Annotated in this window: 53 protein-coding genes, 1 tRNA gene, 1 pseudogene and 1 riboswitch (2 of these 56 cut by a window edge); of the genes and pseudogenes, 24 read left to right on the forward strand and 31 right to left on the reverse strand. The window is 71.9% G+C overall.

Annotated features, from left to right (window positions below; all coding sequences use genetic code 11):
* Positions 1 to 387: the 3' end of an enoyl-CoA hydratase-related protein gene (locus ACI79Q_RS03465; protein WP_456614165.1), read on the forward strand. Its footprint begins 513 nt before the window's first position; only the last 387 of its 900 coding nucleotides appear in the window; the start codon falls outside the window, past its left edge; it ends in the stop codon at positions 385 to 387.
* A 21-nt stretch (positions 388 to 408) separates the two neighbouring features.
* Here the strand turns inward: ACI79Q_RS03465 and ACI79Q_RS03470 are convergent, their stop codons facing one another.
* Complete coding sequence (locus ACI79Q_RS03470; RefSeq protein ID WP_456614166.1) at positions 409 to 858, reverse strand: hypothetical protein; 450 nt, start codon at positions 856 to 858, stop codon at positions 409 to 411.
* A 53-nt stretch (positions 859 to 911) separates the two neighbouring features.
* Positions 912 to 1,412: a MarR family winged helix-turn-helix transcriptional regulator gene (locus ACI79Q_RS03475; RefSeq protein WP_456587398.1), complete on the reverse strand. Its 501-nt coding sequence runs from the start codon at positions 1,410 to 1,412 to the stop codon at positions 912 to 914.
* 88 nt (positions 1,413 to 1,500) lie between these two features.
* Here ACI79Q_RS03475 and ACI79Q_RS03480 point away from each other — a divergent pair, with 88 nt between their 5' ends.
* Positions 1,501 to 2,064 (forward strand): YceI family protein, encoded by a 564-nt coding sequence (locus ACI79Q_RS03480; protein ID WP_456587399.1) that lies wholly within the window; start codon positions 1,501 to 1,503, stop codon positions 2,062 to 2,064.
* A gap of 93 nt (positions 2,065 to 2,157) precedes the next feature.
* Here ACI79Q_RS03480 and ACI79Q_RS03485 read toward each other — a convergent pair whose 3' ends face one another.
* On the reverse strand, positions 2,158 to 2,685 hold the full coding sequence (locus tag ACI79Q_RS03485) for a GNAT family N-acetyltransferase (RefSeq protein WP_456587400.1): 528 nt from the start codon (positions 2,683 to 2,685) through the stop codon (positions 2,158 to 2,160).
* Between the two features lie 66 nt (positions 2,686 to 2,751).
* On the opposite strand from ACI79Q_RS03485, the gene ACI79Q_RS03490 reads away from it, so the two are divergent.
* Positions 2,752 to 3,093: a hypothetical protein gene (locus tag ACI79Q_RS03490; protein WP_456587401.1), complete on the forward strand. Its 342-nt coding sequence runs from the start codon at positions 2,752 to 2,754 to the stop codon at positions 3,091 to 3,093.
* Between the two features lie 101 nt (positions 3,094 to 3,194).
* On the forward strand, positions 3,195 to 5,087 hold the full coding sequence (gene typA / locus ACI79Q_RS03495; protein WP_456587402.1) for a translational GTPase TypA: 1,893 nt from the start codon (positions 3,195 to 3,197) through the stop codon (positions 5,085 to 5,087).
* A 66-nt stretch (positions 5,088 to 5,153) separates the two neighbouring features.
* On the opposite strand, the gene ACI79Q_RS03500 is transcribed toward typA, so the two are convergent.
* Positions 5,154 to 6,023 carry a LysM peptidoglycan-binding domain-containing protein gene (locus ACI79Q_RS03500; RefSeq protein WP_456587403.1) on the reverse strand — a complete coding sequence of 290 codons (870 nt, stop codon included), beginning with the start codon at positions 6,021 to 6,023 and terminating at the stop codon, positions 5,154 to 5,156.
* Between the two features lie 20 nt (positions 6,024 to 6,043).
* A riboswitch (cyclic di-AMP (ydaO/yuaA leader) is annotated at positions 6,044 to 6,137 on the reverse strand.
* Between the two features lie 379 nt (positions 6,138 to 6,516).
* Here ACI79Q_RS03500 and ACI79Q_RS03505 point away from each other — a divergent pair.
* The gene (locus ACI79Q_RS03505; protein WP_456587404.1) at positions 6,517 to 7,017 is read left to right on the forward strand and encodes a DUF5994 family protein; all 501 of its coding nucleotides are present in this window, start codon (positions 6,517 to 6,519) and stop codon (positions 7,015 to 7,017) included.
* A 78-nt stretch (positions 7,018 to 7,095) separates the two neighbouring features.
* Positions 7,096 to 8,088 (forward strand): NAD-dependent epimerase/dehydratase family protein, encoded by a 993-nt coding sequence (locus ACI79Q_RS03510; protein ID WP_456587405.1) that lies wholly within the window; start codon positions 7,096 to 7,098, stop codon positions 8,086 to 8,088.
* A gap of 31 nt (positions 8,089 to 8,119) precedes the next feature.
* Here the strand turns inward: ACI79Q_RS03510 and ACI79Q_RS03515 are convergent, their stop codons facing one another.
* The gene (locus ACI79Q_RS03515; protein ID WP_456587406.1) at positions 8,120 to 9,100 is read right to left on the reverse strand and encodes a sulfite exporter TauE/SafE family protein; all 981 of its coding nucleotides are present in this window, start codon (positions 9,098 to 9,100) and stop codon (positions 8,120 to 8,122) included.
* Between the two features lie 306 nt (positions 9,101 to 9,406).
* Entirely contained in the window at positions 9,407 to 9,970 is a 564-nt protein-coding gene (locus tag ACI79Q_RS03520; protein WP_456587407.1) for a sigma-70 family RNA polymerase sigma factor, read from the reverse strand.
* A 72-nt stretch (positions 9,971 to 10,042) separates the two neighbouring features.
* Between ACI79Q_RS03520 and ACI79Q_RS03525 the strand changes: the two genes are divergently transcribed.
* Genes ACI79Q_RS03525 through ACI79Q_RS03545 form a run of 5 tightly spaced genes read left to right on the forward strand, consistent with a single transcriptional unit; the run spans position 10,043 to position 14,993 of the window.
* A complete protein-coding gene (locus ACI79Q_RS03525) occupies positions 10,043 to 10,687 on the forward strand; it encodes a zf-HC2 domain-containing protein (RefSeq protein WP_456614167.1) in 645 nt (214 codons plus the stop codon).
* On the forward strand, positions 10,684 to 12,471 hold the full coding sequence (locus ACI79Q_RS03530) for a copper resistance CopC/CopD family protein (RefSeq protein WP_456614168.1): 1,788 nt from the start codon (positions 10,684 to 10,686) through the stop codon (positions 12,469 to 12,471). The genes ACI79Q_RS03525 and ACI79Q_RS03530 overlap by 4 nt, the downstream gene beginning before the upstream one ends.
* A 58-nt stretch (positions 12,472 to 12,529) precedes the next feature.
* Complete coding sequence (locus ACI79Q_RS03535) at positions 12,530 to 13,258, forward strand: YcnI family copper-binding membrane protein (protein ID WP_456614169.1); 729 nt, start codon at positions 12,530 to 12,532, stop codon at positions 13,256 to 13,258.
* Positions 13,255 to 13,920 (forward strand): SCO family protein, encoded by a 666-nt coding sequence (locus ACI79Q_RS03540; RefSeq protein ID WP_456598915.1) that lies wholly within the window; start codon positions 13,255 to 13,257, stop codon positions 13,918 to 13,920. Before ACI79Q_RS03535 ends, ACI79Q_RS03540 begins: the two co-directional genes overlap by 4 nt.
* On the forward strand, positions 13,917 to 14,993 hold the full coding sequence (locus ACI79Q_RS03545; RefSeq protein WP_456614170.1) for a hypothetical protein: 1,077 nt from the start codon (positions 13,917 to 13,919) through the stop codon (positions 14,991 to 14,993). The genes ACI79Q_RS03540 and ACI79Q_RS03545 overlap by 4 nt, the downstream gene beginning before the upstream one ends.
* 18 nt (positions 14,994 to 15,011) lie before the next feature.
* Here the strand turns inward: ACI79Q_RS03545 and ACI79Q_RS03550 are convergent, their stop codons facing one another.
* The 4 genes from ACI79Q_RS03550 to ACI79Q_RS03565 are packed head-to-tail and all read right to left on the reverse strand — an operon-like array spanning position 15,012 to position 19,372.
* The gene (locus ACI79Q_RS03550) at positions 15,012 to 15,827 is read right to left on the reverse strand and encodes a phosphocholine cytidylyltransferase family protein (RefSeq protein ID WP_456596796.1); all 816 of its coding nucleotides are present in this window, start codon (positions 15,825 to 15,827) and stop codon (positions 15,012 to 15,014) included.
* Positions 15,814 to 16,947: a CDP-glycerol glycerophosphotransferase family protein gene (locus ACI79Q_RS03555; RefSeq protein ID WP_456614171.1), complete on the reverse strand. Its 1,134-nt coding sequence runs from the start codon at positions 16,945 to 16,947 to the stop codon at positions 15,814 to 15,816. Before ACI79Q_RS03555 ends, ACI79Q_RS03550 begins: the two co-directional genes overlap by 14 nt.
* On the reverse strand, positions 16,944 to 17,726 hold the full coding sequence (locus tag ACI79Q_RS03560) for an HAD family hydrolase (RefSeq protein WP_456614172.1): 783 nt from the start codon (positions 17,724 to 17,726) through the stop codon (positions 16,944 to 16,946). The genes ACI79Q_RS03555 and ACI79Q_RS03560 overlap by 4 nt, the downstream gene beginning before the upstream one ends.
* Before the next feature lie 44 nt (positions 17,727 to 17,770).
* Positions 17,771 to 19,372, reverse strand: coding sequence for a mannitol dehydrogenase family protein (locus ACI79Q_RS03565; protein ID WP_456598919.1), 1,602 nt, complete (start codon positions 19,370 to 19,372; stop codon positions 17,771 to 17,773).
* 442 nt (positions 19,373 to 19,814) lie between these two features.
* Between ACI79Q_RS03565 and ACI79Q_RS03570 the strand changes: the two genes are divergently transcribed.
* From ACI79Q_RS03570 to ACI79Q_RS03585, 4 genes are all read left to right on the forward strand, one after another.
* Complete coding sequence (locus ACI79Q_RS03570; RefSeq protein WP_456614173.1) at positions 19,815 to 20,606, forward strand: M23 family metallopeptidase; 792 nt, start codon at positions 19,815 to 19,817, stop codon at positions 20,604 to 20,606.
* A 29-nt stretch (positions 20,607 to 20,635) separates the two neighbouring features.
* Positions 20,636 to 21,070: a helix-turn-helix domain-containing protein gene (locus ACI79Q_RS03575; RefSeq protein ID WP_456596792.1), complete on the forward strand. Its 435-nt coding sequence runs from the start codon at positions 20,636 to 20,638 to the stop codon at positions 21,068 to 21,070.
* A gap of 10 nt (positions 21,071 to 21,080) precedes the next feature.
* Positions 21,081 to 21,494, forward strand: a complete 414-nt coding sequence (locus ACI79Q_RS03580) for a VOC family protein (protein WP_456587419.1) — start codon at positions 21,081 to 21,083, stop codon at positions 21,492 to 21,494.
* A 104-nt stretch (positions 21,495 to 21,598) separates the two neighbouring features.
* A tRNA-Ala gene (locus ACI79Q_RS03585) sits at positions 21,599 to 21,671 on the forward strand.
* Between the two features lie 200 nt (positions 21,672 to 21,871).
* On the opposite strand, the pseudogene ACI79Q_RS03590 reads toward ACI79Q_RS03585, so the two are convergent.
* The 3 genes and pseudogenes from ACI79Q_RS03590 to ACI79Q_RS03600 all read right to left on the reverse strand — a co-directional run.
* A pseudogene (locus tag ACI79Q_RS03590) lies at positions 21,872 to 22,897 on the reverse strand (tyrosine-type recombinase/integrase); the annotation flags it as partial.
* A 74-nt stretch (positions 22,898 to 22,971) separates the two neighbouring features.
* A complete protein-coding gene (locus ACI79Q_RS03595) occupies positions 22,972 to 23,214 on the reverse strand; it encodes a helix-turn-helix domain-containing protein (RefSeq protein ID WP_456614174.1) in 243 nt (80 codons plus the stop codon).
* A gap of 175 nt (positions 23,215 to 23,389) precedes the next feature.
* Positions 23,390 to 23,557 (reverse strand): hypothetical protein, encoded by a 168-nt coding sequence (locus tag ACI79Q_RS03600; RefSeq protein WP_456614175.1) that lies wholly within the window; start codon positions 23,555 to 23,557, stop codon positions 23,390 to 23,392.
* A gap of 871 nt (positions 23,558 to 24,428) precedes the next feature.
* Between ACI79Q_RS03600 and ACI79Q_RS03605 the strand changes: the two genes are divergently transcribed.
* On the forward strand, positions 24,429 to 27,179 hold the full coding sequence (locus ACI79Q_RS03605) for a TrlF family AAA-like ATPase (protein WP_456614176.1): 2,751 nt from the start codon (positions 24,429 to 24,431) through the stop codon (positions 27,177 to 27,179).
* A gap of 1,447 nt (positions 27,180 to 28,626) precedes the next feature.
* On the opposite strand, the gene ACI79Q_RS03610 is transcribed toward ACI79Q_RS03605, so the two are convergent.
* On the reverse strand, positions 28,627 to 31,431 hold the full coding sequence (locus tag ACI79Q_RS03610) for a DUF4365 domain-containing protein (protein WP_456614177.1): 2,805 nt from the start codon (positions 31,429 to 31,431) through the stop codon (positions 28,627 to 28,629).
* 462 nt (positions 31,432 to 31,893) lie between these two features.
* On the opposite strand from ACI79Q_RS03610, the gene ACI79Q_RS03615 reads away from it, so the two are divergent.
* Together ACI79Q_RS03615 and ACI79Q_RS03620 are read left to right on the forward strand one after the other, a co-directional pair.
* Positions 31,894 to 35,643: a P-loop NTPase gene (locus tag ACI79Q_RS03615; protein ID WP_456614178.1), complete on the forward strand. Its 3,750-nt coding sequence runs from the start codon at positions 31,894 to 31,896 to the stop codon at positions 35,641 to 35,643.
* A 263-nt stretch (positions 35,644 to 35,906) separates the two neighbouring features.
* Complete coding sequence (locus ACI79Q_RS03620) at positions 35,907 to 36,599, forward strand: hypothetical protein (protein ID WP_456614179.1); 693 nt, start codon at positions 35,907 to 35,909, stop codon at positions 36,597 to 36,599.
* A gap of 7 nt (positions 36,600 to 36,606) precedes the next feature.
* Here ACI79Q_RS03620 and ACI79Q_RS03625 read toward each other — a convergent pair whose 3' ends face one another.
* On the reverse strand, positions 36,607 to 36,921 hold the full coding sequence (locus ACI79Q_RS03625; RefSeq protein WP_456614180.1) for a hypothetical protein: 315 nt from the start codon (positions 36,919 to 36,921) through the stop codon (positions 36,607 to 36,609).
* A gap of 437 nt (positions 36,922 to 37,358) precedes the next feature.
* On the opposite strand from ACI79Q_RS03625, the gene ACI79Q_RS03630 reads away from it, so the two are divergent.
* Complete coding sequence (locus tag ACI79Q_RS03630) at positions 37,359 to 38,222, forward strand: SGNH/GDSL hydrolase family protein (protein WP_456614181.1); 864 nt, start codon at positions 37,359 to 37,361, stop codon at positions 38,220 to 38,222.
* Positions 38,223 to 38,272: 50 nt separating this feature from the next.
* Here ACI79Q_RS03630 and ACI79Q_RS03635 read toward each other — a convergent pair whose 3' ends face one another.
* Positions 38,273 to 38,566 carry a flagellar FlbD family protein gene (locus ACI79Q_RS03635; protein ID WP_456614182.1) on the reverse strand — a complete coding sequence of 98 codons (294 nt, stop codon included), beginning with the start codon at positions 38,564 to 38,566 and terminating at the stop codon, positions 38,273 to 38,275.
* A gap of 247 nt (positions 38,567 to 38,813) precedes the next feature.
* Positions 38,814 to 39,752 carry a siderophore-interacting protein gene (locus tag ACI79Q_RS03640; RefSeq protein WP_456614183.1) on the reverse strand — a complete coding sequence of 313 codons (939 nt, stop codon included), beginning with the start codon at positions 39,750 to 39,752 and terminating at the stop codon, positions 38,814 to 38,816.
* A 139-nt stretch (positions 39,753 to 39,891) separates the two neighbouring features.
* Between ACI79Q_RS03640 and ACI79Q_RS03645 the strand changes: the two genes are divergently transcribed.
* Positions 39,892 to 40,851, forward strand: a complete 960-nt coding sequence (locus tag ACI79Q_RS03645) for an ABC transporter substrate-binding protein (protein ID WP_456614184.1) — start codon at positions 39,892 to 39,894, stop codon at positions 40,849 to 40,851.
* Between the two features lie 108 nt (positions 40,852 to 40,959).
* On the opposite strand, the gene bfr is transcribed toward ACI79Q_RS03645, so the two are convergent.
* Together bfr and ACI79Q_RS03655 are read right to left on the reverse strand one after the other, a co-directional pair.
* Positions 40,960 to 41,442 carry a bacterioferritin gene (gene bfr, locus ACI79Q_RS03650; protein ID WP_456614185.1) on the reverse strand — a complete coding sequence of 161 codons (483 nt, stop codon included), beginning with the start codon at positions 41,440 to 41,442 and terminating at the stop codon, positions 40,960 to 40,962.
* A complete protein-coding gene (locus ACI79Q_RS03655) occupies positions 41,429 to 41,659 on the reverse strand; it encodes a (2Fe-2S)-binding protein (RefSeq protein ID WP_442864507.1) in 231 nt (76 codons plus the stop codon). Before ACI79Q_RS03655 ends, bfr begins: the two co-directional genes overlap by 14 nt.
* Before the next feature lie 139 nt (positions 41,660 to 41,798).
* Here ACI79Q_RS03655 and ACI79Q_RS03660 point away from each other — a divergent pair, with 139 nt between their 5' ends.
* From ACI79Q_RS03660 to ACI79Q_RS03670, 3 genes are read left to right on the forward strand one after another with little or no spacing between them, the layout of a single operon-like run.
* Positions 41,799 to 42,581 carry an isocitrate lyase/PEP mutase family protein gene (locus tag ACI79Q_RS03660; protein ID WP_456614186.1) on the forward strand — a complete coding sequence of 261 codons (783 nt, stop codon included), beginning with the start codon at positions 41,799 to 41,801 and terminating at the stop codon, positions 42,579 to 42,581.
* A 6-nt stretch (positions 42,582 to 42,587) separates the two neighbouring features.
* Positions 42,588 to 43,112 carry an SAM-dependent methyltransferase gene (locus ACI79Q_RS03665; RefSeq protein WP_456587432.1) on the forward strand — a complete coding sequence of 175 codons (525 nt, stop codon included), beginning with the start codon at positions 42,588 to 42,590 and terminating at the stop codon, positions 43,110 to 43,112.
* Between the two features lie 33 nt (positions 43,113 to 43,145).
* The gene (locus ACI79Q_RS03670; RefSeq protein ID WP_456614187.1) at positions 43,146 to 44,324 is read left to right on the forward strand and encodes an acyl-CoA dehydrogenase family protein; all 1,179 of its coding nucleotides are present in this window, start codon (positions 43,146 to 43,148) and stop codon (positions 44,322 to 44,324) included.
* 62 nt (positions 44,325 to 44,386) lie between these two features.
* Here the strand turns inward: ACI79Q_RS03670 and ACI79Q_RS03675 are convergent, their stop codons facing one another.
* The 5 genes from ACI79Q_RS03675 to ACI79Q_RS03695 are packed head-to-tail and all read right to left on the reverse strand — an operon-like array spanning position 44,387 to position 48,917.
* A complete protein-coding gene (locus tag ACI79Q_RS03675; protein ID WP_456614188.1) occupies positions 44,387 to 44,632 on the reverse strand; it encodes a hypothetical protein in 246 nt (81 codons plus the stop codon).
* Positions 44,629 to 46,110, reverse strand: coding sequence for a glycosyltransferase (locus tag ACI79Q_RS03680; protein WP_456614189.1), 1,482 nt, complete (start codon positions 46,108 to 46,110; stop codon positions 44,629 to 44,631). Before ACI79Q_RS03680 ends, ACI79Q_RS03675 begins: the two co-directional genes overlap by 4 nt.
* A complete protein-coding gene (locus tag ACI79Q_RS03685; RefSeq protein ID WP_456587436.1) occupies positions 46,107 to 46,856 on the reverse strand; it encodes a histidinol-phosphatase in 750 nt (249 codons plus the stop codon). The genes ACI79Q_RS03680 and ACI79Q_RS03685 overlap by 4 nt, the downstream gene beginning before the upstream one ends.
* Positions 46,853 to 47,842, reverse strand: coding sequence for an ATP-grasp domain-containing protein (locus tag ACI79Q_RS03690; RefSeq protein WP_456614190.1), 990 nt, complete (start codon positions 47,840 to 47,842; stop codon positions 46,853 to 46,855). The genes ACI79Q_RS03685 and ACI79Q_RS03690 overlap by 4 nt, the downstream gene beginning before the upstream one ends.
* On the reverse strand, positions 47,835 to 48,917 hold the full coding sequence (locus ACI79Q_RS03695) for a response regulator (protein ID WP_456587438.1): 1,083 nt from the start codon (positions 48,915 to 48,917) through the stop codon (positions 47,835 to 47,837). Before ACI79Q_RS03695 ends, ACI79Q_RS03690 begins: the two co-directional genes overlap by 8 nt.
* A gap of 246 nt (positions 48,918 to 49,163) precedes the next feature.
* Here ACI79Q_RS03695 and ACI79Q_RS03700 point away from each other — a divergent pair, with 246 nt between their 5' ends.
* Positions 49,164 to 49,874, forward strand: a complete 711-nt coding sequence (locus tag ACI79Q_RS03700) for a response regulator (protein WP_456587439.1) — start codon at positions 49,164 to 49,166, stop codon at positions 49,872 to 49,874.
* An 85-nt stretch (positions 49,875 to 49,959) separates the two neighbouring features.
* Here ACI79Q_RS03700 and ACI79Q_RS03705 read toward each other — a convergent pair whose 3' ends face one another.
* From ACI79Q_RS03705 to ACI79Q_RS03735, 7 genes are all read right to left on the reverse strand, one after another.
* Complete coding sequence (locus ACI79Q_RS03705) at positions 49,960 to 50,619, reverse strand: response regulator (RefSeq protein ID WP_456614191.1); 660 nt, start codon at positions 50,617 to 50,619, stop codon at positions 49,960 to 49,962.
* Complete coding sequence (locus ACI79Q_RS03710) at positions 50,613 to 51,089, reverse strand: hypothetical protein (RefSeq protein ID WP_456614192.1); 477 nt, start codon at positions 51,087 to 51,089, stop codon at positions 50,613 to 50,615. The genes ACI79Q_RS03705 and ACI79Q_RS03710 overlap by 7 nt, the downstream gene beginning before the upstream one ends.
* Positions 51,086 to 51,715, reverse strand: a complete 630-nt coding sequence (locus tag ACI79Q_RS03715) for a signal peptidase I (RefSeq protein WP_456596770.1) — start codon at positions 51,713 to 51,715, stop codon at positions 51,086 to 51,088. The genes ACI79Q_RS03710 and ACI79Q_RS03715 overlap by 4 nt, the downstream gene beginning before the upstream one ends.
* A gap of 32 nt (positions 51,716 to 51,747) precedes the next feature.
* Positions 51,748 to 52,365 (reverse strand): TasA family protein, encoded by a 618-nt coding sequence (locus ACI79Q_RS03720; RefSeq protein WP_456596769.1) that lies wholly within the window; start codon positions 52,363 to 52,365, stop codon positions 51,748 to 51,750.
* A gap of 217 nt (positions 52,366 to 52,582) precedes the next feature.
* Entirely contained in the window at positions 52,583 to 54,367 is a 1,785-nt protein-coding gene (locus ACI79Q_RS03725) for a sensor histidine kinase (protein WP_456587444.1), read from the reverse strand.
* Positions 54,364 to 54,801, reverse strand: a complete 438-nt coding sequence (locus tag ACI79Q_RS03730) for a response regulator transcription factor (protein WP_456587445.1) — start codon at positions 54,799 to 54,801, stop codon at positions 54,364 to 54,366. Before ACI79Q_RS03730 ends, ACI79Q_RS03725 begins: the two co-directional genes overlap by 4 nt.
* 208 nt (positions 54,802 to 55,009) lie before the next feature.
* Positions 55,010 to 55,636, reverse strand: the 3' portion of a protein-coding gene (locus tag ACI79Q_RS03735; protein ID WP_456587446.1) for a DUF3618 domain-containing protein. It continues 138 nt past the right edge of the window; the window shows 627 of its 765 coding nt (coding positions 139–765); the start codon falls outside the window, past its right edge; the stop codon is at positions 55,010 to 55,012.

A 55,636-nucleotide genomic window follows, 5' to 3' on the forward strand; every position in this document is an offset into this window, starting at 1 on the left:
CAGGCCATGGAGTGGGTCGCGACCGGGCGGGTGTTCGACGCCGCGGAGGCGCTGCGCGGCCGGCTGGTGTCCCGCGTGGTGCCCGACGACGAGCTGCTGCCGACCGCCTACGGGCTGGCCCAGGAGATCGTGGCGAACACCAGCGGGGTCGCCGTCGGCGCGGCCCGGCAGCTGCTCTGGTCGATGCTCGGTGCGTCCTCGCCCTGGGACGCCCACCGCGCGGAGTCCCGGGCGCTGGTCGAGTTGGGGGAGGGGCCGGACCCGGCCGAGGGGGTGGCCGCCTTCCTGGAGAAGCGGCCGCCGCGCTTCCCCGGCCGCCTGCCCGACAGCGCCGTCGCGGGCGTGCCGCGCTGGCCGCTGCCCCCGGACGACGTCGGGCGCGCCTAGCAGGCCCGCCCACCTCGGTGGCTACTCGGTGGGCAGGGCCAGGTTCGGCCCGGCGATCTCCCAACTGGGTCGGAGCTCGCCGTCGAAGTCGTCCGGCAACAGCGTCGCGGCGCCGCGCTCGACGTCCGCGCCGCCCACCTCGACCCAGACTCCTCGCTCGGCGAAGGTGTCGTCGTCCGTGCAGGACGAGCCGGTCACCCAGTTCTCGCCTTCGACGGAGCCCACGAGCACCACGACGCACCAGGGGTGGTCGGCCGCGCCCCGGCCGGCGTAGACCTGAGCGCCGTCCGCCTCGGCGACGTGACGCAGGTCGTCGACCCCCTCCGGCACCTCGACGCCGTCCGGGACGGCGTCCTCGGCCGTCGCCGACCGGTCGAGCACGGCGAGCTCGGGTGCTGCCGGGCCGCCGCATCCGGTGAGCAGCAGCACGGTGCCGGCGACGAGGGCGGTCCTCCTGCTGCGCGGTTCCATGAGGAGACCCTAGGGGCGTCGTGGGGTCGGCCGGTGCGACGAGGCCGGGCGCCTCAGGGCATCCGCATCGGGTCCAGGTGGCGCAGCAGCGTCTCGCCGAGGTCGCGCATGGCGACCACCTGCGCGGGGGAGAGCTGGTCGAACAGCTCGCGCCGGACGCCCTCGACGTGCACCGGCGCCGCACCCTCCAGGGCGGCGAACCCTTCGTCGGTGAGGACGGCGAGCTGGCCGCGCCCGTCCTCGGCGCACACCTGCCGGCGCACCCAGCCGCGTTCCTCCAGCCGCGAGACGGCGTGCGACAGCCGGCTCCGGGAGGAGAGGCACCGGTCGGCCAGCTCGCTCATCCGCATCATGCGCTCGGGCGCCTCGGAGAGGGCGACGAGGATCTCGTAGTAGGCGTGCGAGATGCCGGTGCGGTGGCTGAGCTCGCGGTCGAGCCGGTCCAGCAGGAGCTGGGCGCTGTAGAGCCAGGCGCGCCACGCCTTCTGCTCCTCGGGATCGAGCCAGCGCGGCTCACCCGTGGGGAGGGACTCCGACGACACCGACATGGTCATGGGCACAGGATACTGGCGGAATAGTCAAGCGCTCAACTACGCTGACGCCAGACATCGCACCGCCACGCAGGACCACCAGGGAGGCACCATGACCAGCAGCACCAGCGTCCAGATCCCCGGCTACATCGCCGGCACCTGGGACATCGACGCCAGCCACTCCACCGTCGGCTTCTCCGTCCGCCACATGATGGTGAGCAAGGTCCGCGGCTACTTCCGCGAGTTCTCCGGCGAGATCGTCACCGCCGAGGACCCGACGCAGTCCAGCGTCACCGCCACGGTGGACATGGACTCGATCGACACCCGGCAGGAGCAGCGGGACGCGCACATCAAGTCCGCCGACTTCTTCGACGTCGGCAACCACACCGTGATGACCTTCCGCTCCACCGCCGTGAAGACCGACGGTGCCGACTGGACCGTCGAGGGCGACCTCACCATCAAGGGCATCACCAAGCCGGTCGTCCTGGCGCTCGAGCTGAACGGCTTCGGCCCGGACGCCTACGGCGGCACCCGCGCCGGCTTCAGCGCCAAGACCGAGATCTCCCGCAAGGAGTACGGCGTCGACATCGACATGCCGATGGACGGCGGCGGTGTCGTCGTCGGCGACAAGATCAACGTCGAGCTCGAGATCGAGGCCGTGCTCCGCACCGCGTAAGGACCCCTCTGCCCCCGCGCAGGGGGCCGCTCCAGCACGTCGCGAGGGCCCCGGACGGTTCGCCGTCCGGGGCCCTCTGCGTCGGTCGGGGGGCTACGCCATCGCAGGGTTCAGCACCTGGAACAGGACGTGGTCCTGCCAGCGCCCGGCGATCCGGAGGTAGTGCGGTGCCACCCCGTACCGCTCGAACCCGTTGCGCCGGAGCACCCGCTGGGACGCCGCGTTGTGCAGCAGCGTGCCGGCCTCCACGCGGTGCAGGGCGAGGTCGGTGAACGCCCGGCGCAGCATCTCGGCGACGGCGCGGGTGGCCAGCCCGCGGCCGTTGGCGGCCGAGGCGACCCAGTAGCCGAGGCTGCCGGACTGGAAGGCCCCGCGCACGACGTTGTTCAGCGTGATCCGCCCGACCACCGCGCCGGAGTCGTCCAGGATGACGCAGGGGAGCGCGAGCCCGGCGTCGTGCCGCTCGAGGGCCGCCCGGACGTCGGTCCGCTGACCCGCCTCGGTGTACCACCGCTCGTCGCGGGCCGGTTCCCAGGGCGCCTGGAACTCCCGGTCCGCGCGGACGAGGTGGGTGAGGACCGGGGCGTCGTCGAGGGCCAGGAGGCGGGTCCGTGCGTACACCCCCGCGACCATGCCAGGCGGCCGGGCGGCGCCGCGGTCGACTCCTCGACAGGGACACTGGGGGACATGTCGACCTCCGCCCTCGCCCGGATCCCCGCCTCGCTCCTGGTCGCCGTCGGCCTCGCCGCCGGCTTCGGCATCGCCCAGGGCACCGGCGTCCGGGCGCTCGGCGGCGCGGTGTTCGCCGCCTGTGGGATCGGTGCCGCCTGGATCGCCGCCCGACGGCGGGGCCCCGCCGTCACCGCGGGGCTCGCCGCCCTCTACGTCGGCGCCTTCGTGCTCGCGCACGTGCTCGCCCTGGGCGCCGGTCTCCCCGCCTGGTTCGCGGTGAGTCTGGTCACTGTCGCCGCGGCCGGGGCCACCTACGGGGTGGTCGACAAGCAGCGAGAGGCGGTGTCCGCGCGCTGAGCACCTAGAGTGTAGGGAAGGTCGGGGCCCCGAAGGCTGTTGACCTGATGCCCGCGCGCGTCCGCGCGGCGCGCCCCCGAGCTCCCGAGGTGCCCTTCCGCATGCCCACCCGCAACGACCTGCGCAACGTGGCGATCGTCGCCCACGTCGACCACGGCAAGACGACCCTGGTCGACGCCCTCCTCCGCCAGGCCGGCGCGCTCGGCCGCGCCAAGGGCGAGGGGACGGACAACGACTCCACGCAGGACCGCGTGATGGACTCGATGGACCTCGAGCGCGAGCGCGGCATCACCATCCTCGCGAAGAACACCGCGATCCGCCTGGCGGACGAGGACGGCAACCCCGTCGTCGTCAACATCGTCGACACCCCCGGCCACGCCGACTTCGGTGGCGAGGTCGAGCGCGGCCTCTCCATGGTCGACGGAGTCGTGCTGCTGGTCGACGCCTCCGAGGGCCCGCTCCCGCAGACCCGCTTCGTGCTGCGCAAGGCGCTCGGCAAGGGGATGCCGGTCATCCTCGCGGTCAACAAGACCGACCGCTCCGACGCCCGCATCGAAGAGGTCGTCGACGAGTGCTACGAGCTGTTCATGGAGCTCATGGAGGACGCCGGCATGGACGCCGACGCCCTCGAGTTCCCGATCGTCTACTGCAACGGCCGCACCGGGCAGGCGTCGCTGACCAAGCCCGAGAACGGCACCGTGCCCGACAGTCCGGACCTCGGCCCGCTGGTGAAGACGCTGCTGGACACGATCCCGGCGCCGGAGTACGACGCCGAGGAGCCGCTGCGCGCGCAGGTCACCAACCTCGACGCCTCGCCGTTCCTGGGTCGCCTGGCGCTGCTGCGCATCCACTCCGGTGAGATGAAGCGCGGCCAGCAGGTCGCCTGGTGCAAGGTCGACGGCACGATCAAGAACGTCAAGATCACCGAGCTGCTGGTCACCGAGGGTCTGACCCGGACGCCGGCCGAGAGCGCCGGCCCCGGCGACCTGGTCGCCATCGCCGGCATCGAGGACATCATGATCGGCGACACCCTCGCCGACCCGAACGACCCGCGGCCGCTGCCCCCGCTGACCGTCGACGAGCCCTCGATCTCGATCACCATCGGGATCAACACCTCGCCGCTGTCGGGCAAGTCGGGCAAGAAGCTCACCGCCCGCCTGATCAAGAACCGCCTCGACCAGGAGCTGGTCGGCAACGTCAGCGTGCGGATGCTGCCCACCGACCGCCCCGACACCTGGGAGATGCAGGGCCGTGGCGAGCTGGCGCTGGCCATCCTCGTCGAGCAGCTGCGCCGCGAGGAGTTCGAGCTCACCGTCGGCCGGCCCACCGTCGTCACCAAGGAGATCGACGGCAAGCTGCACGAGCCCGTCGAGCGGGTCACCATCGACACCCCCGGCGAGTACGTCGGCACCCTGACCCAGGCTCTCGCGGTGCGCCGCGGCCGGCTGGAGAACCTGGTGCACCACGACACCGGCTGGGCGCGGATGGAGTACGTCGTCCCCTCCCGCGGCCTCATCGGGTTCCGCACCGAGTTCCTGACCGAGACCCGCGGCACCGGCGTGCTGAACAGCAACCTCGAGGGCTACGAGCCGTGGCTGGGCGACATGCGCGCCCGGCCGACCGGCTCGCTGGTCGCCGACCGCCAGGGCGTGGCGACGACCTACTCGATGTTCTCGCTGCAGGAGCGTGGCCAGCTCATGGTCCAGCCGGGCACCGAGGTCTACGAGGGCATGATCGTGGGTGAGAACTCCCGTCCGGACGACATGGACGTGAACATCACCAAGGAGAAGAAGCTCACCAACATGCGCAAGTCCACCTCCGAGGAGCTGGAGCGGCTGATCCCGCCGAGGATCCTCAACCTGGAGCAGGCGCTGGAGTTCTGTGCCGAGGACGAGTGCGTGGAGGTCACGCCGGCCGGCGTCCGCATCCGCAAGGTGGTGCTCGACCAGACCGAGCGCGGCAAGGCCAAGAACCGCAAGCCCAAGCCCAGCTGATCCGCCCATGACGCAGCGAGCCCCTGCCCGGTGATCCGGGCAGGGGCTCGCTGCGTCATGGGGCCGTTACGGCGCCGGCACGAAGGCCACGTGCGGGTGGTCCATGTGGTTGGCGGTGGGGGAGCCGCGGTCCTCCATGGGCTGCCAGGCCCAGCCCGTCCACGTCCCGGCGATCTGCTGCTGCCAGATCACGTACTCGACGCCGAGGCGCGCCGCGTTGTCGATGACGTACTGGCTGAGCGCGTCGCCCGTGGCCCGGTCGTCGTAGACCATGAAGTCGGCGGCGCGGCCCTCCGACGGGCTGTGGCCGGGGCGGGTGAGCACCGTCGGGATGCCGAACTCCGCGGCGACCTCCGCGACGGCGGGGCGCACGTGCGGTTCCCACGCGCCGTAGGCGGCGGTGTCGAGGGCCGGCCGGTCCGCGGCGCGGCTGGCACGCTCCGGGGCCGCCGACGGGCCGCCGACGAGGGTGAGTCGCTGCCCGACGCGCAGCACGTTCGGGTCCGCGCCGATGACCTCGAGGTTGAGGGCGTGCACGTCCTGCCAGGTGGTGCCGTGGCGGGCGGCGATGCCGCCCAGCGTGTCGCCCGGCTGCACCACGTACTCGCCGCCGGCGGGGGCGGGGGCGGCAGGGGCGGCGCCCGATCCGCCGATGACGAGGACCTGCCCGACGCGCAGGACGTTCGGGTCGGCGCCGATGGTGGCGAGGTTGTCGGCGTGGATGGTCTGCCACGAGGTGCCGTGGGCGGCCGCGAGCCCGCCCAGCGTGTCACCGGGGACGACCGTGTGCTCCCCGGGGTGGGCCTGTGCCGGACCGGCGATCGCGAGGGAGGCGGCCGCGGCGGCCGCGAGGACCACGGCCGGACGTGCCATGGCCGCCGCCGCCGCGGAGGTGCGGGTGGAGCGACCGGGTCGTGCCGTGCGGTGCTTGAGCATGGGGAAGCCTCTCGCCGCCTGCGGGGTTAGCTGTCGGGTTCGGGCGAGAGCTGCCCGGCCGCGTGCTGCGGCTTCACCCCGAGGCCGAGGGCCAGGATCTCGTGGGTTCCCCGCGCCTGCCCGTCGTGTGCACGGGTCCGGTGGCGGTGGGCAGGTTCGGCGGTCCGCCATCCGGGCCCACCCGTTGGTGGACGCAGCACGGTAGGCAGACCGCCGTCCCCGACGGCAAGGCCGCGGAGCCTCCATCGCGGGCGGCCCCGCGCGGACTGACTCGCCGTGGCCCGCCCCCGACTGCCCGTGTGCGGTGCTCGTACCGGCGGCGCACGGTCCGCGGCGCGGGCTCCGTGCTCGTCAGGTCACGAATCGTGATGACTGGCCGAAGCGGTCCGACGCGCCCGCCACGCCGTCGAGGAGTCTCGCCTCGCACCCGTCCTACGTTGACCTCGGAGCCGTCTCCCCGGCTCCCTGGGAAGAGGAAGGCGGCCGAACGCTCATGGCGACGATCACCCGTACGGTTCCGGCGATCGAGGGCTTCCGGGGTGGCATCGACGTCCGGGTGAGCCTGCGCGCCGACGCCGGATCGGGCGGTTCGGCGTTCGACGGTGCGTGGTTCCCGCGGAGCCGGGACCTCGCCGTGGAGCTGCCGGAGCTGATCGCGGCGCTGGAGCGGCGTGGTGTGCGGGTGGAGCGGTTCACCTACGCCCTCGACGCCTGGGAGCCGGCCCCCCGCAAGCTGGAGGTGCTGGGCCGCACGGTCCGCGCCGGCGGCTTCCGGAGCATGGACCCGCAGGTCGTCTGCCTCACCTGGGCCGGGGGGAACCGCCGGGCCGACCTGCTGGTCGTCCCGCCGGAGACCGACGTCCTCACCGGCGCCCGGGCGCTGCGGCTGTGCACCCGGCGGGGCCTGCCGTCCTCGCCCCAGATGGTGCTCGCCGCGGCCCGTTCCACGCCCCTTCCGCAGGTGCCCACGCTGCCGGTGTCCCGCGCGGTGTAGCGCTCGTCCGCCGACGGCGGATCCGCTGCCGGCGAACTCCCTGGACGCGCGGGCGCCGACCGGGCTGGAGTGCTCGGCATGAGACTCCTCGTCCTCGGCGGCACCCACTTCCTCGGCCGGCACGTGGTGGAGGCCGCGCTCGCTCGCAGGCACGACGTCGCCACCTTCACCCGGGGCCTGACGGGTCCGCCGCCGGAGGGCGCGCGGGCGCTGCACGGCGACCGCGACGACCCCGGCGCGCTGCCGCGCGCGCTGGGGGAGTGGGAGCCCGAGCTCGTCGTCGACACCTCCTGCCAGACCCGGGCCGCCGCCCGCAACGCCGCTGCGGCGCTGGGCGGGGTCCGCTCCTACGTCTTCGTGAGCAGCCTCAACGCGTACCGCAACTGGCCGCCGGGGCCGCTCGGCCCGGAGGACGGCGAGCCGACCTGGGACACCGAGGACGACGAGTACGGGCCCATCAAGGCCTTCGGCGAGCGGGAGCTCGCCGCCGCCGTCGGTGGCCGCTTCCTCGCCGCCCGTGCCGGCCTGATCGTCGGCCCCTCCGACCCGATCCACCGCCTCGGCTGGTGGCTGGAGCGCATCGCGAGCGGCGGTCGGGTGGTCGTCCCGGCCGAGGGCGTCGCCCAGCCGATCGCGCTGGTCGACGCCCGTGACCTGGCCGCCTGGCTCGTGGACATGGCCGGGCAGGGCCGCACCGGTGCGGTCAACGCCACGGGGCCGGCGGGCATGACGACCCTGGGCGGCCTGCTCGAGCTCTGCCGGGTCGTCACCGGGAGCGCGGCGGAGTGGGTACCGGTGCCCGAGGCCGACCTTCTCGCCGCCGGCGTCCAGGAGTGGCTGCACCTGCCGCTGTGGCTGCGCCACGAGGTCGCCCGCACCGCCTGGGACGTCGACACCACCCGGGCCGCCGAGCTCGGGCTGGCCACGCGGGCGCTGGAGGCGACCGTCGCCGACACCTGGGCGTGGCTGCGCACGCACGAGCGGCCGGCGCCGCCGGCGCACCGCCCCGCCGACCAGCCCGGACCCGGCCTCCCGGCCGAGCTGGAGGCCTTCCTGCTGGCCGGCCGCTAGGAGCAGCCGGCGGGTGCCGTGCGGCGCCCTGTCAGTCGCGGGGGGCGCTGGGCCGGCCCGCGCCGACCGGGACCTCGCGGGAGTCGGTGGCGTCGGCGGCCACGTTCTGCTCGGCCACCTCGGCGAGGGCGTCGGCCGACTCCAGCCGCGTGTCCCGCCGGTACTGGCGGTAGGAGTGGACGACGGCCAGCACCCAGACGACCGCGAGCACTGCGTAGACCAGGGCGCTGACGGCGTCGCCGGCGTCCACCCAGTCGCTGCGCAGCAGCGTGCGGGTGTTGGTGATCACGATCATCCCGCCGACCAGGGAGCCCAGCATGCGCGGCGGGATGTGCCGCACCAGCCACGCGGCGATCGGCGCGGCGACGAGGCCGCCGGCGAGCAGCCCGGCGACCCACAGGGGGTCGATGCCCGCCGAGCCCAGCGCCATCAGGAAGCCGAGGCTCGCTGCCAGCGCGACGAGGAACTCGGAGGTGTCGATCGAGCCGATGACCTTGCGCGGCTCCATGCGGCCGCTGGCCAGCAGCGCCGGCGTGCCGACCGGTCCCCAGCCGCCGCCCCCGGTGGCGTCGACGAAGCCGGCCACCAGCCCCAGGGGGGTGAGGAAGCGCCGGCGGATGGGCTTGCCGACGTTCCGCCGGTCGATGCCGCGCAGCGTGAAGCGCACCAGGATGTAGACGCCCAGCGAGACCAGGATCAGCGACATGACCGGCGCCGCGACCGACGTCGAGAGGCTGGACAGGAAGTGGGCGCCGGCGAACGCCCCGACCGCACCGGGCACCCCGACCTTGGCGACGACCTTCCAGTCGACGTTGCCGAACTTCCAGTGCGAGAGCCCCGAGGCGAGCGTGGTGCCGATCTCGGCGAGGTGGATGGTCGCCGACGCCGCGGCCGGGTTGGTGCCGATGGCCAGCAGCAGGGTCGTCGAGGTGACGCCGTAGGCCATGCCGAGGCTGCCGTCGACGAGCTGGGCACCGAACCCGGCGAGGGCGAGCAGGATCAGGGTCTTCACGGGCACTGGCTCCGGGGTCTCAGGACGCGGGCGCGCAGCGGCGACCGTGTGAGGCGAGGGCGAGACGTGGTGGCGCCGGGGAGGCGCGGGGGCTCAGCAGCCCGGACAGGCGGCGGTGCAGACGCGCAGCAGGTCGACGTGCCGGCGGCTCACCAGGAGCAGCATCGTCGTCCGCGTCACGGCGCAATGTCTACCAGATCGATGCACTTAGGCGCAGATCCGGTCCCGACGCGTGGGACGGCGGTGGCGGGTGCGCGCGATGGGCCCGTTGTGGCACGGCGAGGTGCGGGTGCCGGCGCCGCGCGCTCAGCTGTGCGCGGTCTCGCCCGGGCCGGCGTCCTCGCGCACCGCAGCGAGGGACTCCACGAGGTCGTCCCGGGCCCGCGCCACCCGGGAGCGGATGGTGCCGACGGGGCACCCGGCGACCTCCGCGGCCTCGGCGTAGGGCAGTCCCAGCAGCTGCGTCAGCACGAACGCCTCGCGCCGGTCGGGGGCCAGCCGGGCCAGCAGGTCGGCGACCGCGGCGCCCTCGCCGACGGCGTCCGCGGCGCCCGGCGGGGCCAGCAGTTCCAGGTCGGCGGACTCCCGGACCAGGGTCAGCCGGCGCCGGCGGCGGGACTTCAGCGCGTCGGCGCAGACCCGGCGGGCGATGGCCAGCAGCCAGGTGCGGACCGAGGACCGGCCCTCGAAGCGGTGCAGGGAGCCGAACGCCCGCAGGTAGGTCTCCTGCGTCAGGTCGTCGGCGGAGGCCCGGTCGCCGAGCGCGGCGCAGAGCCGCCAGACGTCGGACTGCGTCTCCCGCACGAGGGTGGCCGCAGCCAGCGGGTCGCCGTCGGCGGCGTCCGCGGCCAGGCGTGCCAGGTCGTCCATGTCCTCGTCAGCGTGTCGCAGGTCACCCGGGAGGCCCGGAACCGGGCGATGCCCGGCGGCGACTAATCAACCATGTCCTGCCACACCTGCCGCGAGGCGCTCTCCGCGCGGCTCGACGGCGAGCCGCTCGGGATGCCCGCCGACGAGCTCGACGCGCACCTCGCCACGTGCCGCGGGTGCGCGGCCTGGGCCGCCGCCGCCGAGCGCGTGACCCGCCGAGCGCGGCTGGCGCCGGCCCCGTCGGTGCCCGACCTCACTGCGAGCGTCCTCTCGGCGCTGCCGCGCGAGCTCCCGGGTGCGCGGGCGGCCGCGCGCGCCCGGCTGGCGGACACGGCGGTGCGGCTGGCGCTGCTCGCCGTCGGGGTGGCGCAGGCGACGCTGGCCTGGCCGGTGCTCGCCTCCGGCGCCGGCGCGATGAGCGCCCCGGTGCACATGGCCCGGGAGAGCGGCGCCTGGAACCTGGCGCTGGCCGCGGCGTTCCTGGCCGTCGCGGCCGGTCCGCGGCTGGCGGCCGGCGGGCTGCCCTTCCTGGGTTCCTTCGTGGCCCTGCTGCTCCCGGTGACGGTTGCCGACCTGCAGGCCGGGCACGTGCACACCGACCGGGCGCTGGCCCACCTGCTGCTCGTGGCCGGCACGGCGCTGGTGGCGACCGTCGCGTGGCGGGGCCGCCGGCATCGTCCCGTTCCCGCGGTCGCCGACCGGCGGGTGACCGCGTGAGGCGCACCGCCCTCCTGCTCGCGCTGCTGGTTCTCGGCTGGTTCGGTGCGGGCATCGGCACGGCCGGCCCTGCGGCTGCGCACGCCACGCTGGTCTCCACGACCCCGGGGGAGGGCGCGCGGCTCGACGCCGCGCCCGACGAGGTGACCCTGCGGTTCTCCGAGGGCGTCTCGCTGGGCGCCGGGTACGCCCGGGTCCTCGGCGCCGACCAGCAGCGGGTGGACTCCGGGAACGCCTCCGTCGACGGCGACGTCGTCACCATCCCGTTGCGCGGGGACCTGCCCGACGGCGGCTACCTCGTCACCTACCGGGTGGTCTCGGCCGACTCGCACCCGGTCTCCGGTGCCTTCTCCTTCGTCGTCGGCGACGGCGAGCTGCTGGGCGCCGACGCGGCGGACGCGGCGCCGGCGACCGACCCGGTCGTCGGACTGCTGCTGCCCGTGGCGCGCTGGGTGGGCTACGCCGGGCTGGCGCTGGCGCTCGGGGTGCCCGTGCTGGTCGCCACCTGCTGGCCGACCGGGCGGGGCACCGCGCGGCTGCGGCGCATGGCCCTCGGCGGGGCCGCCGCGGTCGCCCTCTCCGCGGCCACCGGGTTCCTCCTGCAGGGCCCCTATGCCGCGGGCGCGGGGCTCGGCGCGATCGCCGACCCCGCGCTGCTCGGCGCCACGGCGCGGACGGGCGCGGGCTGGTCCGCCCTCGCGCGCGCCGCCCTGGCCGTCGCCCTGCTGCTGGCGCTGCGCCGTGCCTGGCGGGCTGCCGCACCACCGGGGCGGGGGACCGCCGTCGGGGTGGCGGCCCTGGGCGGCGGACTGGTCCTGGCGACCGCGGCGGTCGGCCACCCGGTCGCCGGGCCGTGGCCGGTCCTGGCCGTGCTGGTCGCGGCGGTGCACGCGGGGGCGATGGCGGTCTGGTTGGGCGGGCTCGCCGGCCTGCTCGCCGCCGCGGTGCGGCCGGGCGCCGCACCGGGCGACGTGGCCGCCGCCCTCCCACGGTTCTCCCGGCTTGCGTTCGGCGCGGTCGTGGCGCTCGTCGTGTCCGGGATCGTGCAGTCGGTGCGGGAGGTCGCGTCCCCCACCGCGCTGGTGGAGACGACGTACGGCCGTCTGCTCGCGGTCAAGCTGCTGCTCGTGGTGGTCGTCCTCGCCGCGGCCGGGATCTCCCGGGTGTGGGTGCAGCAGCGGCTGGGTGTCCGCCGTCCCCCGCGACGCCGGACGACGACAGTGCACGCGTTCGCCGCCGCGACCGCCGCCGCGGGCCGGGCCGAGCCCGCCCCTGCGGCGGTGGCGGCCGCGGGGGAGCGGGAGCAGGCCCAGGCGGAGGCCGCGGTCGAGCACCTGCCGGCGTTGCGGCGCTCACTGCTCGTGGAGGCGGTGCTGGCCGCCGTCGTCCTCGCGCTGTCGGCGGTGCTGGTCGCGACGCCGCCGGCCCGGACGGCGCTGGCCCAGCCGGTGGAGGTCGTGGTCCCCCTGCAGAGCGGCTCCGGCGCCACCTCGGGCAGCGTGCAGGTGACGGTCGAGCCCGCGCGCCCCGGCCCGAACACGCTGCACCTCTACCTCTTCGACGACGACGGCCGGCTCACGCAGCCGGCCGAGATCCGGGTGACCCTCACCGAGCGGAGCCAGGAGATCGGTCCGCTGGAGATCGCCCTGCAGCCCGCCGGCCCCGGTCACTTCGTCGGCGACGGCATGTCGATCCCGGGCGCCGGCACCTGGACGCTCACCGCCACCGTTCGGCTCGACGAGTTCACCGCCCTCACCGCGGCCACGGACTTCCCCGTGCGCTGACCTCCCGCCCCCCGTCCGACCGCGTTCCTTCCCTTCCTTCCCGAGGAGTCCTGTGTCCGTGCCCCGTCCGCTCGCCCGGCTCGCCGTCCTGCTGCTGGCCACCCTGACCGCTCTGGTGGCGGCCGTGGGCCTCGCGACCGCCGCGTCCGCCCACGTCACCGTCTCCTCCGCCGACGCGGAGCCCGGGGGGTACGGCAAGCTCACCTTCCGCGTGCCGAACGAGAGCGACACCGCCAGCACCGTCGCCCTGCGGATCCAGATCCCCGAGGAGGCCGCGATGGGCTCCCTCCGGGCGCAGCCGGTGCCGGGCTGGACGGTGACGATGACGACCGCCGAGCTGGCCGAGCCGGTCGAGGTGCACGGCCGGCAGATCAGCTCGTACGTCTCGGTGGTGGAGTACCGCGCCACCGACGGCGCCGGCATCGCGCCCGGCCAGTTCCAGGAGTTCGCCCTCTCCGGCGGACCGTTCCCGGAGGCCGAGCAGCTCAGCTTCCCGGCGGTGCAGAGTTACAGCGACGGTAGCGAATCGGCGTGGATCGAGCCCACGGTCGACGGGCAGGACGAGCCCGAGCGCCCGGCCCCGGTGCTGTCGCTGGCCGCCGAGGGCGAGCAGACGGGGCACGGCGCCGGCGACGAGACCGCGGGGCACACCGGCGACGAGGCCGCGGGGCACACCGGCGGCGACCCGGGCGCGATCGCGCTCTTCGTGTCGATCCTCGCGCTGCTCGTCGCGCTCGCCGGTGTCGTCCTCGGCGTGCGGGCCTCCCGACGTACCGTGTCCTCGTGACATCCGCCGTTCGACGTCCCCGCCGGGTCGCGCCGGCGCTGCTGCTCACCACGGGCCTCCTGCTGGCCGGCTGCGGGGGCTCGGCGGACGACGCCGCCGAGGAGCACGACCACTCCGCGGGTGCGCCGGCCGTGGTGGAGGCCCCCGACGACCGGTACGCCGGGCTGGACCTGAACGAGGCGTACCGCCGCCCGTCCTTCACCCTCACGGACACGACCGGCGCCGAGTACGACTTTAAGGCGGCCACGTCGGGCCGGCCGACGTTGCTGTTCTTCGGCTTCACCAACTGCCCCGACGTCTGCCCCACGACCATGGCCGACGTCGCGGTGGCGCTGCGCGGGCTGGACCCGCAGCTGGCAGAGCAGGTCCAGGTGGTCTTCGTGACCACCGACCCGGCGACCGACACCCCCGAGGTGCTCGGGGAGTACCTGGGCCGGTTCGACGCCGACCTGCCCACCCCGTTCATCGGCCTCACCGGCGACCAGGACAGCATCGACCAGGCCCAGCTGGCGGCCGGGGTGCCGCAGGCCGAGGACAACGGACGGCTGCACTCGACGCTGCTGCTGCTGTACGGCGCCGACGACGAGGCGCACGTCGCCTTCGACGCGGGCAACACCCCGCAGGACATCGCCGCGGACCTCCAGGCGGTGGCGGGCGCGTGAGCCGGGGGCCCGGCCGGCTGCTGACCGTCCTGGTCGCCGTGCTGGCGTTGCTGGCCCTGGCCGGGCCGGCGTCGGCGCACGTCGGGGGCGGTGCGGCGGGGAGCGACTTCGACGCCCGCGTGCTGTCGGTGACTCCTCAGCTGCCGGGGGTGAGCGTGCGGTCGCTGCAGTTCGGTGACGAACTGGAGCTGGTGAACACCTCGGACGTCGAGGTGCTGGTTCCCGGGTACTCGGACGAGCCCTACCTGCGGATCGGCCCCGACGGGGTGTGGCGCAACGCGCACAGCCCGGCGACCTACATCAACCTCGACCGGTACGGGCGGACCGCGCTGCCGGCCTCCGCCGACGCCGACGCCGCGCCCGCATGGGAGCAGATCTCGACCGAACCGCACTACGTCTGGCACGACCACCGCACGCACTGGATGAGCGAGGGCGTCCTCCCGCCGCAGGTCGCGGCCGACCCCACGCGCGAGCACGTGGTCTCGGAGTGGGTCGTGCCCGTCCGGCACGGCGCCACCGAGGCGGAGATCGCCGGCGTGCTGACCTGGAGCCCGCCGCCGTCGCCGTGGGTCGTGTGGCCGCTCGTGGCCGCGCTGCTGCTCACCGCGGTGGCCGCCGGGCTGCTGGCGCGCTCGCCCCTCCCGCTGGGCGCCCTGCTCGCCCTGGGCGCCCTGGCGTCGTTGTGGCACGCGGCGGCCACCCCCGAGCCCCCGGTGACCGCGGGCTCGCACACGGGCGCCGTCATCTCGGCGCTGCTGCCCGCCTCGGCCACGCTGCTGTGCGCCGTCCTCGGGCTGCGGGCCGCGCGGCGGGGCCGGGGTGCGCTGACCGGGCTGCTGGCGGTCGTCACCGGCTGGCTGCTGCTGGTGCAGGGGCTGCCCGACGTCGACGTGCTCTGGTCGGCGAACGTGCTCTCCGCCGGGCCGGAGCCGCTGGCGCGGCTGGCGGTGGGGGTGCTGGCCACCCTCGGTGCGGGGCTGCTCGTCGGTGGCATCGCGGCGGTGCGCCGCTTCCGGGAGACCCCGGCCCCGCCCGCGGGAACCGCCGCCGGCCTTCCGTTGCCGGCGGCCTGACGGCGGTTCCCGCGCGGATCAGGCGATGTCGGCGACGATGTTCGGCGCACCGCCGCCGAACAGGGTGTTCGCCCGCTGCAGGTCGCCCTCGAAGTCCACCTCGACCGCGGCGTACTGCGAGATGTCGACCGGCCGCACGCGCATGCCGCGCTCGGCGATCGCCGTCTCGATGCCCCGCTCGAAGTAGTCCTCGTGCGAGCAGCTCTCGAGGTGCTCGATCAGCGTTGCCTTGTCGGTCGAGGAGACGTAGTTGATCCCCACCGCCTCGCCCAGGCCGCCGCGGACGATCTTGGAGAGCTCGCGGATGCAGCCGTCGTCGTCGAGGGTGTACTTGACCTCCTCCTCGGCGACGGTGCTGGTGTCGACGCAGACGAAGCTCTCGTCCGCCGCGATGCTCGGCAGGGTCGCCTCGAGCACGGCCGGGTCGAAGACGACGTCCCCGTTGAGCCACAGCACGCCGCCCTCGCGGGTCGTGCGCAGCCCGCGCAACAGGCTCTTCGACGTGTTGGTCACGGCGAAGTCGGGGTTGTACGTGAACAGCAGGTCCGGGGCAGCCTTCATGATCCGCTTGCTGCGGTAGCCGACCACCGCGGTGATCGACACGTCGGCGCCGAGGACGGCACGCAGGCCGTCGAGCTGGCGCTGCATGATGCTGCGCCCGTCGTCGAGCCGGGTCAGCGGCTTGGGGTCCTGCCGCCCGAGCCGGGTGCCCATGCCCGCGGCCAGGATGACGACCTGCACCGACGACGTCAGCGGGCGCCGACCCGTGGTGCGGGTGGCGGAGGGGGAGCTGCCCCGACGGACAGCGTTGAGGACGTGGTCACCGGTCCGCACGGACATCATCTCCCTCAGGGGTGGTGCTGGTGGTGTGCCCGGACGCGGGTGCGCCCGGGAGGAGCAGGTCGAGGACGCGCTGCGCGGCCGCGCCGTCCTCGAGGTGGCAGAACATCTCCTGGAAACGGGCGTAGCGCTCGGCGTAGTCCGATTTGATGCCGTCGACGTCGGCGATCGCCGAGACCAGCTCGCGGCTGTCGCGCACCAGCGGGCCCGGGGCGACGTCCTCCAGGTCGAAGTAGAAGCCGCGCAGCTGGTCGCGGTAGTTCTCCAGGTCGTAGGTGTAGAACAGCAGCGGCCGGCCGGTGATCGCGAAGTCGAACATCGTCGACGAGTAGTCGGTCACCATCAGGTCCGCCGCCAGGTACAGGTCGCGGATGTCGGGGTGGTTGCACACGTCCCGCACCGCGGACCCGTCGACGATCTCCAGCCGGTCCATGACCATGTTGTGCAGCCGCAGCAGCAGCACGTGGTCCTCGCCGAGGCGCGCGGAGAAGTCCTCCAGGTCGATGGCGAACTCGAAGTCCTTCGACGCCGCCTTCTCGAACACCAGGTCGTCGCGCCAGGTCGGCGTGTAGAGCACCGCCGTCTGGCCCGGCTCGATGCCGAGGTCGGCGCGCACCTGCGTGCGCAGCTCCTCGCGCCGTGGGCTGCAGAGCAGGTCGTTGCGCGGCAGGCCCGTCTCGTGGATCGGACCGGTGAAGCCGAAGGCCTTGCGCAGCCGCTCGGTGGTGACCGCGTTCGGTGACAGCAGCAGGTCCCAGCGGGCGATGTCCTGGTCCAGGTAGGCCAGGCGGCCCTCCGGCGCCCACAGCACGTCGTTGTGGATGCGCTTGAGCATCGTGCCGTGCCAGGTCTGGAGGTACGTCGTGCCCGGCCGCTTCTGCCAGTCCAGCGGGATGTGGTCGTTGGAGATGACCAGGTCGGCCCCCTCCAGCGCGGCGATCGACTCGGGGCTGCCGAACGTCAGCGTCTCGACGTCGGCCGGGAAGGTGGCCTGGGTGTGCGGTGCCGACAGCCATGTGTGGGTGGCCTCGACCCCCCGCTCGAGGAGGGCCTCGTAGAGGGCGCGCGGACTGTCGGAGAAGTGCCCCCGGAAGGCGACGTAGACGATGTTCACCGGGCCGCTCCCGTCAGCGCGTCGCCGGTCGTCGGTCCGCCGGCCAGCACCGGGAGGACGAGGTCGGCCAGCTCCTGCCAGGACTCGACGACGGTCAGCGCGCCGGCCGCCAGCAGGGCCTCGGCGCGCGCCGCGCGCTCGTGGGGGAGCACGAAGAGCAGGTTGCCGATCGTGGGGCAGCCGGCACCCACGGCCGATCGGACCCCGGCGACGGCGTCCTCCACCGCGAGCCCCTGCTCGGGAGCGATGCCCAGGGCCGCGCAGGCATGGCGGTAGACGGCCGGGTCGGGCTTGCTGGTCGGGACGGGGAGCGAGTCCTCGGCGCTGTACCGGCGCGCGGGCGGGATCAGCTCGTCCAGCCCGGTGGCGGTGAAGCACGCGGCCAGCCGGGACAGCGCGCTGGAGCTGACCGCGGCGAGCTCCAGCCGGCCGGCCAGCGCCCTGAGCGCCGCCAGGGTCGGCTCGTGCGGTCGCAGCGTGGCACCGAGGTGCTCGGTCACCGCCCGCCGCTCCTCGGCGACCCAGGGCTCGACGTCGACGTCCGTGACGCCCGCCCCGGCGGCGAGCGCCAGCGCGGTCGACCGGAAGTTCATGCCGGTGGCCGCGTGGCGCAGCTCGTCGGCGCCGTACCGGCGGTCGACGCCGACGGAGGCGAGGAAGGCGTTGGTGACCTCGGCGGAGGCCTCGAACGCCGGCTCCTCGGAGGGGAAGAGGTTGCCGTCGGCGTCGCAGAGCAGGTACTGCACCCGCTCGATCAGCGTCGGCGGAACGGTCGGCACCAGCTGGGCTCCCTTCGGGGACGGGGTGGAGGAGGAGGCGCCGGTCACCGCGGCAGACCCGCGGGGCCGGGTGTCCGGGCGGCCACGGTGGCCCGGACCCCGTCGCGGTCGAGGGCGGTCAGTACCTCCCGCAGCTCGGCCACGAACGCGGAGTCCTCCCCGAGGTCCCCGAACAGCGCGGTCTCGCCCAGGAGCGGCCGCGGGTCGTCGCCCCCGGCGCGGGCCAGCGACTGCAGGCGCTCGGCGAGCGCGTCCTCGACGGTGAGCGGCCGGCCGGCCTCGTCGGTGCCCCGCAGGAACCGGAACCAGCCGGCGACGGCGAGGGTGAGCAGGCCGTGCGGCCGCCCTTCCGCGAGCGCCTGGCGCAGGGACGGCAGCAGGTGGTGCGGCATCTTGGTCGAGCCGCGGCGGCACAGCCGGGGGAGCCCGTCGGCGATCGCCGGGTTGGCGAAGCGCTGGAGCAGCGTGCGCTTGTACTCGGCGAGGTCGATGCCGTCGGGCGGCGGCAGCAGGGGAGTGACCTCGTCGTCCATGAGCCGGGTCACGTAGCCGGCGAACACCGGGTCGGCCATCACCTCGTCCAGGCTCGCGTGCCCGGCGAGCGAGCCCAGGTAGCCCAGGGCGCAGTGGCTGGCGTTGAGCAGCCGGGTCTTCATCAGCTCGTAGCGGCCCACGTCGGGGACGAACCGCACGCCGACGGCGTCCAGCGGAGGCCGGCCGGCGGAGAAGTTGTCCTCGATCACCCACTGCGAGAACGGCTCGGTGATGACCGGCCACCGGTCGTCCACGCCGTAGCGCTGCGCCACCGCGGCCCGTTCCTCGGGGCTGGTGTGCGGTGTGATCCGGTCGACCATGCTGCTGGGGAAGGCCACGCGGTCGGCGATCCAGCGGGCCAGCACCTCGTCGCGCAACTGGGCGAACCCGACCACGGCCGCCCGGGCGGCGTCGCCGTTGCGGTGCATGTTGTCGCAGGAGACCACGGAGAACGGCTCGAGACCGGCCCGCCGGCGGCGGTCGAGCGCCTCCACGAGGTAGCCGAAGACCGTGCGGGGGGAGGTGGGCCGACGCACGTCCCACCGGATGTCGGGATCGTCGGCGTCGAAGAGCCCGGTCCGGGGATCGAGCCGGTAGCCGCTGTCGGTGATGGTGAGCGACACCATGCGCGTGCGCTCGTCGGTGAGCAGGTCCAGCACGGCGACGGGGTCGTCGGGTGCGAAGTGGTAGCCGACCATGACGCCGACGACGCGGGCGCGCTCGCCGTCGGGGCTGCGCTCGACGACCGTGTAGAGGTGGTCCTGCGGGGCCAGGGCGTCCTTCATCGTGCGGCTGTGCAGCCCGACACCGACGACGCCCCAGTCGTCGCTGATCCGCCGCTCGGCGAGCTCGTCGAAGTAGAGCAGCTGGTGAGCGCGGTGGAAGCCGCCGACGCTGAAGTGGACGACCGCCGGGGTGAGCGCCGACCGGTCGTAGGTCGGCACGCTCAGCTGGGCCTCGTGGAGCGGCAGGGTGGCGTCGGTCAGCGGGTGGATGTCGGCTGCCGCCACCACGTTCGGGGCGCCGGGATCGGGCACGAGGGCGGGCGCTGGATGCCCGGCCGCCGCCGTCCCGGCGGTCGTCTGCAGGTGCAGGAGCTCGGCCTGTGACATCGCGTCCCTCCTTCTCGGTCTGTAGCGCGGCGGATGCGACCCGCCCCGGTTCCGGGGGCGGGTGGATCAGCAGTACACGGGTGAAACTCGGTGCCGCGCAAGGCCGGGCGCCGCGTAGCGGGAGCGGTGCGCACCGGGGCGGCGCGGATGCTTCACGCCAGAAGGAGGCAATGCCCGTTTCCGGCGCGGCGCAAACTGCTGGCAGTGTGCCGTGGGCGTCCATGATCGCCGATCACTGATCCGTCCTCACGCCCGGGGTCGAATCACACGGTTGTCACTCGAAAACGGGGCTGCTGTGGCGCCCGGGGCGTGTGGTGCGGCTCGTCGCGGCGTGTCGCGGACGACGCGCCGAACGCCTGGTCACGGATGCGTCACGGAGTGTTTCGATGGAGGTGCCCGATCGGGGGCGCGCACATCCAGGAACGCGAGACGGACAGGGTGCATGGACGCTGGTATCGGCCCGGAGGCCCGCACGGAGCTGCTGGCGGCGGTGCGGCCTCGAGCCGATAGAGCGGCCGGCGGCCGTGGCCGCCGGCGCGCACCCCGCGCGCAGGCCCGGCGCAGCCCGGCGCTGCTGCTGGGGTCGCTCCTCCTCGGCGGCGTCGTCGCGGCCGGGGTGAGCCTGCAGGGCGCCCCCGCGGCCGAAGCCACCTCCGTGCTCGCCGCCCAGACCTCGCTGCTGACGGCCGAGGAGCGTGTCGAGGTGCTGCCGCAGGCCTCGATCACCGTCGCCGAGGCGCAGGCGCGTCTCGAGGAGGTCGCCGCCTCGCGCGCCGAGCGGCAGGCGGCCGAGGAGGCCGCAGCGGCCGCAGCGGCCGCCGCCGCGGAGGCCGCGCGACCCAAGGCCGTCCTGCCGGTCGCCGGCGCCCGGCTGACCAGCGGCTACGGCAGCCGGTGGGGGACCTTCCACTACGGCATCGACCTCGCGGCCCCCATGCGCACCCCCGAGTACGCCGCCGTCGACGGCGTGGTGCTGCGCGCAGGATCGGCCAGCGGCTTCGGCCTGGCGGTCTACATCCTCCACGAGAACGGCGACGTCACCGTCTACGGCCACATGGACAAGATCCTCGTGGAGCCGGGCCAGTACGTGGAGGCGGGGGAGACCATCGCGCTGCTGGGCAACCGCGGGCAGTCGACGGGGCCGCACCTGCACTTCGAGGTGCACAAGGGTGGCCTGGAGGGCAAGCGGGTGGATCCGATCGCGTGGCTGGCCGCGCGCGGCGTCCGCGTCTGAACCACGGGCGGCCGTGGTCTGATCGCGGCGTGGCCGACGCCGTCGAGGACACCAACCGGCGGCTGCTGCGCGCGCGGGACGCCATGGACCGCGACTACGCCGAGCCGCTGGACGTCCCGACGCTGGCCCGCCTGGCCCACGTCTCGCCGGCCCACTTCATCCGCACCTTCCGGGTGGCGTTCGGGGAGACCCCGCACCGCTACCTGCAGCGGCGACGGGTGGAGCGGGCGATGTTCCTGCTGCGCGCCACCGACCGCAGCGTGACCGAGATCTGCATGGACGTCGGGTTCTCGAGCCTGGGCACCTTCAGCCGCGTCTTCCGCGACATCGTGGGGGAGTCGCCGAGCGCCCATCGCCGGCGCGGGCCGCTCCCGCCGGTGCCCACCTGCTTCGCGATGGCGTGGGCCCGGCCGGCGACGGATCGAGCATTTTCGGAGAAGCGGTCGCCGGTTCCGGCTCCCTAGCGTCCAGCCCATGCTGACGACCATCTCCATCACCCAGATCTACGTCCCCGACCAGGACGCCGCCCTCGACTTCTACGTCGGGAAGCTCGGGTTCGAGGTGCAGACCGACATGCACTTCGGGCCCATGCGTTTCCTCACCGTCGCGCTGCCCGGCGATCCCGGGCGGGCCGTGCTGCTGGAGAAGCCCGGGCCCCCGGCGATGAGCGAGGAGACGGCCGCGCAGGTGCGCGAGCTGGTGAGCAAGGGGGCGGCCGGCGGTCACCTCTTCTTCGCCTGCGACGACGCGTGGAAGACCCACGCCGAGCTGAAGGAGCGCGGCGTCGAGATCACCGAGGACCCGGTCGAGCAGCCGTACGGCATCGACTTCGGCCTCCGTGACCCGTTCGGCAACCACATCCGCGTCGCCCAGATGACGCAGGGCTGAACGCGGCCCGCCACGCGGTACACCGCGCCGACCCCCTCCGTCGGCCCCGCCGCCCGGCCCTGTACAGTCGTTCCCGGCCCGGAGGAAGTCGCCGGGCCGGGATCGGGGCTGTGGCGCAGCTGGTAGCGCACCACACTGGCAGTGTGGGGGTCAGGGGTTCGAGTCCCCTCAGCTCCACCCCGATGACCAGGCCGTTCCCCTTTCGGGGAACGGCCTGAGTCGTCTCTGGTTGCAGTTGTGGTTGCAGTTCGCCCACCCTTACCTGGCAGCAGCAGGGTGCCCATCCGGTCGGCGGCCTCGCGGGCCAAGGCCGGCATGACGTGGCTGTAGATGTCCATCGTCGTGCGCATCTGGCTGTGGCCGAGGAGCTCCATGACCACTCGGGGGTGCACGTTCTCGCTGAGCAGCAGGGTCGCGGCGGTGTGCCGCCCGTCGTGCAGCCGGACGTGGCGGACGCCGGCGGACTGCAGCAGACGGGTCCAATCGTCGTAGTCGGTCTTCTTGTCGATCGGCCGGCCGTTCGGCTGGGTGAACACGAGGTCCTCGTCGTGCCACTCAGATGCGGCCAGCATCCGTTCGCCGAGCTGGGCGGCCTTGTGCCTATGCAGCTCGGCGACGAGCGGCATCGGCAGGGCGAGCGTGCGCTGGCTGCGGCGCGTCTTGGGCTCCTCGTAGATCAGCCCGCCGCCCCGAACCCGGTGGATGCTGCGCCGGATCGTCAGCGTGCCGGTGAGCAGGTCGATGTCCTTCCACTGCAGCGCCAGCGCCTCGGACTGCCGGAGGCCCAGCGCCAGCGCAACGGTCCAGCGGGCGGAGTTGCGCACATGAGCCGCGGCTTCGAGGACGGCGCGGGCCTCGCCGAGGTCGAGGGCGGTGGCGATGTCGCTCTGCTGCTGGGCGGGCGGATCGACGAGGCTGGCCACGTTGCGGGGAACGTGCCCGCGCTGGACGGCGACGGTGAGCGCCCGGGACAGGATGCGGTGATGGCGCAGCACGGTGGCGGGGGAGTAGCCGGCGTCGAGCAGCGCGGTGTAGAGCTGGTCGAGCTGCTCCGGTCGCAGCCGGTCGAGGCGGTGCCGGCCGATGCCGGGGATCAGGTGCTTGCGGACGGCCGACTCGTAGCTCTCCAGCGTCCGCTGTCGCACCCGGCGCGGGGCGATGGTGGTCAGCCAGTGCTCGAGCCACTCGGCGACTGTCGGGGTCGACGTCTCGCCGACCGTCCCGGAGTCCCGCTGGCGTTCGAGCTCTCGGACCTTCGCGACCACGACGCTTCGGCTCTTGCTGCTGACGTGCCGACGGTCGAGCTTGCCGTCGAGCCTGAACCCGACGGAGACGTAGCCGTGCCAGCGCCCGTCGGCGCCCTTGTAGATCGTCGACTCACCGTTCGACGCGCGTCCCGCCATCCGCTACCCCTCGGCGCTCTTTCGGAGGCTGAGTGTCCTGGGGCGCTGAGATAAGGGCCAGGCGCGCTGTGGATTCACGCGGCATCAGGGAAGGGATGTGGACGGAGCGGGGCAGCCTCGAGCCGGCGGACGTAGCGGTCGAGCTCTGCCTGGGAGATCCGGCAGCTGCGGCCGATGTGCACGGGGCGCAGCTCCCTGCTCTTCATGAGCGCGTAGACCGTCGTGCGACCGATGCGGAGGACCTCCGCCGCCTCCTCGGGCGTGAGGAGAAGCCGTTCGGCCGCCATGACTTCGCGGAGCGGCTGCGGGTCACCCATGTCGACATCTCCCGGATCAGTGGCGTCGCTGCTTGAAGACTGCTGCACGACGGTGGGGGAGCGGCCTCCCGAACATCTCCTGTTCCTCTCCAGTGGTGCGCACCGAGCGGTGACCGCTGCCGACTGGAGACGCGGGCACATGCCCCTCGATACTGCAGAGCTCCTGAAGCATCGGTCAGTGCAAGTGGGGAGCGCCGGTGAGGTGGGCGCGTCTCCGGTAGACCTCCAGTACGGGCTGCAGTGCCCGCGCCAGGGCAGGCAGATCGCGGTTGTAGACGCGCCCGTCGTTCAGCTGGTCGGCGAGCTCGCCGAGCAGCCGCGGCCAGTCACGGCGCGTGGGCACGAGGGGTACTTGGACTTCGACGCGCCGCTCGACGACCTCGACGGCGGACAGACCGGAGGCAGCGGCCCTGGACTGCTCCCATGCCCGGTGTCGACAGGTGGCCGAGCACCACTTCGGGATAGGCCCTCGTCTTCCCGGCGTGATGGGTCCACCGCACCACCCGCAGGCCGTCGCCGCGGTCCTTCGCTCGGCACCGTGCACGTTCGCTGCGGCCGGATCTGAGCGGGCCGTCGGGGTCGTTCGCTGGGCTTGCTGGCGCCGTTGCCGCTCGCGCTCCCGCCGTCGCGTTCGGTATTCGGGGGTGCCGCTTGTTCCCATGCCATCAAGGCTGCGGACGAGTCTTCAGTATCCCGTCACCACGAATCGGCAGACCTCAGGTGCATGAGGTGTGTCGCCTTGTGATCTAAGAATCTCCAGGTGGCTGAGGAGTGCGCCAGCCGGGAGGCGACATGAGCCTCGCTCGGCGCCGTTGAGGACTCGAAGCCGGTGTTGAAGGGCTGACGTCGGCAGCATCGTGACGCTGCACGGGAAGTGGTCGGCGAGTTGCGCGGCAGTCCGCAGCGGCGCCGCTATCCGTGCAGTTTCGGCGGCGGCGCTGTCCCGGAAACCGCCCCGTCACCGGGCATGGTCGCGGGCGGGTCATACGGGACTGCCAGCAGCTGGCTCCCGACTGACCTGCAACATCACCGTTAGGGGTTCCTGTTACGGAACGCGCGGATCTGCCGATGAGCGGCTAGATGTCACGGCGCGAGCGGTGCCGGTCGCGCTGCCGAGGCTGTGGTCGCCGCGGCAGCGCCACGACTCGTTGTCACGACAGGCGGCTGCACGACGAATAGGGAGATTCGAGGTCCCACTATGCCAGCATCGCCACATGACGGCAGGACCTGAGCTAGCGCCAGTCTCCGAAACCTCGCCAGCCCAGGCACAGCAGCATGCGGGCGCACGTTGGTGGAGCGTCGACATTCACTCTCACTCGCCCGCGTCGTTCGACTACGGCGGTCTAGAGGGCAGCACCACCGTCGAACCGAAGCCGTCGTTCAAGGCGTGGCTTCAGGCCTACATCGCTGCTGGCGTTGACGGCATCGTCGTAACCGACCACAACTCTCACGAGGGGATCGAGCCAGCCCGACAGGCTTTGGAGGAGCTGCGCCGGGAGGCGCCCGAGCTACCGCCGTTTGTCATATTCCCGGGTGTTGAGATCACAGCAACTGCCGGAATCCACATTCTCGGGGTGTTTGACCCGGCGTCCGACGCGGACATCGTCAACCAGGCGCTGACTCTTTGCCGCTACACCGGCACTCGCGGGGCGAGCGACCAGACCGCGAACAGGACGGTAGCCGACATCGCTACTGAGATCGCGAACCTGGGCGGACTCTGTGTCCCCGCGCACGCTGACCAGTCCCGAGGCATCTTCAGCATAGACGAGCGTGAACTAGCGGCTCTGGCCGCCTGCCCACACGTGCTAGCGGTCGAGGTCGTAGACGACGCGCACGTCGGCACTGCCGACAGGTACGGCTGGGTCCCGGTCCTCGGCTCTGACGCCCACCATCTGACTGCGGACTCCTGCCCACCAGGAATCGAGCCGAAGGCACCCGGAACGCACCTGACCCTCATCAAGGCGGAGAGACTCGATCTGGATGGCTTACGGCTTGCCTTGACCGACCCAAGCGAGTCGGTACGTCGGTGCCGGAGAGGTTACGACGATCCGAACGCAACCAGCCATGGACACATCAATCGCGTACAGGTTATGCGGGGCGACGTTGCCGAGGCGTACAGCTTCGGTCCTTGGATGAACTGCCTGATTGGTGGACGCGGGGTCGGCAAGTCCACCCTCATAGAGCTGCTTCGCTTGGCACTCGGACGTAGTCACGAGCTCGAAGGCTCTGTCGCTGAAGACCTCCGGCGGTTCAGCCCCAATGCTGAAGCCGGTGAACGCTGGTGGGACGACGAGACGCGCATCATCGTTGATTACACGAAGGATCAGCGGCAATTGCGAGTGAACTGGTCCGGGTCCAACCCGGGCAAGCCGGACCTGCACCTGTGGACAGGCGAATCGTGGGAGGAACAGTCGGGTCGGGCGGTCGACCGAGCCCCGATCCGCATCTTCAGTCAGAAGCAGATCTACGAACTTGCGACGTCACCTCAGAGCTTCCTCGCGATCCTGGACGACATGCCGGCGATCCGGCGCAACGAATGGGATGAGGAGTACGAGGAGCTACAACTTCGGTTTAGAGGGGAACGCAACAAGCTTCGCCAACTGGTTGCCGAGACCGAGAAGGCGGAACGGATCCGTGGGCAGCTGCAGGAGGTCCAAGGCAGGCTGCGGCACCTAGCCGAGCTTCGAGCAAGTGACGAGTACCAGGAACTCGAAGCGGCCGAGGCCCGCATCAGGGACGCAAAGGCCGCCGAGGAGCAGGCTTTGAGGCTGGAGCAGCGGCTGGCTGCCGATGCCAACACGTTGCGTAGTCTCGTCGCCGACGACTTGCGGGTGACCGAGTTCGACGCGCGGGCCGCAAGCTTTGCCTCTGCCGCTGATCTCGTGGAGCAGGCGTCTGCGACCCTGTCGGCTGCAAGGGCCGCTTGGGAGGCTCAGGACATGGCTTCGCGCTGGGACAACCGAGTCGCGGAGCTCAACACGTGGCTCAGTGAGCAAGGCGGATCCACCAGAATCTCCGCTGAGCAGACCCGCGCTGATCGGCAACGAGAGGCGGAGCTCGAAGCGGAACTTCGCGAGGTCGAGAAGTCTGAAGAGAGGCGTCAACAGCAGCAAGCGGTCATCGACGAGATCCTGGCCGAGATCTCCTCGAAGCGGACTGAGCTGTTCACCAGACGGCGCCAGTACACAGGGCAGCTCAACGCCACGGCGGACTCCCCCACCAAGGTGGAGGTTCACCATCAAGGGGACGTCGAAAACATTGGCGAGGAGCTGCGAAGGCTTCTCAACTTCCCGGACTCCTTCGAGTCGGCGTTCAGCAAGGACGGCATCGCCGGTTCGTTGTTGGGCCACCAACCTAAGAACCCGCGCTTCCCAGAAGAGGTGGCGGTGTTCAAGCAGGCACTCGTCGAGTTCGTCCAGACAGGACCGGATTCCGGGATCGGACAGGCCATCATTGTCGACCGTCGCTTCTATACGCGACTCGGAAACGCCGACAGCTTCGACCTAGTGACCAATATAATGTTGTGGTTCCCGGAGGATCTCGTGTCCGTCCGCTATCGCCCACGTGACGGGCACGGCTACATCGCCGTCGACCGGGGCTCTCCTGGCCAAAAAACGGCCGCCTTGCTCACGGTGATACTTCAGATGGGCACTGACCCACTGGTGCTCGATCAGCCAGAAGACGATCTGGAGAACAAGCTCATCAGGCACCTTGCTGTAGAAACTCTCAAGAACATCAAGAGCCGTCGTCAGCTCATCGTGTCTACCCACAACGCCAACATGGTCGTTACGTCGGCTGCGGAGAACATCCTCGTTCTCGAGCATGGCGAAGTAGTTCCGAGAATCGAGGCGGAGGGAACACTTCAAACGTTAGGGGTCAAGGACAACGTCTGCGAGATCCTCGAGGGCGGCGAAGACGCCATCACAACTAGGTTCCGCAGACTCGTTGGGCCAACGGCCGTGTAGCGCGAGCCGATCCGGACCACACAGAGTCGACCGGCCCGGAGGCTGCGCCACTATGCCACCTTCGCGTGCCACCACGTCCGCTCATGCCGCAGAGAGCGTGCGTTCCGGTGAGGGATCCCCCTGCGGCGCACCGCGCGAGGATGCCCGCGAGGGACAGTCTCGGTGTTCTGAGCTACCGCTTCTCCGGTTCACTGACCGTCGCCGGTGGCCAGTCGGCTTACGGGTAGGGCGGGGCCGGGTGCCACCCGCTCGTGCAGCGGGCCATCTTGACGGCACGCACACCTGCAGGCGCTACTGAGGCACGTGACGACCTCGCGACCGACCGCGACCCCATAGACCCGGGTGAGGGGTGGAGTCGCTGCTGGCACTGCGGCCGGGGGACCCAGGGCGGCAACGCGGGCACTCCGAAGACCCAGAGATTCGTGGCTACGTCACCTGGGCGAAGTGCCGCAATAGCGACCTCAAGGAGTACCGGCTCGCACTCCCTGACCCCGGGACACTGACGGACCCAACCGTCGAACACCCACAGATGACCCGGCTGGCCTTCGAGCGAAGCCCCGACTGGCTGGACGACGAAGCCCCCCGTCGATGGGGCGCCTCACTGGTCTGCTGACAGCCTACGAGGCGTCCGCCTTGGCACGCTCTCCGAATTTCTCGCGATCCTGCCGTCGCTGGTTCACTCGTGAGGTGGTGCGCTTGCGCCGTGAGGACTCCCGGTTCCGGCCATCGACGGCGGAGCTAGCAGCGATGCCCTGGAACACCGACGATGACGAGGACCCGCAGCTGCCTGAGTCGTTCGGCTGGGGAAAGCAATGGGACCGCCTCGGCGCGCCGGCGGCTGCCGACGAGCTGGCGGGATGGACAACGCCCAGCTACGCCCCGTATGCCGCCTGCCATGCCCGTTGGGCGTGGTGCTGGCTTCCTTACTGGTGTCGCTCGGGCGGTGAGCGCCGACCTTCAAGGGACCCGTTACAACGCCTTCCGCCGCCTGAGATGCAAGACGTGTGTCGCCTCGTGATCTTGCTGATCTCCAATGCTGGCCGCGAGGCGTCTTGCGTGTCGACAGTCGCCAGGCAGCGGGGTGGAATCCGTGCCAGGCGTCGCCGTGAAGGGGTGTTTCTGAAGGTCAATTCAGGGCACCCCATCGGGCGCCCGGTGAGGGAATGCGCACGCTCCCTCAGTAATCAGGGACACGATCTCGGTCACGTGAGCGAAGCGATCCTGGGGCGGCCCGGCCAGTCGTCCCGGAACAGCAGTCGCCGACCTCAAGGCCTGAGTCGTGCTGACTCCAAGTTAGGCCATGATCAGGAGTGCTCATGCGTTTTCCATATCCCTCACATCTCTGGCCATCTCGACCTTCGCGCAGCCGCGCCCGAGGATGAGATGGGCACCGATCCGGCACCATCCTCACGGCCCTCGGCGCCAAGTCGTCGCGACGCCGATCGCGTCAGCAATCGGTGTTTTCGCTCGCCGCTCCCCGAATTTGCGCAGAAGGGTGCCGTACGGCGACTGCTAGCAGTTCAGAAACGGCTGGCACGCCTGAAGCCTTGCGGAGTCGCGATACTACTGCTGCCGTGCTCCGCCTTCCCCCCAAGTTCAACACACGAGAGAGTGTCGTGACGGCTTCCTGCGACGCTCGTCCGGCAACGATCAGTGTGCTTAGGCCACTGAGTGCTGCATCGCGTACTGTTTCGTTTGCATCGCCAGCTAGGGCCAAGAGAAGCTCGGATTCCGCTTCGTCTCCGAAGCGCTCGATGATGCGTGCGCTCGCAGCACGGTGGGCTGCATCTCCCGCAAGGAGTTCCCGGACTACCTGTCTGCGCGATGTCGCACCTGTTAGAGCAGCGACGGCTTCGGCTGCCAGGCTTCGAATATCCCCTCCATCCAGGAAGTCCGGCATTGGCGCTCGGTCTCGAAGGGCTGATATATGCCCAACGAGTTGCTCTTTGACATCATCGGGAAGAGTGGACCCTCGCGCGGCAAGCACATTAAGGGTGCCGGAATGCTCTTTGGGCCACACGTGAGGTGCGGTCAGTAGCGCTTCGATGCGATCCCATCGTGCGCTAGAGGGGTGCCAGACGCCGAGAAGGGTCAAGGCATGACCGGGGTCGAGTCCACCGCCGCTGTGCATGCCTTTCGCTGCATCCTCGATGAGGGTCTCGATGACGCCGCACAGGCGATCGACGAGAGCGTCCACCGCGTCAGCGGGAAGCGTCCGGACGTCTTCAACCGCGTCGAGGATGATCAATTCTCCGGCGCGGGCGCGGCGAAGGATCTCCTCGCGGCTTTCTGGTACCGCAGGGGAAGCGACTGCCAAGTACGCCTCGCGCAGGTAGGCAGCGTCGTGTTTGCTTCGGTCTGCCGCTCGTTGTCGATCACCCTCGCGCCAAGCCGGCGCCGGTATCGCGCGGATTAGGCGTGCAAGTGTCTGCGCAGTGCCGTCGTCGGTTACCGGAGGTTCGTCGAGGAAGTAGTCGATGACGCTGCGAAGCGCGTCTTCGCCCATCGACCAAACCAGGGACTTGATCAGGTCAATGATTTTGTAGTGCAGAAGGAACGTGGGTCGAGCGCGCTCAAAGTAGTTCTGCGGGTCCTGGAGCGTTGCGAGTGCCCAGGCGCAGACCTCGTCGGCCTTCGCCTGTTCGAGTACGTCGCCGGCCGCGGTCAGTAGTTCGATATCCGTCAAGGCTGTCGTTCTGGTTGATCTAGGCAAGCTGACTTTGTTGGCCGCGATTCGCGCTGCCAACGTCGGACCCCTGTCGACAATGTGTCGGGTTGCGCGTTCGGCGCCCTTTGAGTCGCCTGAGAGCCGCAGGAGGGTTAATCGATTGGCTACCGTCTCGGGATCGCTTGTGGGGTCAGTGGCGATGAGAAGGTGCTCCGCACGTGAGCCGGTCGCACTGCGCCAACCTTCATGATCTCCGGCGCATGACGCGAGCAATGCTGCCGACAACAGGCGCCTGTGGGCAGAGTCAGAACCTCCGATCCGAATCGACGTATCCTCACTCCAAGTCCGGAATGCTTCGGACAGGTGAGCGGAGAGACCGTTTGACAATCCCTCCGTTCTCCACCACGAAGCGGGGTTGTCGCTGCGTTGGATGATGTTGGCAATGTCGCCCCGGAGCCAACCTGCGGCCCTGAAGGACGTTCGTGCGCAGGCACCCGCGATGGCCGCGCTCGTAACGTCCAATGGCGCCTCGCGGTGGATGCGTTGAGTCTTCATCGCAAGGTCGAAGGCCTCTTCATGCCGGCCAGTCTCCAGGAGTGCTCGCGCTTGCTGAGCTTCCAGCCATGCATAATCCACAGAGGAGTAGTCGTCATGTTTCAGCGAGTCGAGGAGCACTAGTAGAGCGGCATCCGGATCGTTCACGTCGAAGTGGTAAGCGCAAGAAAGGGTAGTCGCGGCAGCACGTTCGGCGGGGTCCGACGCATGCTCGACGAGTTGAAGTAGCTCAGTGACCTCTCCTTCGTACACCCAGAGATGCAGCGCAGCAGTGGCCCGCCAGCACCAGTTATCTGCTTCACGCGCTTCGTCGAGGGATAATCCTTTCCACGTGGCGTCATCCCGGGCGAGCGCAGGGAGGTTCAACGGATTCAAGATCCGCTCAAGCTCACTGCGGAGGAGGACCTGCATGGCGAGCGCTTCGGGGCCAGTGATGGAACCGGGCGTTAGATTCGGGTGGGGCGCGATGAGTCGGGGAGTTACGAGTGCATGACGGATCTCGTCTGTCGGCGAGAGATGCACGGCGCCGGTCCACGCAGTCCCGACCCAATTGGGGGCCGGGAGCTGAATCAGGGCGACATCCGACAGAGGCTCGTTGTGGTCCGCATCAACGGTTTGCGAAGCCGGTACGAGAATCTTAGCGCCCTTACCAGTTGAGACCACACGGTCGGGGGTGACGTGAACCCAGTACGAAAGGTCCTCGCCTTGGTTGCGAAGGATCACCACGTGCGGTAGGGCGTGGCGGAGCCAGTAATCGAAATGTTCACGGCCGTCTTCAACGAACCACCACCCGGTGATCTCGCCGTCGGCACTCTTCTGCGGAGAGCCGAAATATGAAGGCCCAGTCTTGACCTGGGCACCCATAACGGCACCAAGCTCGTATCGACGAGCATCCCTCGGTCGCAGATACAAGTCAGTACCCGTGTCGTGCCGACTATCTATTACACCGCCCCAGCCCAGGCGCTCAAACTGGGCTAAGACCTCGGACTCTCCTGACGTGCCTGTAGCTTCGTTTTTCGGAGCTCGCATATATACCGCCGTCTCGAAGATCCGTCAGAAGGCCATCGCGTCCGGCCTCTAATGATGGCGCGCTCGCCGCCGGGACAACGCGCAACCAGGGGCGCCATGGTCGAGGCGGACCTCGCTCATCCCCTAGTCCTGTACAGGTCCAGCGATGACCCAGGCCCTCCACGCCAGTTGCCAGCAACGGACAGTGATGAGGAGTCAACCGAAGTCACGGAAGTCTCACAAGCACGGAGGCGACGTTCGGGACTGCTGCACCATGGTAGGTGTCCCGGGGCGCGGTCCGGAGTCGGCAGCGGACCGGCGACGTGGGTCGGTTTCGGGGGTTAGCGTCGGTGTGTGGGGAAGGGAGCACGGTCACGAAAGCTGACGCGGCAGCGGGTGGTACCCACGAAGCCGCCGCAGGAGCTTTGGGTCTCGCGCCGCGCCGGTGCGCGAAACGTCGCGGGGGTCAGATACCAGCTGCGGTTGACGGCGACGCTTCTCGTCCGGGCGGCGCAAGGAGTGTTCCCGGCGACAGCGCTGACACCGGAGGGACTGGAGGACGTCGATACGGTCCCCACCCCGGGCGCCGGGCGGCAGTATGTGCAGGCGAAGGAACAGGCCTCGGCCGACGCTTTTTTGGGACCGGGAGACCTAGCCGACTTCCTGGCTCATGTCGCGCCGGTGCTCCGCGACGATCCCGACGCCACGGGGTGCCTGGTCACTAACGGCGGGTTCGGTGGCGGTCTTATGGCTACGGGGTGGGACGAGCGCCTGGAGCCGACGCCGGATGTAGTGGCGAACATCGCCTCAGTAGTGGACGGCGTGGGCGAGGCTGAGGTAGCGGCGCTCCTGCGAAGAGTTCGCTTGGTCAGCGACGCGGCCGACCTCACAGTAGCGGCGATGGATCTTGCTGATCTTCACGGCATCGATCCAGCGGTGGCGCACCTTGCGCTCGACCGGTGCCTAGTGGTGGTGACGGACGTGTCCGCGGAGCAAGCGAGCCGGCCAGCGGAGCGGCCGGTGACGCTCACGCTAAGCGAGCTGGATGTGTTCGTGGACGCTGCTACGCGGACGGTCGCGACAGCCGCAGTGCCGATCGATCAGCTGCGTCGCGTCGTCGCGCCGTTGACGTTCCGGCTGGAATCCGCTCTGTCGGTGGAGGATTTCCTCAGCGGCGTCGACGTGCGACCTGAGCACATCGCGGCCGGGCTTGACGTCGCGCGACGAGACGAGTTGGAGGCGATTGCGGACGGGCTGACTGGCGATCGCCTGGCGCTGATCCTGGGGCCGAGCGGTGCTGGGAAGTCGGCGCTGCTGTGGCGGGCCGCGGCAGAGCATGCGCAGCGGATGCGGGTCTGGCGAGTGCATGCGCTTGCCGAGGCAGACGCGGACCTGCTCGTCGCGGCAATCGATCAGCAGCGCCCCTCGAAGTCGTTTCCGCTTCTGGTCTGTGTGGACGACATCGGCCGGGCCAGCCGTGCGGGGTGGCGGCGGGCCGCGGAGGCGTTGCTGGAGATGCCAGGCGTGTACATCGTGGGAGCGGCGCGCGAGGAGGACTTCGGCGTTGCCGACGCGCTGCGGCGAGCGGTACTTGTACGCCCGACCCTGACGCGGCAGGCCGCGAAGGATATCGAGCGGCGCCTTCGCCAGCGCGGAGTCCGTCCGGTGATGGCGATCGACGAGGCTTGGGGCCAGGCGCGCGGTCTCTTGATGGAGTTCCTGCATCTGGTGGTTGCGGGGCGTCGGCTGTCGTCGGTGCTGGCGGAGCAGGCGGCCGAACTTGAGAATCCTGCGCGGGCGACGGAACTTGCTGTGACGCGCTATGTGACAGCGGCGCATAGCGTCGGCCTGGATGTGGATCCGGGCACGCTCCTGCAGCGGGCCGGGGGCGCCGATCTCGCGGCGGCATTGAGCCGGCTGAACCGGGAGCATCTGATCGTCGAATCCAAGGCCGGCACCTGGACGGGATTGCATGAGCTCCGGTCGGCACAGCTGCGCGCGCTGTTGCACGAACGGCCACCGCCGCGCATCGCCGACACACTCGCAGCAGTCGTAAACGACGGTCCCGCTGCTGCGGTCGCGTCCCGGCTGCCAGTCATCGTCCGAGAAGCAGGCGACCGTGTGGCGATCGCGGACGCAGTGACCCGTCGGGTCGCCTCGGCGGGCGCGGAATCGGCACAATGGCTAGAAGCAGCGCGGCTGGCCGATGTGGCCGAACATGCGCGCGCGTGCGTGCGCGTCGCCCGGACACTGCAGCTTTCGATGAATCTCGGGCAATGGCTGACACTGGCAGTCGGGTCGCGGTTCGCTGGGGTGGACCTATCGATCCTGCCCGAGACATTCCATCAGCAGGCGGCCGCACTGCCCGCCCCCGACCCCGCACTGTTCAAGCGAGCCGTGGCCGCGGTCGACGAGGACGAATGGCTGCGGCGGATTACGGCTGCCACGCCCGAAGACGGTGCGCGCCTACTTGAGGCGTTGGAGACCGGCGTGGCCTGGACGACCGGGGCCACAGCGCGCCTCGCGGCCGCGGCCCCTACCGGGGACGTACGAGTAGCCCCGCGATGGATCGCCAGCGCGCATCGCGCATGCGCAGACGACGCTGCTCGAGCCGCGCTCCTCAGAGCTCTGCCGCCGCCAGCTGCCCGGCTCGAGGCCCTACGGGACGAGTGGCCGCTGCTCATCGACGCGGAACTCGACCACGCCAGCGGGACCGTGCGGACCAGGTTCATCCACCCCATCGACGGGACACAGTCGCCCGAGGCGCGCGCTGCCGAGCTCGCGGCGACGGTGCTCGATCTGCTGCCCGAAGCACGCGTGGCGGAGGTGACCGTGGCGCGCTACGACGGCGCCGACCTGCCGATCCTCGGCCGGACTGGGCCACACAAGGCAATACCGCGCGAGAACATGCCGCCGCAGGTCGTGACCCGATGGAACCGCGGGTTCAACGACTGGGTGCAGCGCGAACTCTCCTCCACGTCGCTGACCGCGCGGCTGCGGCAGCAGGCCGCGGCCGTCACGCTGGCCCGCGACGTAGTGCTGACAATGGTTGAACGCCTACTGCGGCCGGGCGACGCCGACCGGAAACACTTGAGGCGATGGGAGCAACGTCGCGAGCAGCTGCAGCGCGACGCCGCTGCGCTCGGTGCCATGCCGGCGACCGAACTGGTCATCCTTGCGCCTCTTGGCACGCCGCCAGGCAAGCGCGGAGACGACGCCGCACAAGCATTGGAAACGGCGGCCTCGGCTGCGCAGCAGTTCTCAGCAGCCGCCGCAGACCCCGACGCGGCCGCGAGTCGTCAACGGATGCGGCTCATCGGCTCGCAGCTACGAGACGCCGGTGAGCACTTCCGCGCCGCGGCCGCTACCGGGGCTGCGCGACTAGCGGGCGAGCCGGATCCGCTTGACCCGACCTTCACCGCTGTCCTCGACGACGCTGCGGCCGTTCTGATCGGGTTCGCCGACGGCGCCACGATCGACCCTCCGCCGGAGCGGCTGACGGAGGACGCCCTTCGCGACGCGGCGGCCGCCGTTCGCGACCGGCAGCTGCGCGACGAGCGCGAGCTGCTCCGTCAGGTGCTCGCCGACGTCCCCGGCGCCTCCGTCGACGCCGCCCGCCCCGTCAGTTCCGGCACGAAGCCGGGCATGGTCGCCGAGCCTCGCCGATGGCTGCTGCCGGTTGCGCCGGCGGCTCATGCCGCAGTCGTCGAAGCGCTACTGCGGCTGGTGCGAGCTGCGTCAAGCGCGCACCCTCTCGCATTCCGCGTCATCGCCGCCCCCGCGGAGGCAGGCGTCCTGTACAGCTACACCGCGACAGTGATCGGAGCCCGCGACCCCTTCCCGGTCATCGACGTCGACGAGCTGCACGAACTTGCACAACAGGCCAGGCTGCCGGTGCGACCCGGCCGATTCGTCGCGGAGACCGCCGAGATTATCGGCGCACTCGTGCGGGCATCGCGGGCGGCGATGGCCGCGGCTCTGCTCTCCGGGACGCGGCAGGAGCCCGAGCTCAGGCAGCAAGCCAGTGATGAGCTCCAGCGGGCCCGAGGACTGCTCAGTACCATTGACATTCTCGAGGTCGCGGACCCGCTTAGGCGTATCGCCGACGCCGTGGCCTCCGGTGCTAGCCCCGGCACCCTCGCGCTCGAGATCGACGACATGCACACGCACGGCACGGTCGGCCCTTGCTTAGCGGCGCTCGAGGTGGCCGTCCAGGCTGCCGCCAGCGCATGATCCGACTCAGCCGTCGGCCGAGAGGCGTCGAATGATGGCGCGCAGGTCAACGACTGAGGCGGTCACCGCTCGTACAAACGGCCGGTGCCCTCGGGGGCGCTGGCGATGCCCTTGCAGTTGCAGCCTGGCTGAGGCATTCGCCTTCAACGGTCAGCCGTGACGTTCGAACCTGGCTCCGGCCCTGCCCGCTTGCGCCCCGCTCGACTGACTGGACCCGGTCACCGTCGGCCCTGCTGTTGGTGAGGACTCCTATGGTGCGAAGGGTGACCGAGTATGAGCGGCCCAGCTTCGTTCGGCTCGACCCCTACAGCTCCACGCCGGGCGTGCCGACCGTCCTCGACGCCGACGCTCTATCGAGCAGTATCCGCCACCACGCGTTGAATGACTGGCCGTCCCGCATCGCCCGGTTCAGCGAGCGCGGCAGTTTGCCGGTGCTGGCCTCGGAGCACGTCTACTGGGAGGTTTACAAGGGTCTTCCCAAGCACGCTGCGCAAACAGGCTTGTCCATCGACGCGCTGCGAGCCTGTTTTGAGACGGAGTATCTCCCGAATATCCGCTGGGTTCGCGTCGCCAGCGGCTTTGGACATGACGAACGCGTCCTGCTGGTCACCGACGTGAGCGACGTGCCTACAGCTCACTTAGCGAGTTTGATCGCGCCGTGCGTGGTCCTGTCGGAGGACAAGTCACTGCGTCGTCCCGGTTTTGCGGGCAATCAATGGCGCGAAGTCGCTGGCGCGACCGCGGCGGTGGCCGAGACGCTCGCCCATCAACAGGGGTTAGCTCTCGGCGTCAGCTTCCCTACTATCGGCTCGTTCAAGGCGGCCACAGCCTTCAGCCGGCGCATCCAGCTCCCAGGCTGGGTCGGGGCCCTGGCCTTGGTCGGGGGGAGTGGTATGGCTGCTCAGGGACAGTCGGCGGCGAGAGGTTGCCGGACAAGTTGTCACGCCGCTCCTTGACGAGTTCTCACGTCTCCAAGACGAGCAGCAGCGTGCCCTCGCCGACCTTGAAGCCGTCGTGCTTGAGCCTGCGCAGCAAGCCGGGGTCAAGCAGATGATTGCCACGATCCTGGCTCGGGCTGACGAGCCGGCTCTTGCCGTCGACATACATCGAGCAATGTCGGACCACTTTCCGGACGCTGAGGGACCAACCCTCAATCTTGTCCGGCAAGTGCTCACCGAGGAGCCAGAGTTCCTGCACGGCCAGCGCTATCGGTGGCAGCTTGGGCGGCGGCTGAAAGCGTTGACTGATAGTCAGCTGACCGCATTCCTGCGGGCGCATGGCCTCGCGTCAGGCCAAGCCAACTAATCGGGCGCTGCGCAGAGTCTCGGTCGAAGGAGGTCGACGCGATGCATCTACCTGTCTCCCGAACTCAGCGGCCCCTGACGCCGCCGCCCCCTGGTTGCATTTCTGGTTGCAGTCGAGGTCATCCGGGGCCGGACGGCGTAGTTCGCGATAGTCAATACGTCCAGCTCAATCGGCTTGTGGAACGACCGCGAATCGCTACGAACGCGATCATGACGGCCTGGCAGTGTGGGGGTCAGGGGTTCGAGTCCCCTCAGCTCCACCCGATCGAGCAGGCCGCCCCTCCACGGAGGGGCGGCCTGCTGCGTTGTCGGGGGCGGGGTGCGCACGGATGCCTGCGTGACGCGCGTAACCCCTGGTGAGGTCGCGCGTTGTTCCGCGCACACACCCCTCCCACCCGATCTGGAGGAGACGTGCGCCGTCTCGTTACCTGCATCCTCGCCGCCGTCGCGGTTCTCGCCGGCGTCCTCGTCGCACCCACGGCGCAGGCCGCGCCGGCCCCGCTGAGGTACGTCGCCCTCGGCGACTCCTACAGCGCGGCCTCCGGCGTCCTGCCGCCGGACCTCACCGCGCCACCGCAGTGCCTGCGCTCGACCCGCAACTACCCGCACGTCATCGCCGGCGCGATCGGTGCCCGGCTCACCGACGTCACCTGCGGCGGCGCGGACACCGGCGACTTCTTCGCCGGGCAGTACCCGGGGGTCGCCCCGCAGCTCGAGGCGCTGAGCCGGGACACCCAGCTGGTCACCATGACCATCGGCGGCAACGACAGCGGGGTCTTCATCAACTCGATCATCGCCTGCAGCACGGCGGGCCTGTCCACGCTCGGCAAGGGCAGCCCGTGCAAGGACCGGTACGGCAGCTCGTTCGCCGACACCGTGCGCACCACGACGTTCCCGGCGCTCGTGGAGACGCTGCGTGCCGTCCGGCAGGCGGCGCCGGGCGCCCGGGTCGCCATCCTCGGGTACCCCTGGATCGTGCCGGCCAGCGGCAGCTGCTTCGACCGGATGACCCTCGCCGAGGGCGACATCCCCTACCTGCGCGAGCTCCAGGCCACCCTCAACGACGCGGTGAAGCGTGCGGCATCGATGTCCGGCGTCACCTACGTCGACCTGAGCCGGGTCTCCGACGGGCACGACGCCTGCCAGCCGATCGGCGTCCGCTGGGTCGAGCCGGTGCTGCAGGGGACCAACGCGGTCATCGTGCACCCGAATGCGCGGGGCGAGGCGGCGATGGCCGCGCGCACCATGGAGGTGCTGCGGCTCGACCGCCGCTGAGCCCGGCGTCCGGCGGCCCGGCGGGAGCGGTCCCGGCCGGGCCGCCGGCGTCAGCTCGGGAGGGCGCCCAGCTCCGGCTCGGGCACCCGGCCGGTGCCGTGCCGGCGGGCGAGCCGCGCGGCCGTCGGCATGGCGGCGTAGCCGTTGGTCAGCCGCGCCCGGGCGACCAGCGTGCCGGCCCGGTGCTCGGCGATGCTGCGCAGCACCTCGTCGAACTCCGTCGTCACCACGTAGTGGGTGCCGTCGACCAGGTGCACCACAGTGTCGGCGTGGTGCTCGATCCGCTCGATGTGGTCGGGGTCGACGGCGAAGTGCTCACCGTTGCGGCAGGTCACAGCGATCACGAGGTGGTCCTTTCGCACCCGTCGGCCCGGGGACCGGTGGGCCGGCCCGGAAGTCGGTCCGGCACCGAGACCATCGGCACACCGGGGGCGCTCCTGGAGCGCGGGCCGCGTGCTACGTCCCAACGGGTGATGCCGCAACCGGTCAGAAGCCGAAGCGCAGACCGAGCCCGCCGAGGGTGACCAGCACCAGGACGAACACGAGGGGGAGCTGGACACCGGCCGGTGACACGGTGTCGGACCGGAGAGCTCAGTCGGAGCCGCGGCCCTCGCGCCAGTACCCCATGAAGGCCACCGACCGGCGGTCGACACCGACCTCCTGGACGAGGTGCCGCCGCAGCCCCTTCACCACCCCGGCCTCTCCGGCGAGCCAGGCGTAGACGCCGGAGGAGCCCGGCGCCGCGGTGTCCTCGGCCGGGACCTCCCACAGGATCCCGGCGTCGACGTCGACGTCGGCCAGCTCGGGAGCCGGGGCGGGGGAGAGCAGGTCGCCCAGCTCGCGCACCGCGTCCAGGACGGCTCCGGTGAGCAGCTGCCCCCGCGGCGCGGCGGGGGCGCCGTCGGCGGGCCAGCGGGGGAGCCAGGTGATCTCCACGCCGGCCGGCGCGACGACGTTCAGGGCGTCACCGGCCGTCGGCACCTCCAGCAGGACCTTGGTGCGCCGGCCCGCGGGCAGGCTCTCGACGATCGCGCAGATGGCCGGCACCGCGGTCTCGTCGCCGGCGATCAGCAGGCAGGAGGCGTCGGCCGGCGGGTGCCACTCGAAGCCGCCGGTCTCGCCGGGGAACCGGGCGTTCGGCGCGACCAGGACGACCTCGTCGCCGGCGGTGGCCTGCTCGGCCCAGGCCGACGCCGGGCCGGTGGCGCCGTGCAGCACGAAGTCGACGTCGACCTCGCCGCTCTCGCTGCGCAGCGCCCGGATCGTGTACGTGCGGATCGGCATCTGCCGCTCCGGCGGCAACGCCCGCCAGGCGCCGTACCAGTCGTCACCGGCCGGGCAGTCGAGGATGCCCCGGCCCGGCAGCGGCAGCATGACCTTGATCCGCTGGTCGAAGCCGTTGGACGCGAGCGCGGCCATCTCCGGACCCGTGAAGGTGACCCGGAGGAAGCTCGGGCTCAGCCGCTGCACCCGCGCCACGCGCACCGGGAAGGTGCGGTAGGCGGGGATCTGCGCGGTCTCGACGGTCACGGCGTCTCCCGGGCTGGGCAGGTAGGGGCGTCTTTCGACTTAGGCTAGCCTCACCTGGCTTCCGGCAGTCTTGCACACGAGCGCCGGTCGATCCAGACGCGCGTCCACCCGGGCGTGCGCGGCAGTTCGAAGGAGAACGATGACGACTCGAGTCCTGCGGGCCACCGCCCTCACCGTGGCGGCGGCCCTGACCCTCGCCGCCTGCGGGAACGACTCCGAGCCCGAGGCCGGCTCGACCGGGCAGGCCGCGGCCGGCGACGCCGCGTTCCCGCGCACCGTCGAGCACGCCATGGGCAGCACCGAGATCCCCGAGGAGCCCGAGCGGGTCGTCGTCCTCGACACCGGCGAGCTCGACTCGGTGCTGTCGCTCGGCGTGACACCGGTCGGCGCGGTCACCACGGCCGTGGACACCGACTTCCTCAGCTACCTGGCCGAGGACGCCAAGGGGGTGGAGGTCGTCGGCACGATCGCCGAGCCCGACCTGGAGGCGATCGCCGCCCTGGAGCCCGACCTCATCCTCTCCAACCAGGTGCGCCACGAGGACATCTACGACCAGCTGAGGCAGATCGCACCCACGGTCTTCGCCGCGGACCTCGGCGACACGTGGAAGGAGAACCTCCTCCTGGACGCGGAGGCGCTGGGCAAGGAGGAGGAGGCCGAGCAGCTGCTGGCGGACTACGAGGAGCAGGCCGCGCAGCTCGGCGAGGACATCGGTGACGCGGCCGGGACGACGGTCAGCCCGATCCGGTTCGTCGGTGGCACGATCCGCGCCTACCGGCCGGACTCGTTCGTCGGCACGGTGCTGGCCGACATCGGCCTCGACCACGTCGACCTGCCGGAGGGCGACAACCCCACGTTCGCCGAGCTGAGCGCCGAGCAGATCACGCAGGCCGACGCCGACGTCGTCCTGTACTCGTCCTACGGCGCCGCCGACGAGTCCGGCGAGGCGGCGGTCGTCGGCGGTCCGCTGTGGCCCCGGCTCAGCGCGGTGCAGAACGGGCAGGCCCACCAGGTCGAGGACGACGTCTTCTACACCGGCATCGGGCTGCGCGCGGCGACCCTCCAGCTGGAGGAGCTGCGCGAGCTCCTCGCCGGCTGACGCACCGAGGGCCGCTCCCCGGTGATCGGGAGGCGGCCCTCGGTGTTCGGCCCCTCTGCAGGGTCCCGCGCCGAGCCTGCGAGGCGTGGGGGGCAGAGGGGTCCTTCGTCAGGGGGTCTCGGTGACGAGCTGCGCGGCCAGGTACTGCGGCGCACCCACCCGCTCGATGGCCGCGATCTGCGCCTCGAACCAGTCGGCGTGCTTCTCCTCGTCCAGGACCATCTCCTCGAACACCGACGCGGTGCCGTGGTCACCGAGGTCGTGGCACTCCTTCGCGGAGGCGTTGAACTGGGCGACGGCGGCCTTCTCGCTGTCGAGGGCCAGCACCAGCATCTCCTCGGCGCTCTCGCCGACCCGGATGGCGCCGAGGCGCTGCAGGTTGGGGTGGCCGTCGAAGAGCAGGACGCGCTGGATGAGGGCGTCGGCGTCGCGCATCTCGTCGATGGAGAGGTCGTAGAAGACCTTGCCCAGCTTGGGCAGACCCCAGGCGTCGAGCATGCGCGCGTTGAGGAAGTACGTGTTGGTGACCGTGAGTTCGAAGGTCAGCGCGTCGTTCAGCAGTTCGACCACGCGGGGGCTAACGGGCTGCACCGGATACTCCCAGCTCTCGCTCGGCCGGGCGCTCGGTGGTGCGCTCGGCTCGCACCGGGCAATGCTGACACACGAGGTCGCGGAGCGAGTCGACGCAGTTGCCGCAGGTCCGTCCCGCACCGGTGGCCCGGGCGACGTCGGCGATGCAGGTCGCGCCGTTGGCGATCGCCTCGAGGATGTCGCGGTCGGTCACCACGTTGCAGTGGCACACGTACATGCAGCGGTCGCCTAACGGGAGACGGCGGGCGGGCGGGCCCCGGTGCGGACACCAGGGCGTCGTGTGGAGGTTAGCCTCTCCTAACCGCTGCGCGCCAGACCGCTGGTCAAGAACAGCGGGTGACCCCTAGGTTGCCGTCATGCCCGACCCGGCGTCCCGCGCCCGCGCGCTCCTGCGGCTCCAGACCGGGCCCCGGATCCTCGTCCTGGCCAACGTCTGGGACGTGACCTCGGCCAGGGTCGTCGCCGCGACGGCCGGGACCGGCGCCCTGGCCACCGCCAGCCACTCCATCGCCGCGTCCCTGGGGTTCGAGGACGGCGAGCGCATCCCGCTGGACCTGCACCTGGACGTGGTGCGGCGGATCACCGCGGCCGTGGATCTCCCGGTGTCCATGGACATGGAGGCCGGCTACGGCGACCCGGAGGAGACCACCCGGCGCGCGATCGCGGCCGGCGCGGTGGGCGGCAACCTCGAGGACGGGCAGCGCCCCCTGGACGAGGCCGTGGCCGCGGTGGGGGAGGTGGTCGCCGCCGGCCGCGCCGCGGGCGTCGACTTCGTGCTCAACGCGCGGACCGACGTCGTCCTGCTCGCGCCGGCCGGGGCCGACCGGGCGGCGCTGCTGGCGGAGGCGGCCGACCGGGGCCGGGCCTACCTGGCGGCCGGGGCCGCCGCGGTCTTCGTGCCGGGCGTGGTGGCGGCGGACGAGATCGCCGCGCTGGCCGGGGCGCTGGGGCGCGGCCGGCTCAGCGTGCTCGCCGTGCCGGGTGCCACGCCGCCGGTCGCCGAGCTGGAGCGGCTGGGCGTCGCGCGGGTCTCCACCGGCCCGAACGCGCAGCGGGTGGCACTCACGGCGCTGCAGGACGCGACGGCGGCGCTGCTCGCGGGCGGGGTGCTCCCGCCCGGCACCCGGATGCTGAGCTGAGCTCCCGTGGCGGCGTCCGAGCGGCTGTCCTGGGCGGCCGGGCTGGTGGACCCCGCACCAGGGGAGCGGGTGCTCGAAGTGGGGTGCGGCCACGGCGTGCTGGCCGACCTGCTCGCCCGGCGGCCGGGGGTCGGCCACGTGACCGCCGTCGACCGCTCGGCAACCATGGTGGCCGCGGCGACCCGGCGGAACCGCGTCGCGGTCGAGGACGGGCGGGTGACCCTGCAGACCGCGCCGCTGGTCGGGGCCGAGCTGCCGGAGCGCTGGTTCGACGCCGTCGTGTCGTTCGACGTCCGCGCCTTCTGGACCCCGCCGGCACCGGAGTGGGACGTCGTCCGGCGGGTGCTGGCACCCGGCGGTCGGGTCGTCGTCGCCTTCTCGGTCATGGCCCCCGGCGCCGACGACCGGATCCGGACGGCGGTGCTCCGGTCCGCCGGGGAGCGCGGCCTGGTCGAGCACGCCGTCCACCGGGCCGCCACGGCGCCGGTCCCGTCGGCGGCCGTCGAGTTGCGGTCGGGGCAGGACGGGTAGGAGGCGGGACGCCACCGACGAGAGGACATCCGCATGACCGACGACCTGGTACCCGGTGACCTGTACGCCTACGAGTCGCTGCTGTCGGCGGAGGAGCGGGAAGAGCTCGCCGGCATCCGCACCTTCCTGCAGGAGGAGGTCCGGCCGCTGGTGAACGACTCCTGGGAGGCGGCCACCTTCCCGATGGAGCTGATCCCGCGCTTCGCCGAGGCGGGGCTGGTCGGCCGCAGCTACGACACCGAGGGGTCACCGCGCGCCTCGCGGCTGTTCACCGGCTTCATCGCCCTGGAGACCGCCCGCGTCGACCCGTCGATGGCCACCTTCCTCGGGGTGCACAACGGCCTGGCGATGGGGTCGATCGTCAACCTCGGCTCCGAGGAGCAGAAGCGCCGCTGGCTGCCGGGCATGCTGGCCCTGGAGAAGATCGGCTGCTTCGCGCTCACCGAGCCGCACGGTGGCTCCGACGTCGCGCTCGGCCTGGAGACCACGGCCCGGCAGGACGGCGACGAGTGGGTGATCGACGGCGCCAAGCGGTGGATCGGCAACGGCACCTTCGCCGACCTCGTCGTCGTGTTCGCCCGCGACGTCGCCGACGACTCGGTGAAGACGTTCGTCGTGGAGAAGGGCACCCCCGGGTTCACCGCGACCAAGATGGAGGGCAAGTACGCGCTGCGCACGGTGCAGAACGCCGACATCACGTTCGAGGGGTGCCGGATCCCGGCCGAGAACAAGCTCGAGGGCGGCAACACCTTCAAGGACGTCAACCGGGTGCTGAAGCTGACCCGCGGCGGGGTCGCCTGGAGCGCCGTCGGCTGCCAGATGGGTGCCTTCGAGGCCGCGCTGGCCTACGCCAAGGAGCGGGAGCAGTTCGGCCGCCCGATCGCCGGGTTCCAGCTCATCCAGGACCTGCTGGCCCGCATGGCCGGAAACGTCACCGCGAGCCTCGGCATGGCCGTCCGGGTGGCGCAGCTGCAGGAGGAGGGCGTGTTCCGCGACGACCACGCCGCGCTGGCCAAGAGCTACGTGACCAGCCGGGCGCGGGAGACGGTCGGCTGGGCCCGGGAGCTGCTCGGGGGCAACGGCATCCTGCTCGAGCGCGACGTCGTCCGGTTCTTCAACGACGCGGAGGCCCTCTACTCCTACGAGGGGACCCGGGAGATCAACCAGCTCATCGTCGGGCGGGCGCTGACCGGGATCAGCGCCTTCGTCTGAGCCCGGCCGAGGTGCTGCGGCCCGGCCGCCCCGGGGTCAGGGGGACGGCCGGGCCGCAGACCTCAGGCGCCGAGGACGGCGCTGCGCACCAGGTACAGCAGGACCACGACGGAGACCGCGACGGCGAGCCCCACCCACAGCCGGCGTTCGCGCACCCGGTCGGCCTCGGTCTCGTCGGCCAGGGCCACCGGATCGGCCCACACCGGGGTGCGGCCGCCGCAGCGGGCGAGCACCTCCTCGGTGAGCACCACCGGGGGGCTCACCCGGAACGGCTGCCCGGCTCCGACCAGCTGGTGGAGGTTGCTCATACCGTGACCCTCCCGGTCTTCTCGGTCTTGTCCCAGGTCATGGCCGCCCCGCGGAACTCCTTGACGTAGGCGTCCACGGTGATCGCGCACATCAGCGGCCCGAAGCCGACCAGGTAGAGCGCCAGCGGCACGAGCGGCCGGCCCCAGCGGGTGCCCTCGAGCTTCCGGACCCCGTAGGCCAGCGGGATGCAGAGCACCAGCCAGCTGTAGACGAACAGCGTCCAAAACGTCTCCACGCCGTCGGACATGGGGATCACCCCGGGGAACGCGGCCGACAGCAGGACGACGAAGGAGATGGCGCCCGGGAACAGCAGTGCCTCCCGCCAGACCTTGAGGCCGGTGCGCGGATCGACCGACATGGTCAGCGTGATCATGAAGACGAAGGTCGCGATCGGCACGAACACCGCCGCCCCGAACACCTCCGAGGCCAGCTCGCTGTCGAGCAGGTAGAGCCCGATCAGGCCGATCGAGGTCAGCAGCATCGCCACCGGCAGCAGCAGGATCGCGAACCAGAAGACGCCGAAGAAGAAGCCGCCCAGCCCCGGGTGCACCGACCTGCGGAACCACAGGTGCCGGTACATCGAGGTGATCTGCACGTTGCCGCGGGCCCAGCGCAGCCGCTGCTTCCACAGCGCGTCCACGCCGGCCGGCTCCTCGGCCAGCACGCGGGCGTGCGGCTCGAAGACGACCCGGCGCCCGGCGAGCTGGGTGCGGAAGGTCGTGACCGTGTCCTCGGCCAGCGAGGAGGTGTCGATCTGCCCGCCGATCGCCACGAGGTTCTCCCGCGAGTGCAGCTGGGCGCCACCGGCGAGGCAGGCCATCGCACCGGCGACGTTCTGCGCTCGGCGGGAGGCGGCCTGCGCGGCCAGGTAGTCGAACCCGATGAACCGGGTGATCCCCTCCGGGTCGCCGCTGCCCTCGCGGATGTAGGCGGTCACCGCGCCGACCGTGGGATCGGCCAGGTGGCGGGTCATCTTGCGCAGCGACGCCGGCTCGTAGATGACGTCGGCGTCCATGATCAGGAGCGCCTCCATCCAGTCGTCGGCGAGGACCTCGCGCAGCCCGTGGTTGAGGGTGTGCGCCTTGCCCTCGCCGCCCTTCTCGCGGCGCAGGTGCACGACCCGGCCGGGGAAGCGCTCGGCGCAGGCGGCCAGCACGGCGGGGGTGTCGTCGGTGCTGGCGTCGTCCACGACGTAGACGCGCAGCCGGTCCGGCGGGTAGTCCAGCCCCATCAGCCGCTCGATCGAGCTGGTGAGGACGGCGGCCTCGTTCCACGCCGGGACGAGGACCGCGACGTTGGGCAGGTACGGGCCCGTCTCGCGGTAGTGGTTGCGGACCGCGTGGAACGGGATCACGAGGAACTGCGCCAGCCCGGCGACGACCGGGATCGCGCCGGTGGCCACCAGGGCCAGCAGGAACCACGTCAGCACGGTCTCGCCGATGCCGGCCACGTCGGTACCGACGGCGAGGACGGTCACCGGGCACCCACCAACCGGGTCGCCGACGCCGCGTCGGCCACCCAGGAGTAGCGGCCCACGGTGGCGGCCTCGTGGCTGTCGGTGGAGCCGACGAGGGTCACGCCGGCGGCCGCGAGTGCCAGCACGACGCGGGGCCCGGGGCAGCGCCACTTCTCGTTGACCTCGACCGTCGTGCCCGTCCGGAGGGCGGCGTCGGCGATCGCGGCGACGTGCTCGTCGAGCAGCTCGCTCTCGTGCATGCCGACCTTGGGCAGCAGCGAGAACAGGTGGGCCAGCTGGCCCCGCCCGGCGCGCTCCATCGCCCGCACGGTCGCGTCGACGAGGATCGACAGCGCGTCCTGGGTGGACAGCCCGCCCGCGATCTCCTCCAGGGTGCGGCGCGGGCTCCACGGGCCGTCCGGCCCGGGGAACTGGTGGTCGGCGATGAGGATGCGGTCCACCCCGCCCGGCCCGACCACGAGGTCCTCGGGCACGTCCAGGCGGCCGGAGGCGTCCAGGATCTTCGCCTCGACGCCGGTGAGCACCTCCAGCCCCTCGATCCGGGGGAGGGCGGCCACCTCGGCGAGGAAGCCCGGCACCCAGGTCGTCGTCGTCCGGACGTGGTCGACCATGCGGATGCTGGCCAGCCCCGTGTCGCGGGCGGCGACGAGGTTCTCCATCGGCGCGCTCACGGCGTCGTCGGACCAGGTGGAGTGCACGTGGTGGTCGGTGAGCAGCAGGTCGAGCTCACCCAGGGCGGCGGTCATCGGGCGGCCTCCTCGGCGACGACGTCGGACGGTGCGAGGAAGACGTCCTCGAGATAGCGCACCACCGCGAGCTCCCGGAAGGGCACCTCGGCCGGTAGCGGGCGGCCCAGCGCCAGGTCCAGGGCGAGGGAGGGCATGTCGACGCCGGCCGCGACGGTCAGCGGCATCGCGCCGGGGAAGCGCGGGTTGACCTCCAGCAGGGCCGGGCGGCCCTCGGCGTCGCGGCGCAGCTGCACGTTGGCCACCCCGACCAGCCCGATGGCGCGGGCCACCCGGCGGGCGGTCTCCACCAGCTCCGGGTCGGCCACCGTGGCGCCGGCGACCGAGACCCCGGAGTCGACCCGCAGCCGGGACCGCGGCACGGCGGCGACCACGTGCCCGTCGGCGTCGGCGAGCGTGTCGACCGAGTACTCGTCGCCGGGCAGGTGGGCCTGCACGAGGGTGTCCTCGTCGCTGCCGAGGGCGGTCAGCGCGGCGGCGTCCTCGACCAGGTGCACGCCGCGGGAGCCGGCCCCCCGCCGCGGCTTGACGATCACCGGGTAGTCCCAGCTGCCCGGGTCGGTCTCGCCGAGCAGCGCGGTGCGGGGGGTCGGCAGGACCTCGGTGCAGCGCTGCGCGAGGGCGTACTTGTCCAGGCAGACCTCGAGGGTCTCGAGGCTCGGTGCGGCCAGCGTGGTGCCGACGGCGTCCAGGCGCTTGCGCTCGGCGGCCAGCCGCGGCAGCTCGACGTCGACGGTGGAGAACAGCACGTCCACGCACTCCCGCTCGCACAGGGCGACGAGGGAGTCGACGAACTCCTCGCTGAGGCCGGGGCGGACCAGGTGCCGCGCACCGGCGTCCACCAGGTACAGGCCGCTGGCGTAGCGATCCATGTCCGCAGCCAGCAGCTCGACGTCGTCGCGGCGGGCCAGCGAGCGGAGCACGGCGATGCCGGCCGGTCCGCCGGCGCCGGTCACCAGGACGCGGGTGGGGGAAGAGTCAGACACCGAAGCGCTCCGGGGTGGTCGAGGTGGCGGGGGAGGACTGCTGGAAGGCCGAGTCGCTGGTGGCGCCCACGACACCACCGGCGTCCCGGACGATCTCCAGCGGTTCGCAGTACTGGCCGCCGCTGCCGTAGCGCGACCAGTAGCGGGCGGTCGCCAGGACGAAGTCGTCCTGCAGGTAGCTGCGGATGCCGGCCTGCGAACGGAAGCTGGCGAGCAGGTCGAGCTTCGTGCGGGTGAACCCGTCGATGGAGACGAAGCGGGACGGCCGGAAGTCGATGGTGGCCGAGGGGCTCTGGAAGCAGGCGACGGTCGGCACGGTGCGGGTGGCGACGCTCGCGGCCTGGTGCACGGCCCGGTGGTCCTGGTGCCGGTCGTTGGCCGAGTGGGTGTAGACGATGGTCGGACGGACCTCCTGCACGACCCGCTCGATGATCGACATGGTCGGGTCCATCGGGCTGATCCGGGTGTCCTCGAGGTCCTCGAGGAACAGCCGGGCGCCGATCAGCTCGGCCGCGGCCAGCGACTCGTCCTGCCGGTCGCCCGCCTCGCCGCCGCGTGCGCCGCGGGAGAGGGTCAGGATCACCACCTGGTCACCGGCGGAGCGGTGCGCGGCGAGCGTGCCGCCGACCCCGATCTCCACGTCGTCGGGGTGGGCGCCGACGGCCAGGACGGTCTGGCGCTGCGGAGCGGCGGCCCGCTTGGCCTGCGCGGCCTCCGCCAGCCGGCGGATCGTGGCGGCCAGGGTGTCCTTGGGCACCGGCTTGACGAGGAACTCGTCGGCCTGGCGGCGCAGCGCGTCCACGGCGTAGTCGACCGACGCGTGCGCGGTCATGACGGTGACCGGCAGGTCGGCGCGCAGCTGACGCAGGCGGTCGAGGAACTCCAGCCCGGTCATGCCCGGCATCTCGATGTCGGTGATCGCGGCGTCGAACTCGACGCGCGACGCCAGCGCCAGGGCCTCGAGCGGGTCGGCGCACGTGGTCACGGTCATGCCGCCCCGCTGCAGCACGGTGCGCACGAAGAGTGCGGTGTCGGGGTCGTCGTCGACGACCAGGACGTGCAGAGCACCGTCCACGGTTCCGGCTCCCGTCGGTGGATTCCCCCGGCTGCCCGGGAGGGGGACGGGTGTCCCCGCGGGAGTTGACGGCCGTTTCCCCTGGTCGCATGAGCCGGGCGCCCCGTGTCTCACCCCTCCGGGTGGGCCCGCCCGACCGGGCGACCGGTGCACCGCTCAAGCCGCGCCGCCGCCGTGCCGATCACCCGGTCAGGTGACCGGAGGACCACCCTCCGCACCCTCAGCGAGCAGTGAGGAGGAGGCGTCGTGGCGGATCAGTCCGTGCTCGTGGTCGAGGACACCCAGGAGATCCGCGAGCTGGTGACCACGGTGCTCGAGCGGGCCGGGTTCGCCGTGCGCGCCGTGGGCACCGGTGCCGAGGCCATCGCGGAGGTGCGACGGGAGCCGCCGGACCTCATCGTCCTCGATCTCGGGCTCCCGGACGCCGACGGCACCGAGGTGTGCCGGCAGATCCGTGCCGAGACGCCCTGCTACGTCCTCATGCTGACCGCCCGCGCCGAGGAGGTCGACCTGCTCATCGGGCTGGCCGTCGGCGCCGACGGGTACATGGCCAAGCCGTTCTCCCCGCGTGAGCTCGTGGCGCGTGTGCAGGCGATGCTCCGCTTCCCGCGGACCGCGCCGCAGCCGGCCGCCGAGCCGGCCCCCGCGGCGGAGTCGGTGCGCCGGCTCGCCGAGCTGGAGGTCGACGAGGACAGCCGGGAGGTCCGGGTCGACGGGGACGTCGTCGACCTGACCCGCACCGAGTTCGACCTGCTCGCCGCGCTGGCGTCGCGCCCGGGCCGGGTGCTGCAGCGGGAGACGCTGCTGCGCGAGGTCTGGCACACCGACTGGGAGGGCAACCTGCGCCTGGTCGAGGCGCACATGTCGAACCTGCGCCGCAAGCTCGTGGCCGCCGGCCTGAACTCGCCGGAGATCAAGACCGTCCGCGGCGTCGGCTACCGCCTCGTCGCCGCATAGCCGTCGTCTCGAGGCATAGGAAGCTATCCACCCGTATCGGGGGCGCGAACCACCGGTAGAGCTTCCTATGCCTGGCCGGGCCGGACTAGACGCCGGCGAGCTCCTGGAGCCGGGCGACCCGGGAGTGGGCGAGCACGCCACGGCGGGCGTCGGCGGCGATCTCCCGGCAGAGGGAGGCGACCTCCGGGTGGCCCAGCTGGCCGCTCGTGCCGGCCAGGGTGTGCGCGGCGAACGCGACCGCGGTGGCGTCACCGGCGCGGGTGTGCAGGTCGATGGCCGACAGCCGGGTGGGCAGCGCATCGGCGTACATGCCCTGGAGCCGGGTCATCACCTCGGCGTCCACCAGCTCGGCATCGCTGGGACCGCCCGTGTCCCCGGCCTGCGCCGCGACCGTGGTCCGGCCGCGGAGGAAGTCCAGGAGCGACCGCGCCGTCACCGGCTGGGCGAGGGTGACCAGTGCGCCGGCGGTGGCCGCCTCCGCGCGGTCCTCGGCGGTCGGGTCCGCGGTGACGACCACGAAGCGGGCGCGGGACCCGTTGCGCCGGATCCGGCGGAGCATCGCGGCACCCGAGCCGCCCGGCATCGCCAGGTCGGTCACGACCAGGTCGACGTCGGTGACCAGGGCGTGCCGGACGGCGTCCTCGGGGCCGGCGGCGTGCTGCACGTGCCAGCCACCGAGGCAGAGCAGGTCCGCGACCTGGTCGCGGACGGCGGCGTCGGCGTGGACGACGAGGGCGGTCAGCACGTCAGCACCGCCGAGCGGGGCGTCTCCGCGGTCCAGCCGTAGCTGGTGAGGGTGATGACCGAGATACGGGGCTGGTAGTCCAGGTAGCCGCGGTCCACCCGGGCGCTCACGGTCCGGTTCGTCGCGCTCGTCTCGGCCATGACGAGCGACTGGCCGTTGTTCAGGTGGGCCATGACGCGGTAGCCGACGACCCCGCGGGGCGTGGTGCTCGCCGGCCAGCTGATCGTGGCCTCGTACCAGTGGCTGTAGGTGGGGACCCACATCCCGTACCGGGTCCAGGAGCCTCCGCTGGCGGTGCGGGTGCACCGGTCGTCGATGGTGACGGTGGCCGGCGCGGTCACGGTGGTGGTCGAGACCGTCGTCGAGACGGTGGCGCTGTCGGCATAGGTGGCCGAGGCGGGCACGGCGGCGGCGACGGTGAGGGCGAGGGCGAGGCCGGTGACGGCCAGGGTGCGGCGGACGGCGTTCATGCCCGGTCCTCCTCGATCGCGGGGGTGGGGCGCCAGATGGCCAGGAGCAGCCAGCCGGCGAGCAGCGCGGGAGCCCCGTAGAGCAGCACCTGGCTGATCACCGGGGTGCGCAGCAGCTGGACCACGTGACCGAACTCCGGGATCACGGCGCGCACCTGGTAGACGGTGTCGCCGGTGAGACCGGCCGTCCACGGGTCGATCGCCTCGTTGGCGTCGCCCTTGGTCTGCACAATGACGCCGCCGTCGGCGGCCCGGTCGACCGAGACGACGCGGTGGGTGACGAGGCTGTGGTCGCCCACCGGCATGTGGTACGTGATCACCATGCCCTCGGTGAGGTCGGTGACGTCGATCGGGGTGGCGACGGTGATGTCGCCCGGCTCGATCTCCGGCGCCATGCTCGCGGTCAGCATGGTCATCGTGCGGTAGCCGAGCACGTGCGGTCCGACGGCCAGGACGGCGAAGGCCAGGACGGCGACCCCCATGACTCCGCGGACCAGCCACGGGGCCGTGCGGCCCACGATGCGGCGGGCCCGGGCGGCCGGGTGGCCGGCCGTGGAGCGCTCGTCCTCGCTCGGGGGCAGCTGGGGAGCTGCCCCCGCGGCGCGGACGGGGAGGACGGTGGTCATGGCGTGATCTCCGGGAGGTCGTCGGACGAGGCTCAGCGGGCGGTGCCGGTGCGCTGCGTGCCGGTGAAGGTCAGCGTCAGGGCGGCGGTCTTGCCCTGGAACGTGTTGTCGGCGGCGGTCGGCAGGCCGATGGAGAAGGCGAGGAAGTCCGAGCCGCCGACGTTCAGCGAGTTCACCGCGCCGAGGTCGATGGGGGCGAGCACGGCACCCGAGCCGAGGATCTTCTCGCCGCTGGCGCAGGTGTAGGTCCGCGCCGCGGGGGTGCCCCCCTCGGTCCAGGCCACGGCGCAGGACCGCAGGGACAGCTGCAGCCCCCGGGTGGCGTCGCTGGTGAGGACGCTCGATGCGGCGGCGGTGGCGCTCAGGTTGACCGCGGCCAGGCCGGTGTCCCCGTCGTTGACCAGCGTCACCGGGCGGGTGAGCGTGTCGCCGGGGACGAAGCCGGCGGTGGTCACCGGGATGGTGACGGGCTTGGCGAGATCGATGGAGACGCTGCCCGAGCTGATGGTCGTGTCGACCGAGGTGGAGTCGGTGAAGCTGCCGAACGTCCCCAGGCCGGCCACGGCGGCGGCCGCGCCGATCACGCCGAGCGAGCCGACGACCTTGCGGGCGGTGGAGCCGGTGGCGGTGGTGGCGGTCTTGGTGCTCATGTCCCTGCTTCTCCTGTGTCCGTGTGACCGCCGGTGTTCCGGCGACAACCAGGACTCTGGACGGCGAACCGCAGGCCACCCGCCAGCGATCCGCAAGGAAGCCGCAAGAAGCGACGGGCACTCCTGCCTGCCCCTCGGCGGCCGCGGACGGGGCAGGCCGTACGCACCGCGCCCCCCGTCCCGGGCAGGAACGGGGGGCGCGGTGGGGCAGGCTCCGTCAGCCCGCGGGAGTCGCCGGCAGGGTCATGGTGAAGGTGGTGCCGACGCCCTCGGTGCTCACCAGGTCCAGCGTGCCGCCGTGCGCGGTGGTGATGGCCTTGGTGATCGTGAGCCCCAGCCCCACCCCGGGAACGGCGTTGCGCTGGGCGGTCGAGGAGCGGAAGAACCGGGTGAACAGCTGGCCCTGCTCACCGGCGGGGATCCCCATGCCGGTGTCGCTGACCGACAGCTGCGCGACCGGCTCCGCGCCGGGCGCCGGATGTGCACGGACCTCGCCGTCGGCAGAGCGCCACATCGACCGGAGGACGAGCCGCACCTCACCGCCGGCTGGCGTGAACTTCACGGCGTTGGAGACCAGGTTGTCGCACGCCTGCCCGAGCCGGACGGCGTCACCGGAGACCACCATCCCCTCCCCGGGGACGTCGACGACGATCCGCACGCCGGCGTTGCCGGCGGCGACCCGGGCCGTCTCCTCGGCGGCCCGGACAACGCCGGCCAGGTCGACGTCGGCGGGCTGCAGGGTGAACCGGCCGCTCTCCACCTGCGCGGTGAAGAGCAGGTCCCCGACCAGTCGCAGCAGCCGCTGGGCGTTGCGCTCCACGGTGGACAGGTACTGCCGCTGCTCGTCGGTGAGGGGTGAGTCCTCGTCGTCCATGACGAGCTCGAGGTAGCCGAGGATCGAGCTCAGCGGCGTGCGGAGCTCGTGGCTGATCAGGCTGACGAACTGGTCCTTCATCCGCTCGGTGGCGCGCGCCTCGGTCATGTCGGTGCCGACGAAGTTCCAGCCGGCGTGCACCCCGCGGTCGTCCGAGCGCGGGGTGATGGCGACCGACACGGTGCGGTGGCTGCCGTCGGCGGCGACGTAGGTCCAGTCGCGGACGTCGCTGCCGTGCTCCCGGGCGACGCGCACCAGGGCCTCGAGCCCGGTGCCGCAGCCGCCGTCCGCCGCTGCGGCGTCGAGCTCCTCCGGCAGGTGGAAGTCGAGGATCGACCGGGTGCGGACCACGTCGGGGCGCGGCACGCCGAGCATCTTCTCGGCGCCGGGATTCCACACGCGGATGGTGCCGTCGCGGTCCGTGCCGATGATCGACTGCTCGGTGACCGCGTCGATCACGCTGGTCATCGTCTGGGCACGGGCGGCGAGGATGCGCGAGGCGGTGTCGAGTTCGTCCGCGCGGCTGCGCACCTGCGTCAGCAGCACCGCCTGCTCCTGCTGCAGCCGTGCGATGTGCCGCGCCTGGGCGGCCGCGCGGCGGGTGCTCTCGTTGACCGCGAGGCTGCCGACGGCGACCGCCAGCGGGCCGACCAACAGCGCGCCGGGCAGGTCGTCGGCGCCGCCGAGCGGGCCCACGAGCGAGGGCCCGGCCAGCACGGCCGTGGTCCCGGCCACCGCGAGCAGCACTCCCCGGCGGTCGGCGTGCGTGGCGAGCGCCCAGAGCGGGCCGAGCAGGAGGACGAGGGTCGTGGCCGACGCGGTGCCGGCGTACAGGAGGCCCGCGGCGGCCAGCTGCGCGACCGGTACGGCGAACGAGCCGGGCAGGGAACGCGACCGGGAGAACCAGGCGACGCCCGTGGCGGCGACGGCGACGGCGAGGCCGGCGTGCACGAGGGCCTGGTGGACGACCGGGACGTCACCGGTCAGCAGCAGCAGGGCGACCGCGGTGAGCAGGACGGTGCACGGCAGCGGCCCGCGGACGGCGGCCTGCCAGGCGGATGCCTGGGTGAGCCGGCGGGTCCACGGCGGGGGGTTGTCCCGTGGCCGGTCGAGGACGGCGAGGGTCATGCCACCGGCTCCCGCGTGGTCAGCGCCCGCACCTGGTGCACGAGACCGGCCACGCTGAACGGCTTCGCCAGGTACGCGTCCGCCCCGGCGGCCAGGCCACGGGCCACCTCGTCCGGGGAGGCGCCGGCGGACAGCAGCAGGATCCGGGTGCCGGCGGTGGCGGGGTCGGCGCGCAGCGCCGCGCAGATCTCCAGACCGGTCACGCCCGGCATGGAGACGTCCAGGACGGCCAGGTCGGGCAGCTCGGCCCGTGCTGCGGCGAGGGCGACCGCGCCGTCGGGCGCCGAGACGACCACCTGGCAGCCGGCCTTGCGCACGGCCAGGCACACCAGGCCGCGGATGTCGTCCTCGTCGTCGGCCACGAGCACCCGGACGGTGCCGCCCGGGGCCGGCCCGGCGGGGCCGCCGCCGGGGGAGTGCAGGGCCGGGTCCACGGGAGCTCCCGTCGGTCGTGGTCCCGCCCCGCGGGTGCGGTGGGACCGGTGGCGTCGTCCTGAGGAGGAACGGCGCCCCGACGGAAGGCCTGCAGCGCGGGCACCGGCGGCTCACCCCTTGGGGTGGCGGTCCGGACAGCACTGCGCCCCGCCGGGAGGACCCGGCGGGGCGCAGGCGAACGGAGCGGGCCGGTGGGCCCGCGAGGTGTCAGGAGCCGGACTGGCTCTGCACCGACTGCTTGGACTGCTGGGCCTGGCCCTGCACCGACTGCTTGGACTGCTCGGCCTGGCCCTGCACCGACTGCTTGGACTGCTGGGCCTGCCCCTGCACGTCCTGAGCTGCCGACTGGCCCTCCTGCTTGACGGTCCCGGCCGCGTCCTGGGCGGTGGACTTGACCTCCTCCATCGCGTGCTGGGCGGCCGGCTTGAGCTGCTCGCCCATCTCCTGCGCGGCATCCTTCGCCGGCTGGAGCAGCGCGTCCTTGTTCTCGCGCAGCGTGGACTCGGCCTGCTGGGCCAGCTGCTGCTCCTTCTGCGAGGCAGGGAGCAGGCTGGAGATCAGCCAGCCGGTACCGAAGGCGATGAGCCCGGCGGCGAGCGGGTTGCCCTGTGCCTGGCGCGAAATCGTGTCCGGTGCCTGCTGGACGGCGCCGACCGCGGACGAGGCCGCGTTCTGCACGCTGTCGGCCGCGTTCGAGGCCGCGCCCTGGACCGAGCCCGCCGCGTTGTGCGCCGCGCCCTGCACGGAGCCCGCCGCGTCGGAGGCCCGGTGCTGGGCCGCCGAGGTGGTGTCCTGGGCGGAACCCATGACCTTCTCCTTGAGGGTGGTCATGCG

It is taken from the genome of Blastococcus sp. SYSU DS0828, from assembly GCF_054050975.1.

Bases quoted from the DNA above. Each gene is read 5' to 3' on its own strand.
- ACI79Q_RS03470 (WP_456614166.1), bottom strand. From the start codon at position 858: ATGGAACCGCGCAGCAGGAGGACCGCCCTCGTCGCCGGCACCGTGCTG.
- ACI79Q_RS03475 (WP_456587398.1), bottom strand. From the start codon at position 1,412: ATGACCATGTCGGTGTCGTCGGAGTCCCTCCCCACGGGTGAGCCGCGC.
- ACI79Q_RS03480 (WP_456587399.1), top strand. From the start codon at position 1,501: ATGACCAGCAGCACCAGCGTCCAGATCCCCGGCTACATCGCCGGCACC.
- ACI79Q_RS03490 (WP_456587401.1), top strand. From the start codon at position 2,752: ATGTCGACCTCCGCCCTCGCCCGGATCCCCGCCTCGCTCCTGGTCGCC.
- typA (WP_456587402.1), top strand. From the start codon at position 3,195: ATGCCCACCCGCAACGACCTGCGCAACGTGGCGATCGTCGCCCACGTC.
- ACI79Q_RS03500 (WP_456587403.1), bottom strand. From the start codon at position 6,023: ATGCTCAAGCACCGCACGGCACGACCCGGTCGCTCCACCCGCACCTCC.
- ACI79Q_RS03505 (WP_456587404.1), top strand. From the start codon at position 6,517: ATGGCGACGATCACCCGTACGGTTCCGGCGATCGAGGGCTTCCGGGGT.
- ACI79Q_RS03510 (WP_456587405.1), top strand. From the start codon at position 7,096: ATGAGACTCCTCGTCCTCGGCGGCACCCACTTCCTCGGCCGGCACGTG.
- ACI79Q_RS03520 (WP_456587407.1), bottom strand. From the start codon at position 9,970: ATGGACGACCTGGCACGCCTGGCCGCGGACGCCGCCGACGGCGACCCG.
- ACI79Q_RS03525 (WP_456614167.1), top strand. From the start codon at position 10,043: ATGTCCTGCCACACCTGCCGCGAGGCGCTCTCCGCGCGGCTCGACGGC.
- ACI79Q_RS03565 (WP_456598919.1), bottom strand. From the start codon at position 19,372: ATGTCACAGGCCGAGCTCCTGCACCTGCAGACGACCGCCGGGACGGCG.
- ACI79Q_RS03570 (WP_456614173.1), top strand. From the start codon at position 19,815: ATGGACGCTGGTATCGGCCCGGAGGCCCGCACGGAGCTGCTGGCGGCG.
- ACI79Q_RS03580 (WP_456587419.1), top strand. From the start codon at position 21,081: ATGCTGACGACCATCTCCATCACCCAGATCTACGTCCCCGACCAGGAC.
- ACI79Q_RS03595 (WP_456614174.1), bottom strand. From the start codon at position 23,214: ATGGGTGACCCGCAGCCGCTCCGCGAAGTCATGGCGGCCGAACGGCTT.
- ACI79Q_RS03605 (WP_456614176.1), top strand. From the start codon at position 24,429: ATGACGGCAGGACCTGAGCTAGCGCCAGTCTCCGAAACCTCGCCAGCC.
- ACI79Q_RS03610 (WP_456614177.1), bottom strand. From the start codon at position 31,431: ATGCGAGCTCCGAAAAACGAAGCTACAGGCACGTCAGGAGAGTCCGAG.
- ACI79Q_RS03625 (WP_456614180.1), bottom strand. From the start codon at position 36,921: ATGCGCCCGCAGGAATGCGGTCAGCTGACTATCAGTCAACGCTTTCAG.
- ACI79Q_RS03645 (WP_456614184.1), top strand. From the start codon at position 39,892: ATGACGACTCGAGTCCTGCGGGCCACCGCCCTCACCGTGGCGGCGGCC.
- ACI79Q_RS03655 (WP_442864507.1), bottom strand. From the start codon at position 41,659: ATGTACGTGTGCCACTGCAACGTGGTGACCGACCGCGACATCCTCGAG.
- ACI79Q_RS03660 (WP_456614186.1), top strand. From the start codon at position 41,799: ATGCCCGACCCGGCGTCCCGCGCCCGCGCGCTCCTGCGGCTCCAGACC.
- ACI79Q_RS03670 (WP_456614187.1), top strand. From the start codon at position 43,146: ATGACCGACGACCTGGTACCCGGTGACCTGTACGCCTACGAGTCGCTG.
- ACI79Q_RS03675 (WP_456614188.1), bottom strand. From the start codon at position 44,632: ATGAGCAACCTCCACCAGCTGGTCGGAGCCGGGCAGCCGTTCCGGGTG.
- ACI79Q_RS03685 (WP_456587436.1), bottom strand. From the start codon at position 46,856: ATGACCGCCGCCCTGGGTGAGCTCGACCTGCTGCTCACCGACCACCAC.
- ACI79Q_RS03710 (WP_456614192.1), bottom strand. From the start codon at position 51,089: ATGAACGCCGTCCGCCGCACCCTGGCCGTCACCGGCCTCGCCCTCGCC.
- ACI79Q_RS03715 (WP_456596770.1), bottom strand. From the start codon at position 51,715: ATGACCACCGTCCTCCCCGTCCGCGCCGCGGGGGCAGCTCCCCAGCTG.
- ACI79Q_RS03720 (WP_456596769.1), bottom strand. From the start codon at position 52,365: ATGAGCACCAAGACCGCCACCACCGCCACCGGCTCCACCGCCCGCAAG.
- ACI79Q_RS03725 (WP_456587444.1), bottom strand. From the start codon at position 54,367: ATGACCCTCGCCGTCCTCGACCGGCCACGGGACAACCCCCCGCCGTGG.